General features: G+C 60.0%; 51 protein-coding genes (2 of these 51 cut by a window edge). 27 read left to right on the top strand and 24 right to left on the bottom strand.

From position 1 onward, the window contains the following. The 3 genes from ACTRWK_RS05660 to xylF form a co-directional block, all read right to left on the bottom strand. Positions 1-331 carry the 5' portion of an ATP-binding cassette domain-containing protein gene (locus ACTRWK_RS05660; RefSeq protein WP_005850705.1) on the bottom strand. It extends 413 nt beyond the left edge of the window, so 331 of the gene's 744 nt are visible here — the first part of the coding sequence; it begins with the start codon at positions 329-331; the stop codon falls past the left edge of the window. Further along, positions 328-1647: a sugar ABC transporter permease gene (locus ACTRWK_RS05655; RefSeq protein ID WP_005850703.1), complete on the bottom strand. Its 1320-nt coding sequence runs from the start codon at positions 1645-1647 to the stop codon at positions 328-330. The genes ACTRWK_RS05660 and ACTRWK_RS05655 overlap by 4 nt, the downstream gene beginning before the upstream one ends. Positions 1648-1764: 117 nt before the next feature. Next, positions 1765-2787, bottom strand: coding sequence for a D-xylose ABC transporter substrate-binding protein (xylF, locus tag ACTRWK_RS05650; protein ID WP_306285306.1), 1023 nt, complete (start codon positions 2785-2787; stop codon positions 1765-1767). Positions 2788-3049: 262 nt separating this feature from the next. On the opposite strand from xylF, the gene ACTRWK_RS05645 reads away from it, so the two are divergent. Together ACTRWK_RS05645 and ACTRWK_RS05640 are read left to right on the top strand one after the other, a co-directional pair. Further along, the gene (locus tag ACTRWK_RS05645; RefSeq protein WP_289082206.1) at positions 3050-4276 is read left to right on the top strand and encodes an ROK family protein; all 1227 of its coding nucleotides are present in this window, start codon (positions 3050-3052) and stop codon (positions 4274-4276) included. Next, positions 4273-5787 (top strand): CRTAC1 family protein, encoded by a 1515-nt coding sequence (locus ACTRWK_RS05640; RefSeq protein ID WP_289082203.1) that lies wholly within the window; start codon positions 4273-4275, stop codon positions 5785-5787. The genes ACTRWK_RS05645 and ACTRWK_RS05640 overlap by 4 nt, the downstream gene beginning before the upstream one ends. On the opposite strand, the gene ACTRWK_RS05635 is transcribed toward ACTRWK_RS05640, so the two are convergent. Then, positions 5788-7137 carry a cytochrome-c peroxidase gene (locus ACTRWK_RS05635; protein ID WP_462843828.1) on the bottom strand — a complete coding sequence of 450 codons (1350 nt, stop codon included), beginning with the start codon at positions 7135-7137 and terminating at the stop codon, positions 5788-5790. A 187-nt stretch (positions 7138-7324) separates the two neighbouring features. Between ACTRWK_RS05635 and ACTRWK_RS05630 the strand changes: the two genes are divergently transcribed. Continuing rightward, positions 7325-7666 (top strand): DUF2853 family protein, encoded by a 342-nt coding sequence (locus tag ACTRWK_RS05630; RefSeq protein ID WP_005850691.1) that lies wholly within the window; start codon positions 7325-7327, stop codon positions 7664-7666. Positions 7667-7752: 86 nt separating this feature from the next. Here the strand turns inward: ACTRWK_RS05630 and ACTRWK_RS05625 are convergent, their stop codons facing one another. Genes ACTRWK_RS05625 through tsaD form a run of 4 tightly spaced genes read right to left on the bottom strand, consistent with a single transcriptional unit; the run spans position 7753 to position 10481 of the window. Beyond that, positions 7753-8172: an EVE domain-containing protein gene (locus ACTRWK_RS05625; protein WP_037942475.1), complete on the bottom strand. Its 420-nt coding sequence runs from the start codon at positions 8170-8172 to the stop codon at positions 7753-7755. Beyond that, entirely contained in the window at positions 8172-8444 is a 273-nt protein-coding gene (locus ACTRWK_RS05620) for a YciI family protein (protein ID WP_005850688.1), read from the bottom strand. Before ACTRWK_RS05620 ends, ACTRWK_RS05625 begins: the two co-directional genes overlap by 1 nt. A 1-nt stretch (position 8445) precedes the next feature. Further along, positions 8446-9399 (bottom strand): NAD(P)H-dependent glycerol-3-phosphate dehydrogenase, encoded by a 954-nt coding sequence (locus ACTRWK_RS05615; RefSeq protein ID WP_289082202.1) that lies wholly within the window; start codon positions 9397-9399, stop codon positions 8446-8448. Next, positions 9396-10481, bottom strand: a complete 1086-nt coding sequence (gene tsaD / locus ACTRWK_RS05610; protein WP_005850684.1) for a tRNA (adenosine(37)-N6)-threonylcarbamoyltransferase complex transferase subunit TsaD — start codon at positions 10479-10481, stop codon at positions 9396-9398. Before tsaD ends, ACTRWK_RS05615 begins: the two co-directional genes overlap by 4 nt. A gap of 80 nt (positions 10482-10561) precedes the next feature. On the opposite strand from tsaD, the gene ACTRWK_RS05605 reads away from it, so the two are divergent. Then, complete coding sequence (locus ACTRWK_RS05605; protein WP_289082201.1) at positions 10562-11263, top strand: uroporphyrinogen-III synthase; 702 nt, start codon at positions 10562-10564, stop codon at positions 11261-11263. Here the strand turns inward: ACTRWK_RS05605 and ACTRWK_RS05600 are convergent. Further along, positions 11255-11986, bottom strand: a complete 732-nt coding sequence (locus ACTRWK_RS05600; protein ID WP_289082200.1) for a hypothetical protein — start codon at positions 11984-11986, stop codon at positions 11255-11257. The two genes, ACTRWK_RS05605 and ACTRWK_RS05600, sit on opposite strands and share 9 nt — an antisense overlap. Here ACTRWK_RS05600 and ACTRWK_RS05595 point away from each other — a divergent pair. The 4 genes from ACTRWK_RS05595 (at position 11967) to ACTRWK_RS05580 (ending at position 15828) form a co-directional block, all read left to right on the top strand. Then, entirely contained in the window at positions 11967-12866 is a 900-nt protein-coding gene (locus ACTRWK_RS05595; RefSeq protein WP_289082199.1) for a COG4223 family protein, read from the top strand. The two genes, ACTRWK_RS05600 and ACTRWK_RS05595, sit on opposite strands and share 20 nt — an antisense overlap. Before the next feature lie 12 nt (positions 12867-12878). Continuing rightward, positions 12879-14390, top strand: coding sequence for a heme biosynthesis protein HemY (locus ACTRWK_RS05590; RefSeq protein ID WP_340237237.1), 1512 nt, complete (start codon positions 12879-12881; stop codon positions 14388-14390). Positions 14391-14549: 159 nt separating this feature from the next. Continuing rightward, entirely contained in the window at positions 14550-15254 is a 705-nt protein-coding gene (locus tag ACTRWK_RS05585; protein ID WP_462843817.1) for a fumarylacetoacetate hydrolase family protein, read from the top strand. A 91-nt stretch (positions 15255-15345) separates the two neighbouring features. Beyond that, positions 15346-15828, top strand: coding sequence for a c-type cytochrome (locus ACTRWK_RS05580; RefSeq protein WP_289082197.1), 483 nt, complete (start codon positions 15346-15348; stop codon positions 15826-15828). A 62-nt stretch (positions 15829-15890) separates the two neighbouring features. Here ACTRWK_RS05580 and ACTRWK_RS05575 read toward each other — a convergent pair whose 3' ends face one another. The 4 genes from ACTRWK_RS05575 to ACTRWK_RS05560 all read right to left on the bottom strand — a co-directional run bounded on the left by ACTRWK_RS05575 (position 15891) and on the right by ACTRWK_RS05560 (position 20296). After that, entirely contained in the window at positions 15891-16886 is a 996-nt protein-coding gene (locus ACTRWK_RS05575; RefSeq protein ID WP_289084195.1) for a P1 family peptidase, read from the bottom strand. 67 nt (positions 16887-16953) lie between these two features. Continuing rightward, the gene (locus tag ACTRWK_RS05570; protein WP_289081389.1) at positions 16954-18540 is read right to left on the bottom strand and encodes an ABC transporter ATP-binding protein; all 1587 of its coding nucleotides are present in this window, start codon (positions 18538-18540) and stop codon (positions 16954-16956) included. Beyond that, positions 18537-19352, bottom strand: coding sequence for an ABC transporter permease (locus ACTRWK_RS05565; RefSeq protein WP_037942493.1), 816 nt, complete (start codon positions 19350-19352; stop codon positions 18537-18539). Before ACTRWK_RS05565 ends, ACTRWK_RS05570 begins: the two co-directional genes overlap by 4 nt. Then, positions 19349-20296: an ABC transporter permease gene (locus ACTRWK_RS05560; protein ID WP_289081388.1), complete on the bottom strand. Its 948-nt coding sequence runs from the start codon at positions 20294-20296 to the stop codon at positions 19349-19351. The genes ACTRWK_RS05565 and ACTRWK_RS05560 overlap by 4 nt, the downstream gene beginning before the upstream one ends. Positions 20297-20468: 172 nt before the next feature. Here ACTRWK_RS05560 and ACTRWK_RS05555 point away from each other — a divergent pair, with 172 nt between their 5' ends. Then, a complete protein-coding gene (locus ACTRWK_RS05555) occupies positions 20469-20912 on the top strand; it encodes a hypothetical protein (protein WP_037942494.1) in 444 nt (147 codons plus the stop codon). Positions 20913-21010: 98 nt separating this feature from the next. Here the strand turns inward: ACTRWK_RS05555 and ACTRWK_RS05550 are convergent, their stop codons facing one another. Further along, positions 21011-24280 (bottom strand): Hint domain-containing protein, encoded by a 3270-nt coding sequence (locus ACTRWK_RS05550; RefSeq protein WP_289081387.1) that lies wholly within the window; start codon positions 24278-24280, stop codon positions 21011-21013. Between the two features lie 570 nt (positions 24281-24850). Between ACTRWK_RS05550 and ACTRWK_RS05545 the strand changes: the two genes are divergently transcribed. Genes ACTRWK_RS05545 through ACTRWK_RS05530 form a run of 4 tightly spaced genes read left to right on the top strand, consistent with a single transcriptional unit; the run spans position 24851 to position 29719 of the window. After that, complete coding sequence (locus tag ACTRWK_RS05545) at positions 24851-26167, top strand: HlyD family type I secretion periplasmic adaptor subunit (RefSeq protein ID WP_289081386.1); 1317 nt, start codon at positions 24851-24853, stop codon at positions 26165-26167. A gap of 48 nt (positions 26168-26215) precedes the next feature. Then, a complete protein-coding gene (locus ACTRWK_RS05540; protein WP_462843816.1) occupies positions 26216-27133 on the top strand; it encodes a glycosyltransferase family 2 protein in 918 nt (305 codons plus the stop codon). Positions 27134-27160: 27 nt separating this feature from the next. After that, positions 27161-28570 carry an oligosaccharide flippase family protein gene (locus ACTRWK_RS05535; RefSeq protein ID WP_289081384.1) on the top strand — a complete coding sequence of 470 codons (1410 nt, stop codon included), beginning with the start codon at positions 27161-27163 and terminating at the stop codon, positions 28568-28570. 57 nt (positions 28571-28627) lie between these two features. Continuing rightward, positions 28628-29719, top strand: coding sequence for an acyltransferase family protein (locus ACTRWK_RS05530; protein WP_289081383.1), 1092 nt, complete (start codon positions 28628-28630; stop codon positions 29717-29719). On the opposite strand, the gene ACTRWK_RS05525 is transcribed toward ACTRWK_RS05530, so the two are convergent. After that, positions 29691-31775 carry a hypothetical protein gene (locus tag ACTRWK_RS05525; RefSeq protein ID WP_462843815.1) on the bottom strand — a complete coding sequence of 695 codons (2085 nt, stop codon included), beginning with the start codon at positions 31773-31775 and terminating at the stop codon, positions 29691-29693. The two genes, ACTRWK_RS05530 and ACTRWK_RS05525, sit on opposite strands and share 29 nt — an antisense overlap. Positions 31776-32038: 263 nt before the next feature. On the opposite strand from ACTRWK_RS05525, the gene ACTRWK_RS05520 reads away from it, so the two are divergent. Together ACTRWK_RS05520 and ACTRWK_RS05515 are read left to right on the top strand one after the other, a co-directional pair. Next, a complete protein-coding gene (locus ACTRWK_RS05520; protein WP_289081381.1) occupies positions 32039-33247 on the top strand; it encodes an O-antigen ligase family protein in 1209 nt (402 codons plus the stop codon). A 122-nt stretch (positions 33248-33369) separates the two neighbouring features. Next, entirely contained in the window at positions 33370-35121 is a 1752-nt protein-coding gene (locus tag ACTRWK_RS05515) for a type I secretion system permease/ATPase (RefSeq protein WP_289081380.1), read from the top strand. Between the two features lie 84 nt (positions 35122-35205). On the opposite strand, the gene ACTRWK_RS05510 is transcribed toward ACTRWK_RS05515, so the two are convergent. Continuing rightward, on the bottom strand, positions 35206-36684 hold the full coding sequence (locus tag ACTRWK_RS05510; protein ID WP_289081379.1) for an ABC transporter substrate-binding protein: 1479 nt from the start codon (positions 36682-36684) through the stop codon (positions 35206-35208). 142 nt (positions 36685-36826) lie between these two features. On the opposite strand from ACTRWK_RS05510, the gene ACTRWK_RS05505 reads away from it, so the two are divergent. Next, positions 36827-38098 carry an Hsp70 family protein gene (locus ACTRWK_RS05505; RefSeq protein ID WP_289081378.1) on the top strand — a complete coding sequence of 424 codons (1272 nt, stop codon included), beginning with the start codon at positions 36827-36829 and terminating at the stop codon, positions 38096-38098. A gap of 5 nt (positions 38099-38103) precedes the next feature. Here ACTRWK_RS05505 and ACTRWK_RS05500 read toward each other — a convergent pair whose 3' ends face one another. Together ACTRWK_RS05500 and ACTRWK_RS05495 are read right to left on the bottom strand one after the other, a co-directional pair. After that, positions 38104-39384, bottom strand: coding sequence for an acetylornithine deacetylase/succinyl-diaminopimelate desuccinylase family protein (locus tag ACTRWK_RS05500; protein ID WP_180828468.1), 1281 nt, complete (start codon positions 39382-39384; stop codon positions 38104-38106). 100 nt (positions 39385-39484) lie between these two features. Next, complete coding sequence (locus ACTRWK_RS05495) at positions 39485-40735, bottom strand: aminotransferase class V-fold PLP-dependent enzyme (RefSeq protein ID WP_289081377.1); 1251 nt, start codon at positions 40733-40735, stop codon at positions 39485-39487. Positions 40736-40855: 120 nt separating this feature from the next. Between ACTRWK_RS05495 and ACTRWK_RS05490 the strand changes: the two genes are divergently transcribed. Together ACTRWK_RS05490 and ACTRWK_RS05485 are read left to right on the top strand one after the other, a co-directional pair. Further along, the gene (locus ACTRWK_RS05490; protein WP_009825653.1) at positions 40856-41707 is read left to right on the top strand and encodes a formate/nitrite transporter family protein; all 852 of its coding nucleotides are present in this window, start codon (positions 40856-40858) and stop codon (positions 41705-41707) included. A 53-nt stretch (positions 41708-41760) separates the two neighbouring features. Continuing rightward, positions 41761-42687, top strand: a complete 927-nt coding sequence (locus tag ACTRWK_RS05485; protein ID WP_005850639.1) for a YihY/virulence factor BrkB family protein — start codon at positions 41761-41763, stop codon at positions 42685-42687. 3 nt (positions 42688-42690) lie between these two features. Here the strand turns inward: ACTRWK_RS05485 and ACTRWK_RS05480 are convergent, their stop codons facing one another. Beyond that, a complete protein-coding gene (locus ACTRWK_RS05480; RefSeq protein ID WP_005850638.1) occupies positions 42691-43419 on the bottom strand; it encodes a Crp/Fnr family transcriptional regulator in 729 nt (242 codons plus the stop codon). An 83-nt stretch (positions 43420-43502) separates the two neighbouring features. On the opposite strand from ACTRWK_RS05480, the gene ACTRWK_RS05475 reads away from it, so the two are divergent. Continuing rightward, positions 43503-43859, top strand: a complete 357-nt coding sequence (locus ACTRWK_RS05475; RefSeq protein WP_005850637.1) for a hypothetical protein — start codon at positions 43503-43505, stop codon at positions 43857-43859. Here the strand turns inward: ACTRWK_RS05475 and ACTRWK_RS05470 are convergent. From ACTRWK_RS05470 to ACTRWK_RS05460, 3 genes are all read right to left on the bottom strand, one after another. Beyond that, positions 43822-44187, bottom strand: a complete 366-nt coding sequence (locus ACTRWK_RS05470; protein WP_289081376.1) for a hypothetical protein — start codon at positions 44185-44187, stop codon at positions 43822-43824. The two genes, ACTRWK_RS05475 and ACTRWK_RS05470, sit on opposite strands and share 38 nt — an antisense overlap. An 11-nt stretch (positions 44188-44198) precedes the next feature. Beyond that, entirely contained in the window at positions 44199-44501 is a 303-nt protein-coding gene (locus ACTRWK_RS05465; RefSeq protein WP_235183729.1) for an ElaB/YgaM/YqjD family protein, read from the bottom strand. Positions 44502-44647: 146 nt separating this feature from the next. Continuing rightward, positions 44648-45457: a response regulator gene (locus ACTRWK_RS05460; RefSeq protein WP_184583645.1), complete on the bottom strand. Its 810-nt coding sequence runs from the start codon at positions 45455-45457 to the stop codon at positions 44648-44650. A gap of 108 nt (positions 45458-45565) precedes the next feature. On the opposite strand from ACTRWK_RS05460, the gene ACTRWK_RS05455 reads away from it, so the two are divergent. From ACTRWK_RS05455 to ACTRWK_RS05440, 4 genes are all read left to right on the top strand, one after another. After that, complete coding sequence (locus tag ACTRWK_RS05455) at positions 45566-45721, top strand: NepR family anti-sigma factor (protein WP_005850632.1); 156 nt, start codon at positions 45566-45568, stop codon at positions 45719-45721. Beyond that, a complete protein-coding gene (locus ACTRWK_RS05450; RefSeq protein WP_005850631.1) occupies positions 45718-46275 on the top strand; it encodes an RNA polymerase sigma factor in 558 nt (185 codons plus the stop codon). Before ACTRWK_RS05455 ends, ACTRWK_RS05450 begins: the two co-directional genes overlap by 4 nt. A 53-nt stretch (positions 46276-46328) precedes the next feature. Next, positions 46329-47999, top strand: a complete 1671-nt coding sequence (locus ACTRWK_RS05445; protein ID WP_235183730.1) for a sensor histidine kinase — start codon at positions 46329-46331, stop codon at positions 47997-47999. Between the two features lie 295 nt (positions 48000-48294). Beyond that, a complete protein-coding gene (locus ACTRWK_RS05440; protein WP_005850628.1) occupies positions 48295-48444 on the top strand; it encodes a hypothetical protein in 150 nt (49 codons plus the stop codon). An 87-nt stretch (positions 48445-48531) separates the two neighbouring features. Here ACTRWK_RS05440 and ACTRWK_RS05435 read toward each other — a convergent pair whose 3' ends face one another. Beyond that, positions 48532-49083: a cupin domain-containing protein gene (locus tag ACTRWK_RS05435; RefSeq protein WP_009825647.1), complete on the bottom strand. Its 552-nt coding sequence runs from the start codon at positions 49081-49083 to the stop codon at positions 48532-48534. Between the two features lie 178 nt (positions 49084-49261). Between ACTRWK_RS05435 and gabT the strand changes: the two genes are divergently transcribed. Continuing rightward, positions 49262-50656: a 4-aminobutyrate--2-oxoglutarate transaminase gene (gene gabT, locus ACTRWK_RS05430; RefSeq protein WP_200875465.1), complete on the top strand. Its 1395-nt coding sequence runs from the start codon at positions 49262-49264 to the stop codon at positions 50654-50656. A gap of 70 nt (positions 50657-50726) precedes the next feature. On the opposite strand, the gene ACTRWK_RS05425 is transcribed toward gabT, so the two are convergent. Beyond that, complete coding sequence (locus tag ACTRWK_RS05425) at positions 50727-52343, bottom strand: FMN-binding glutamate synthase family protein (RefSeq protein WP_037942513.1); 1617 nt, start codon at positions 52341-52343, stop codon at positions 50727-50729. Between the two features lie 445 nt (positions 52344-52788). Here ACTRWK_RS05425 and ACTRWK_RS05420 point away from each other — a divergent pair, with 445 nt between their 5' ends. The 3 genes from ACTRWK_RS05420 to ACTRWK_RS05410 all read left to right on the top strand — a co-directional run. Continuing rightward, positions 52789-53748: a TAXI family TRAP transporter solute-binding subunit gene (locus tag ACTRWK_RS05420; protein WP_005850616.1), complete on the top strand. Its 960-nt coding sequence runs from the start codon at positions 52789-52791 to the stop codon at positions 53746-53748. 123 nt (positions 53749-53871) lie between these two features. Beyond that, entirely contained in the window at positions 53872-56640 is a 2769-nt protein-coding gene (locus tag ACTRWK_RS05415) for a TRAP transporter permease (RefSeq protein WP_005850614.1), read from the top strand. Positions 56641-56807: 167 nt separating this feature from the next. After that, a protein-coding gene (locus tag ACTRWK_RS05410) for a carbon-nitrogen hydrolase family protein (RefSeq protein WP_009825643.1) crosses the window boundary here: on the top strand, positions 56808-56901 show its 5' portion. 1013 nt of this gene lie beyond the right edge of the window; only the first 94 of its 1107 coding nucleotides appear in the window; it begins with the start codon at positions 56808-56810; its stop codon lies off the right edge, out of view.

Below are 56901 nucleotides of genomic sequence, written 5' to 3'. Positions count from 1 at the left end.
CGAATTTATTGGTCAGTTCGCGCCCCAGAAACAGGTTGCTGGGCGCATCAAGGTTATCGGCCAGCGCCAGCGTCTGGTAGATGGTCTCGATGTTGTGGCGGCGGGCGTCACGGGGCGAATGGATGCTGGCTTTCTTGCCCTCGATCCAGATTTCGCCCTCGTCCATCTGATAGGCACCGGCAAGGATCTTGATCAGCGTGGATTTCCCCGCGCCATTGTGCCCCAACAGGCCGACGACCTCGCCCGGGTACAGGTCCAGCGACACGTTATCGACGGCACGCACCCCCCCGAAGGACAGCGAGATATTCTTGAGCTCTACAAGCGGTGTCATGATTTCCCTCCCATACGGCGGCGATAGACGATGTCGATCCAGACGGCGAAGACAAGAACCGCACCGACGACGATGTTTTGCAGCGGTGCGTCAACGCCCACCATAGCCATGCCCGACTGCAGCGATTGCATGATCAAGGCCCCCAGAATGGCCCCGTGGATCGTCCCTATACCGCCTGCCAGAGCCGTGCCGCCAATGACAGCCGCAGCGATGACACGCAGTTCGTCCAACGTGCCGATGTCGTTCGAGTGGTTGGTCAAACGGGCAGAGGCAACAACCGCGGACAGCGCCACCAAGGCCCCCATCAGGGCAAAGACCTTGACCGTCAGCAGACGGGTGTTGATGCCCGACAGCTCTGCCGCGTCGGGGTTACCGCCCGTGGCAAAGATATAGCGCCCCAGCCGCGTGCGTTTGGCCATCACGGTCATGCCAATCGCCAGCGCGATCAGCAGCAACACCGAATAGGGGATACCATATGACGCGGTATAGCCTTCGGGCATCACATCGCCACGGGCCTTGAACTCGCGCATCAGACGCGCGGTCGGAACCTCGTAGGCGTTCAGGATCGCGACAAAGCCCAGAATGCCCACGGCGATGATCAGACCGACCAGCACCTCGGCCCAAACCGGTTTCACGTGAAACCCGTGGTTGACCTTGTTGCGGCGTGACGACCACAGCGCCCAAAGCGCCAGAACCACGGCGATCAGCCCGACGACCCAAGACCATGTCTCGCCCAGGGTCCCATTGATTCCGCCGAACTTGCGGAAGGTTTCATCCAGCGGCCCAATGGTTTGACCGTCGGTCATATACCACGCCACGTTGCGCCAGATCAGCAGCCCGCCCAAGGTCACGATGAAGGCGGGGATCGTGAGGAACCCGATCAGCCAGCCCTGAAACGCGCCGATGATGGTGCCAAACAGCAGGCCGACGACGATGGCGATCCAGGGGATCATCGGATGCCCCAGCCCCATGCCCAGCATACGCGGCAGGATATCGGTCTGGGTCATCGCCATCGCGGCAGAGCAGGTGGCCAGCATCGCGCCGACCGACAGGTCGATGTGACGGGTCACGATCACGAAGACCATACCGGTCGCCATAATGGCAACGCTGACCGTCTGGATCGTGAGGTTGAAAATATTGCGCGGCGTCAGAAAGCGCCCGTCGGTCAGCACGTTGAACACGAGGCAGACCAGAATGAACGCACCGATCATCCCTAACAGACGGGTATCGATTTCGAGCTGGCTAAGAAAAGAGCGCTTGGGCGCTGTCGGCGACGGATGTACATCTGCCCCGGTTTCGGTGGTCGTATCTGTCATGTGATTGGCTTCCGGATTGGGTCGCAATGTCAATCAGCGGGGCCGCAAAGCGCGGCAGCCGGGCTGAAGCAAACGGGTGGCACACCCCGCATCAGGGGCGGGGTGTGCGTTTTGGTCTTAGTTACAGGCCGCGACATCTGTCACGCCTTGGCACAGGGCTTCTTTCGAAATCCAGCCGGCGTCCAGAACCGCGTTCAGGTTGTCGATGGTGACAGGCACGGGGGCCAGAAACTTGGCCGACAGGGCCGTGCCCGCAGGGGATGTCCATTCCTGCGCGCCGTCCACGTCTGCCATCTCGGTGCCGCCGGCAAGGGCAACAGCGATTTCGGCTGCGTTCTTGCCCAGATCACGGGCGTCTTTCCAGACGCTGACGGTCTGCGTGCCCTTGGCAACACGGTTCAGCGCCGCGTGGTCGCCGTCCTGGCCGGACACGGGCGTGCCTTCCATGCCTTGCGCGGTCAGCGCGGCAACGGCACCGCCTGCTGTCCCGTCGTTAGAGGCAACAACCGCGTCAACGTTGTTGTCTTGCGCGGTCAGGATCTGCTCCATGTTGCGCTGTGCGTTGGCGGGCAGCCAGCCGTCGGTATAGGCTTCGGCAACGATGGTGATATCGCCTGCATCAATCGCGGATTGCAGCACTTCTTGCTGGCCGCCGCGCAGGAAGTCGGCGTTCGGATCGGTGGGCGAGCCCTTGATCATCACATAGTTGCCCTTTGGCATCGCTTCGAACACGGCACGCGCTTGCATACGGCCCACCTCGACATTGTCGAAGGTCAGGTAAAAGGCGCGGGGGTCTTCGATCAGGCGGTCATAGCCCACAACCGGAATACCTTCGTCCGCGGCTGCGGTGATTGCGGGGCCGATGGCCTGGCTGTCTTGGGCAAGGATGATCAGCGCATCAACGCCTTGGGCGATCAGGCTTTCCACATCCGACAACTGCTTGGCCGACGACGATTGCGCATCGGCGCTGACATATTTCGCACCGGCAGCGTCCAGCGCGGCCTTGATCGCGGCCTCGTCTGTTTTCCAGCGCTCTTCTTGGAAGTTCGACCAGCTCACGCCGACGGTGATATCCTCGGCTGCTGCGGTCTGAGTGAAGCCAGCAGTGGCGACGGCCGCTGCCATAAAGAGTTTACGCATTTCTTTCCTCCCAGATGAAATGATCCGATGTCCTTGGTGGCATCGGTGACGTCGTAGTATGAGGTTGCGCACTTTAATTCAGTTGTCAAAATAAATTTTACATTATGACACAAAGAATTTGACACAGATCGGCAAAACACGGCTTATTTCCCGTGGGAGACAGAGGGATTAACCTATTGCAGGGGAATTTCAAAATACATCGGGAGGATAAAGTTTGGCGAGCGAACTAATTCGCGACCTTGGGTCGGAGGGGTCAAAACTTGTGTCTTCAGGCTGTGGCCCGCTGCTGGCCTTGCCGCAGGATGATACACGCCCGCTGCGCCAACAGGTGTTTGAACAGGTCCGCGCGAACGGGCAGATGCCGCGCATGGATGTGGCGCGCAAGCTCAACATCAGCCCCGGGTCGGTGACCACCATTACCTCTGATCTGATCGCGCGCGGTCTGCTGCAAGAGGTAGAGGACAGCCAGCGCGGCCCCAGCCGTGGCCGCCCGCCCATTGCCCTGCGGGTCGCCCCGCAAAGCCGTTTCGTCGTGGGCATGAAGCTGTCGGACGAACGTCATACCGCGGTCTTGCTGGACCTTGCCGGCACGATCATCGCCGAGGCCCATGTCGCCAGTGCGTCGCTGCGGCAGTCTACCGAAGATATGTTGACCGAAGTCAGTTCCCTCATGGACAGGCTGTTGCAGAAATCGGGGCGTGTGATGTCCGACATCAGCGCCGTGGGAATCGGCCTGCCCGGGCTGGTGGATGCGAGCCTCGGGATCGTGAAATGGTCGCCGGTGATGCTGGACACGGATATGCCGCTGCGCGATCTGCTGGCGAAAACGCTGGGGCTGCCTGTGTCATTGGACAATGACACCAACCTGTTGACGCTGGCCGAACTGTGGTTCGGGGCCGGTCGGGGGATTTCCAACTTTGCCGTGGTGACCATTGAACGCGGCGTCGGCATGGGGCTGGTGCTGAACAACCGGCTGTTCCGCGGCGCCCTTGGCCCGGGGATGGAGCTGGGCCACACCAAGGTGCAGTTGGACGGTGCCCTGTGCCGTTGCGGGCAGCGCGGCTGTCTTGAGGCCTATGTCGCCGATTACGCCATTATCCGCGAGGCAGGCACCGCGTTTGAACGCGACCCGCGCGCCGAAAGCTCTGCCGTGTCGATGATCGAAACCCTGTATGACGAAGCGAACGCAGGCAACGAGGCTGCGCTGGCGATCTTTAACCGCGCCGGACGGTTCCTGAGCGTCGGGCTTGCCAATATCGTGCAGTTGTTTGACCCCGAACGGATCATTCTCAGCGGCGAACGGATGCGCTATGACTATCTGAACGTTGACGATGTGCTAAACGAGATGAACTCTATGATCCTACCCGCAGGCCGCGCGCCGACCCCTGTCGACATCCACGCTTGGGGCGGGTCCGTCTGGGCGAAAGGGGCCGCTGCACTGGCCCTGTCCGATGTGACCGACGCCCTGCTGGGGGAGAATGCTGCGTGATCCATCGTTTGCTGGCGGCAGCCTGTGTCTTTGCCTCTGTTGCCCATGCCGATCCGTTGTTTCAGGACATCAGCGCGGGCCTGCCCGACCACCATTATACCGGCGGGTGGGAACATTTTGTCGGCGGCGGTGTGTCGGCGTTTGACTGTTCGGGCGACGGGCTGCCCGATCTGGTGGCCGCAGCCGGCACCGCGCCGCTATTGTTGCTCAAAAACGTCTCTGACACGGGGGAAATCGCCTTTGAACGGGCTGTGATCGACCCCGAGATTACGGGGGCCACGGGGGCCTATCCTGTCGATATGAATGGTGACGGGCTGCTTGATCTATATGTCATGCGCGTCGGGCCGGACCGCGTACTTCAGGGCGGCGCGGACTGCCAGTTCACCGATGTGACAGAGGCATGGGGCATCCCGCAAACCGATCAATGGACCACCGCCTTCACCGCCTGGTGGCAGGATGGCGCATACTTTCCCACGCTTGCGATCGGCCATTATGTTGACCGCGCCAATCCCGACGGGCCGTTTGGTGCCTGTGATACCAACACGCTGCTCAGGCCCAAGGGCGGCACCTCGCCCCAATATACCGCGCAAGAGCTGTCGCCGGGGTATTGCGCGCTCTCGATGCTTGCCGCAGAGGATGCGCGCGGGCTCAAATCGCTGCGAATCTCCAATGATAGACACTATTATGTCTCCGGCGGGGCGGAGCAGATGTGGGATATCGCTGAACAGCGGTTCCTGACCGAAGCGGATGGCTGGGCCAAAGTCTCGCTTTGGGGGATGGGGATCGCCAGCCGTGACCTGACGGGCGACCAACGGGACGAGCTGATGCTCACCTCTATGGGGGACCAGCTGATGCAGGTGGCGCAAGCCGACGGCAGCTATCGCGGCGCGCCCTATGACATCGGCACCTATGCGCAGCGCCCCTATGTGCCCGGGGATGGCCGCCCGTCTACCGGATGGCACGCCAGTTTCGCCGATGTGAACAACGATGGCCGCGCCGATCTGTTTATCGCCAAGGGCAATGTCGACCAGATGCCCGGCATGGCGATGCGCGATCCGAATAATCTGTTGATCCAAGGGGCCGATGGCCGCTTTACCGAGGTTGGTGACACCGCAGGTGTGGCCGATATCGCGCGGTCACGGGGGGCGGCACTGGCGGATTTTGACGGCGACGGGCTGCTGGATCTTGCCGTGGTGAACCGGCGTGCGCCGATGCGTATGTACCGCAATGTGACGCCCGAGGCAGGCCGCTTTGTGCGCATCGCGGTGCGGGGCGCGGGCGGCAATCGCTTTGCCGTGGGGGCGCGGGTGATCGTGACGGTGGGCGACGCTGTGCAAAGCCAGCAGATCACCCTTGGCGGCGGTCATGCGGGGGCGGTGCTGGCACCGCTGCATTTCGGCATCGGCGACGCGGCAGAAGCAACGGTGCAGGTCCGCTGGCCCGATGGCACGCAAAGCGACCCCATGCGCATGACGGCAGGCGATCAGATCACGGTGACGCAGCCCGATTGATCAGGGCGCACCGCCCACGGCCAGACCGCTTGGGACCGTGTCAGGGATACCCAAGCGCCCCGACAGCGCCTGCGGGTCATCCAGACTGCGCAAGAAAGACACTAACGCGGCGATATCACCGGGATTCAGCCCTTTGGGCGCGCGGATCATCGCGGCTTGGGTGATGGCATCGCGGGCGGCGGGGTCGTCCATCTCGCGCCAGTCATCCCCGTCCAGCGGCGGCAGGCGCACCCCGTTTCTGTCAGCCGCGCCGGGAGCAAAGCGTTTGGCCGCGCGGGCCGGGTCCATATGATCGCGCAAGAACTTCTCTATCTGGCTGTGCCCGCCCGCATGCCCCCAAGGGCCGGTCTGCATCACATTGCGCAGGGACGGCGTGCGAAAGGCATAGGCATCGGCCCCATTGCCGGTCACACCCATGCGTCCCGTATCGCGGGTGTGGGTTTCAAACACGGCTGCCTTGCCGGGGCCAAGCTGCGGTGCCCCCATCGCGTGAAAACTATGGTCGGTCTGGAACGCCCCCGCGTGGCAGGTGCTACAGCCCGCCTCGCCATAAAACAGCGCCATGCCCTTTTGCGCATCGGCGTCCAGCGCGGCTGACGGATCGCGCAGATAGGCATCAAAGGCAGAGCTGTCGGACCGCCATTCATGGGCCACAAAGACGGCAATCGCGTTTGAAATATCGGTAAATCCGATGTCGTCGGGCGTGGTGATATGATCATAGACCGATTGGAACCGCCGCGCATAGTCGGGCAAGCCCGCCACCCGTCGCGCCAGAATATCCCACGCCCCGCCCTGCGCCGTGATCAGACCCTGACGCACGGCTTTGGCAACGTCATTCTCCATATTCTGGCCGGCCATCTCGTCGGGGCTGAGCACCGGAAACATGGTTTGCGCCGACAGCAAAGACGCAAAACCGTCAAGCATATCGTCGTCCAGCGGCGTGCGGAAACCGGACGGCATTTCGGCGTCAACCTCGATCCGGCCATCGTGGAACAGCACGGTGAATTCTTTTGCGCCCAGATTGAATAACGCAGGCGAATTGCGCGGGATGCGGTGGGGCGGCATGTTGTCGGGATCCCCGCGCCGTTCCAGCCCCAGCCCGACCCCACCTTCGCCCAGACCCAATGATACGCCATCGCTGGTGGCAAAATCAGGGTGGTGACAGGTGGCGCAGGCGATATTGCGGTTGCCCGACAGGATCGGATCGTAAAACAGCAACTGCCCGAGGATCGCCTCGTCCAGATCGACGGGCGCAAAGCTGGCCGGATCAACGGGATCGGGCAGCGGCCCAGAAACGCCAGGAAACGGCGCAAGACAAAGGGCGAAAGCGGTGGCGAGGGCGGTCTTCATCATCGTAGTTTTGCGGAAAAACCGCTTCGGTACAAGCGTTTGACGCGGGGCGAGCCGCAATCAAGACATGCCGAAAACCGCACAGACCAACGCAGGCGGGAAAAATTTCTTTTGCGCGCGTCAAAACCGCTTTAGGGTCTGAAACAAGGCCGGAAACATCGGTCAAATCAACGGTTGGAGACCACGAATGGGCAAAAGAGATGAATGGATCGCGAAATATGCCGACGATCTGCAAACAAAATGCGGCATGACGCCAGATATGGACCTGCTGACGAAAGTGACCATCGGTTGCGGTCCGTCGATCTATAACGCTGATGCGCAGACCATCGCCGCGTCGCAGGAAAGCGAGCTTGAGCTGGTCAAGAACAACTTCCTCATCAAAAAGCTTGGTCTCTCGGATAGCCCCGAGCTGATGGACGGTATCCACAAAGCCGTAGAGACTTACGGCAAATCCGAGCGGAACAAATACCGCGCGGTGGTCTATTATATGCTGACCAAACACTTCGGCAAAGAATCCGTTTACGCGTAAATCTGACCCTGTCGAACTGAAAACGCCCGCTTGGTTCAGCGGGCGTTTTTATGTCCAAAGCGTATGTCTAAATCGTGTATTAGGCTCTAGGGTTTGGTGTTTCCCAAGGCGCAGATCGCGCTCCATTGCTCTGCTGTGACAGGCTGGACAGACAGACGCGGGCTTTTGACCAGCGGCATATCATCGAAGCGGCCATCGGCCTTGATATCGTCCAGCGTCACCGGTTTTTCAAACGGGCGCACGGCTTTGATATCGACACATTCCCAGCGTGCGTCCTCGGTCGAGCTATCGGGATGCGCGGCGGCGCAGACCTCGACAATGCCGACAATCGCGCGCTCGCCTTGCGAATGGTAAAAGAACCCCAGATCGCCAACCGCCATCTCGCGCATGAAGTTGCGCGCCTGATAGTTGCGCACGCCGTCCCATTCCTCGCCCGCGTCCCCCTTGGCGACCTGGTCCGGCCAGCCCCAGGTCGAGGGTTCGGATTTGAACAGCCAGTAGGCCATTACCCGATCACCCGGTTCCACGGGATCAGTTGCACATCGGCAAACAACCCGGCCTTGGCATAGGGGTCATTGTCGGCCCAATCCTGTGCCGCGGCTTTGTCAGCGACATCCAGAATGACCAAAGACCCGATCATATCGCCGGCATCATCCAGCAGCGGACCGGCCTGGGCAACGACGCCCGTGGATTTCAGATATTCCACATGGGCGGGGCGGTTTTCCTGACGCACGGAAAGCGCGCCAGCTTTGTCTTTGGCAATAAGGGCAACCAGCATGTTATTCTTCCTTTAAAGGGCGGGTCAAAAGCGCTTTCATCGCGCTTGCTACATCTAAGCGGTTCTCGACCAGACCTGCAACGGCGGCGGTGATCGGCAGATCCAGCCCGTTGTCATGGGCCAGCGCATCGACCGCCCGCGCGGTGGCGGCACCTTCGACGGTGGTGGCGCTGTCAAAGGGCTCCCCCCGGCCGAGGGCCAGCCCCAGCCGGTAGTTCCGCGATTGGGTCGAGGTGCAGGTCAGCGTCAGATCGCCAAAACCGGACAGGCCTGCCAAGGTCACCGGATCCGCGTGGTGATGCGCGGCAAGCCGCTGCATTTCGGCGAAGCCACGGGTCATCACGGCGGCGCGGGCGCTTTCGCCTAGACCGGCCCCGATTGCGGCACCGCAAGCGATGGCCACAACGTTTTTCAACGCGCCCCCCAGTTCCGCACCCACGGTATCAGAGGTGCGGTAAAGACGCAGGTTTGCCGTTGTTAGGCTCTGTTGTAGGGTCGCGCAGGTGGTTTTATCGGCGCAAGCAAGGGTCAGCGCCGTGGGAAGCCCCCGCGCAATATCCGCGGCAAAGCTTGGCCCCGTGAGGATCGCTGCGGTCGCATGGGGCAGCACCTCGCGGATCACGGCGACAGGGCCAAGGCCGGTGTTCAGCTCGATCCCCTTGCAACAGGCGACGATGGTCTTGCCGTCCAATGCGGCAGCGTTATCGCGCAGAAATCCGCGCAGTTTTTGCATCGGGACGGCGGCGAGCAAGGTCTGCGCCTTGGCGGCCTCTGCCAGATCCTCGGTCACGAACAGGCCCTCGGACAGCGGGCAACCGGGCAGGCGGGCGGTGTTTTCACGGCTTTGCCCCATGCCCTGCGCATCCCGCGCCCATAGCGTCACCGCGCCCTTACCCGCCAAAGAGATCGCCAACGCAGTGCCAAAGGCACCGGCCCCCAGAACGGCAATGCTCATGCTTTCGCTCCTTTTTTGCCGCTGCCCAACATGGCGGGCTGGCGTGTGTCCAGCGGCCAACGCGGGCGGGCCGACAGGGTCAAATCATCGGGCGCGCGCAGCTGGCTTTGCTCGATCGCGGCAAAGGCGATCATCGCTGCATTATCGGTGCACAGCGACAGCGGCGGCGCGATAAAGGCGCAATCTACTTCGGCGGCAACAGTCTCTAACCCGTGGCCTATTGCCTTGTTCGCGGCCACACCACCCGCAACACAAAGGGTGCGCACATCAGGGGCATGATCCAGATATTTCCGCAAGGCGCGGCGGGTCTTTTCGGCCAGTACATCGGTAACGGCAGCCTGGAAACCGGCAGCCAGATCGGCCTGATCCTGAACGCTCAACCCGCCTTTTTCGTCGATCACCTTGTCCCGCGTGCGCAGCACCGCCGTTTTCAAACCCGAAAAAGACATGTCGCAATCGGGTCGGTCCAGCAGCGGGCGCGGCAGGGCAAAGCGTTTGGGGTCGCCCGCCTTGGCCGCCTGCTCAATCGCGGGGCCCCCCGGTTGCGGCAGTGAGATCAGGCGCGCCACCTTGTCAAAAGCCTCGCCCGGGGCGTCGTCGATGGTGCCGCCCAAGCGTTCAAACCGGTCCGGCCCATGCACCAGCAGGAACTGGCAATGCCCGCCGGACACCAGCAACATCAGGTAGGGATAGGGCACATCATCGGTCAGCCGTGGCGTCAGCGCATGGCCCGCCAGATGGTTCACGCCATAAAGCGGCTTGCCCGTCGCGGCTGACAGCCCCTTCGCGCACATCACCCCCGACAGCACGCCGCCGATCAGCCCCGGTCCCGCGGTCACGGCAAAACCGTCCACATCCGCCAAGGTCAGCGCGGCCTCGGCCAGCGCCTTTTCGACACAAAGGTCCAGCTTTTCTGCGTGGGCGCGGGCGGCGATTTCGGGGACGACACCGCCGAAAGAGGCATGAAGCTCGGTCTGCCCCACAACGACGGAGGACAGCACGAGGGCGCGTTGCCCCGGCAGCTGACGCACCAGTGCGGCGGCGGTATCATCGCAGCTGCTTTCCAATCCAAGAAGTAACATGGCTGTTTCCGTTGCAAGGGTGACAGGGGCCAAGTAACACCTTGGGGCAGGTGGAACAATCCTTGGGGCCCAAGCGTCAGATGACAAAACCAGCGTTGATCCTGACCCGCCCTGCGCCCGCCTGCGCGGCGTTTGCGGCCAGCCTGCCGGATGCGCTGCTGTCGCGGGTGCGGGTAGTGATCAGCCCGTTACTGCAAATTCGACCGACCGCAGCGCCTGTTGATCTAGGCGGCATCGGCGGGGTGATCTTTACCTCGGCCAATGGGGTGGCGCATGGCCCGAAGGGGGGCACCCTGCCGGCCTATTGTGTGGGCGAGGCGACGGCGCAGGCGGCTGCGGCCAAGGGCTGGCATGTCGCGTGTCACGCCCCCGATGCCGCGCATTTGCTCCCGATGATCAAGGCACATCGCCCCGCAACGCCCCTGCTGCATCTGCGCGGCACGCATCAGCGCGGGGATATTGCGGAACGGTTAACGCAGGCCGGTCTGCCGACGCGCGCTGTGGTGCTTTATGACCAGCGGGCCCTGCCCCTGACGCATGACGCCCAAGCCGCGCTGGCAGATGGCCCGTCGATCGTGCCGCTGTTTTCCCCGCGCACCGCCGCGCAATTCGCCGATCAGGCATGTGAAACGCGGCGGGCTACCATCATCGCCCTCAGCCCTGCCGTGGCCGAGGCGCTGGACCGCACAGTGGTTCAGCAGATACTCATCGCCCCTGAACCAACCGCCACGTCACTGCGTTTTACGCTTGAAACTGCGGTGGATTGGAACAGGTTAGCTTGAAGGTCGACCTAGATGCCGTCTAAGGTTGTGCAATACGTCTGATATCAGGTCAGAATCGGAAAGGTTTTTAAGCGTGGCGAAAGCGAAAACACCCAGTTCAGGTGACGACACCCCGAAGACATCTTCGACATCAAGGGCGTCTGCTGCCGCCGCCAAGCCGAAGACCACAGCCAAAAAAACCGGATCGTCCACCGCGACAAAACCGGCTGGGACAACGGCGAAGCCATCAACCGCCAAGCCCAAGCCTGCGGCCAAGACATCCGCTGCAAGCGCGGCGAGCGCTGATAAAACCGCGACGGGTAAAGCCAGCGACGACAAAGCGAGTGCCAAACCCGAAAGCGTGAAAACCACCGACACAGCATCGAGTGCCGCGAAAGCAAGCGACGCCAAAAAAGCAACGACACCCACCGTTAAAACGGGGGGCAGTGATACAGCGGCCAAGGCTGCTTCGCCCGCGACCACCGCGACCGTCTCGACGTCTGCCAAACCCGAGACGAAGCCGAGCGACGCGAAATCCGATACAAAGCCCGACGCGAAAGATGTAAAGCCGGACACGGCTTCTGATAAACCGGCAACGCCCGCCTCAAAGCCAGCGACGTCAACCGCATCGACCACATCTGCGAAACCGGCCACGCCGTCCAAGACGCCGCCCCCCGTCACCCCCGTGGCAGAGCCTGAAAAGCGCGGTAGTGTCTTTTGGCCAATGCTGTTCGGCGGGATCATTGCGGGCGGGATCGGCTTTGCCGTGGCGGAATATGATCTGCTGGAACAGGCGGGCCTGCGCCCTGCGGACAGCTCGCAATCTAGCCTCACCGACACGATCGCCGCGCAAGAAGCACGGATCAAGGCGCTGGAAGAAACAGATCCGGCCCCCGCGCCCACCGATGACGCCGCCCTGCAAGAGGTTCAGGCGCTGGTGGCCGAACTGGCCACCCGTGTGGATGATCTGGGCAGCCGCCCCGCGACAGAGGCACCGGCCCCCGTCGATACGTCAGCCTTTGAAGAGGAACTGGCGGCGCTGCAATCCTCGGTCGAGACGCAGCGCGATGAAATTCAACGTCTGCTCGATAATGCGCTCAGCGTTGAAGAAGCGACGGCGCAAGCCGCACAGGCCGCGACGTTGCAATCTGCCTTGGGCCGGATCGTCTCTGCCGTCACAACGGGCCAGCCCTTCGAGGCAGAGATCGCCGATCTGAAAGCCAATGGTATTCAGGATGTCCCGCCGGCCCTTGCCGATACGGCGGCGACGGGCGTTGTCACCGCGGCCAATCTTCAGGACCGTTTCCCCGATGCGGCACGGGCATCGCTTGCCGCGGCACGTGCGGCCTCGCCTGACGTGGACGGGGGCGGCATCGGCGGCTTCTTCAAGCAGCAGTTGGGGGCGCGGTCGGTTGCACCGCGTGACGGGGATGACCCCGACGCGATCCTGTCCCGCGCCGAAGCCGCAATGCGCGACGGGCGCCTTGCCGATGCGCTGGCAGAGGTGAAAGCCCTGCCGCCCGAAGCCCAAGAGCCCCTGTCCGAATGGCTCTCTGATGCGCAAGCGCGCCACGACGCCCAAGACGCCGTACAGACATTGACACAACGCCTGACGGCGAACTGAGGAACCTGATTTATGCTTTGGTCACTGATTAAGATCGTTGTGTTCGTTGCGGTGATTGCCGCCATCACCTGGGGCGCATCGTTCTTGCTGGAAAGCTCCGGCGGGTTGCAGGTCACCGTGATGGGCACCGAATACAGCTTTGGCCCGCTGCAATCCGTGATCGCCGTGGTCCTGCTGGTTGTCGCGGTCTGGATCATGCTCAAGATCTTTGCGCTGCTGGTTGCGGTCTGGCATTTCCTGAACGGCGACGAAACCGCGCTGTCGCGCTATTTCGACCGCAACCGCGAGCGCAAGGGCTACGAGGCGCTCTCCGAAGGGCTTATGGCGCTGGCCAGCGGCGAAGGGCGTCTGGCGATGGCCAAGGCCGCAAAGGCGGATAAATACCTTGAACGTCCCGACCTGACCAATCTGCTGATCGCGCAGGCTGCGGAAATGGCGGGCGACCGTCGCAAGGCAGAAGAGACCTATCGCAAACTGGTCACCAACGAACGCACCCGTTTTGTCGGTGTGCGCGGGATCATGAAACAGAAGCTGGCCGAAGGCGACACGGAAACCGCGCTGAAGCTGGCCGAGAAAGCCTTTGCCATCAAACCGAAACACGCCGAAACCGGCGATGTGCTGCTGAAACTGCAGGCCGAGAAAGAAGATTGGGCCGGTGCGCGCCAAACGCTGAACACCAAGCTCAAGAACGGCCAGATGCCGCGCGATGTGCATAAACGTCGCGATGCCGTGCTCGCCCTGTCCGAGGCGAAAGACGTCATTGCCGAAGGCAACAGCATCGAAGCCCGCGAGGCCGCGATCGAGGCGAACCGCCTGTCCCCCGATCTGATCCCCGCAGCCGTGATGGCGGCGCATGGTTATATCGATCAGGGCAAACCGAAATATGCGGCCCGCGTGCTGAAAAAAGCGTGGGACGTGCAGCCGCACCCCGATCTGGCCGGTGCCTTCGCCGCGATCCAGCCGGACGAGACCCCGAAAGAGCGCCTCAAGCGGTTTACCACGCTGACCCGCGTGCAGCCCGACCACCCCGAGACCAAGATGCTGCTGGCAGAGCTGAACATCGCCGCCGAAGACTTCCCGCAAGCGCGCCGGTCCTTGGGGGATCTGGTCGAAACCGACCCTACAGCGCGTTCGGTCACCTTGATGGCGGCCATCGAACGGGGCGAGGGGGCCTCTGATACCATCGTCAAAGGCTGGCTGGCACGGGCGCTGACCGTATCGCGCGGCCCTCAGTGGATCTGTGACAACTGCCAACATATCCATGCGAGCTGGAAGCCGATCTGCGAAAACTGCCACAGCTTCGATACGCTGGCGTGGAAAACCCCGCCCCTGTCCGAAGTCGCCATGCCCGGCGGTGTGCAGATGCTGCCGCTGATCGTCGGCGCGCTAGAGGATAACTCGGGCGCGGATGCCAAGCCGCCTGTCGCCACCCGCGCCGATATCGAGGATGCAGAGCTGATCGACGACACCCCCGCAGGCGCCGTCGATCCGGTTGAAAAACCAGCGACCCAACCCGAGAAATAGCGCGGGGCCCAAAGGTGAACGAAAACAAAGGCCGGCACGTATTGTGTCGGCCTTTTGCGTTGCAGCTTATGTCTAACCTGCCTTTTGGTGTCTTATCGGATGACGGGGCCGCCGCAGGGGCGTATGTCTGTGACACGACTATTGCAAAGGATATGCCCCATGCCCGCTGATGATTTTGTATTCCCCCCCGCGCCGCAGGCCAGTCTGGCTGTGCAGGGCACCGACGCCCGTTTTCCCATGCGCCGCATCTTCTGCGTGGGTCGCAACTACGAGGCGCACGCCCGCGAGATGGGCAAAGATCCGACGCGTGAGGCTCCGTTCTTTTTCACCAAACCCGCCGATGCGGCGCTGGATACGCCCTGCACGATCCCCTATCCGCCCCAGACAGAGGATCTGCACCACGAGATCGAGCTGGTGATCGCCATCGGCAAAGGCGGGCGCAACATCGCGGAAGCTGACGTGATGGATCACGTCTGGGGGGCTTCGGTCGGGATCGATCTGACCCGCCGTGACCTGCAGGCAGAGGCGAAGAAAGCCGGTCGGCCATGGGATTGGGGCAAGGCCTTTGACAACTCCGCCCCGATTGCCGCGCTGAAACCTATCGCCGATGTCCCGTCTGTGGAACAGGGGCGCATCTGGCTTGCCGTGAACGGTGAGGTGCGGCAGGACGCCGATCTGGCCGATCTGATCTGGTCAGTGCGTGAACATGTGGCGATCTTGTCGCAATCTATGGCGCTGGCCTCGGGGGATATCATCATGACGGGCACACCAGCCGGTGTCGCGGCCCTTGTGGAAGGGGATGTCGTGACCGGCGGCGTTGACGGGATCGCGACGCTTGAGGTGACAATAGGCCCCCGCGCCTGAGCCCCAGCATCGCCCCGCGACAAAAGCGCCCGTTGAAATCACGGGGGCGCCCCCTAGGTTATAGGATGATTTATACATATGGGAAATCGCAATGAAACATCTCTATAGCGCTCTACTGGCCACCGTGATCGCGGTTCCGGCCCTGGCAGACAGCCATAGCATGGGTGACGCAGACGCCGGCGAAAAGCAGTTCGGCAAATGCAAAGCCTGCCACATGATCGTGGACGACGCTGGCGAAACCTTCCAGCGGGGCGGCAAAGTCGGTCCGAACCTTTACGGGATCATCGGCAAGCAGGCCGGCACCGTCGAAGACTATCGCTATGGCGATGATCTGGTCGCCGCCGGTGAAGCCGGTCTGGTCTGGGACGAAGCCAATATGGCCGAATACCTGCAGAACCCCACCGATTTCCTGCGCACCACACTGGATGACAAGAAAGCCCGTTCGAAAATGTCGTTCAGAATGCGTAAAGGCGGCGAAGATGTTGCGGCCTATCTCGCGACGTTCTCTCCCGAAACCGAGGCCGCAGCAGACGCGCCCATGGCTGACGATGCAGAGGCCGAGAAAACCGAATAAGCGGCTCTAACCCGCCTGATTGGCCCGCGTTTCCAGATGGGAGCGCGGGCTTTTTTATGCCTTTAGCCGTTCAGATCAGACCAGCAGGGCAGCAGATCGCCCGCCGCCGGCGTCGCGTGATAGGCCGCCCGCGCAATAGCCCGCGCCAGACACAGTGACGCGGCATGGCCGATCAGCGGCAGAATGCTTTCGGCAACCTCATGCGCGCCGGTGCTCAGGCCAAAGACCAGATCACCGTCATAGGGGGTGTGCGCAGGCACAGTGGCCCGCCCGATCCCGTCATGGGCCGCAACGGACATCCGCTGGCATTGCGCCTTTGTCAGGGTCGCATTCGTCGCGACAATCGCGATCGTCGTATTTTCGCGCGGGGACATCGACGCCATCTTGCGGCTTTCCATCGTCATCCCCAGCCCCGTCGCCGGGTCCGGGCCCATGCCGCCGAACTCTGCATCCACCTCGAAGGGGGCGGCGTAGAAGTGACGGTCACCCGGCGTGGTGACGGCCCCCACCGGATTGGCCGCGACCAATGCGCCGACCATTGTTCCATCCGGCAGTTGCAGTGACGCGGACCCCAGCCCGCCTTTCACCATCGCGCTCAGCGCGCCGGTGCCCGCGCCGATGGTGCCAAGCGTGAAATCTTCAGCCGCGGCGTCATAGGCGGCACGGCCCAAGGCGCGGTAGGGGTTCTCTGCCCAGGTCTTGTCACCGCCGTTCAGCAGGTCAAACAGGATCGCCCCCGGCACCAGCGGGATTGTGGCATCGCCCAGCCGAAACCCGCGCCCCGCCGCGCGCAGCCCGTCCACCACGCCCGAGCAGGCATCCAGCCCATAGGCCGACCCGCCCGACAGCACCAGCGCATCCACCGCGACGACCGATTTGTCGGGGGCGAGCAAATCCGTCTCGCGCGTGCCGGGAGCACCGCCCATCACATGGACAGAGGCGGTAAAGGGGTCATCCGCCAGCAGCACCGTCGTGCCGGATTTCAGCGCATCGTCCTGCGCGTTTCCCACCCGAAGGCCGGGCACATCGGTGATCAGGTTTCTGGGTCCGGGTTTCATAGGGCAGGGCCTTTTGTTGGTGCGGGACGCTCCGCGGGGAGTTTATTTGGCAAAATGAAGCAGGGCATCACAGATCCGGCAAACGGGGCGCGGCGGCGAGGAGTTTTTGCGTGTAAGGGTGTTGCGGGCGATCAAAGACGTCGGCGGTGGCACCTTGTTCAACGATCTGCCCCGATTTCATGACCAGCACCCGGTCCGTGACTGTGCGCACCACCGACAGATCGTGGGAGATAAAGAGATATGTCAGGTCATAGGCGCTGCAAAGCGCGGCCAGAAGATCAAGGATCTGCGCCCGAACCGAGACGTCGAGCGCGCTCACCGCCTCGTCAAAGAGGATGAGGTCGGGGCGGATGATCAGGGCGCGGGCGATGGCAATGCGCTGGCGCTGCCCGCCCGAAAATTCGTGGATGTATTTGGTCGCATCGTCCGGCGACAGCCCCACGGCGGTCAGCGCATCGGCGATGGCATCGCTGCGGGCGCGGCCCTTGGGCGGGTCGGGCAGCAGGTGGAACGGTTCGGTGATCAGCCGGTCCACGCGGTGGCGCGGGTTGAAGCTGCCGAAGGGGTCCTGGAACACCACCTGCATTTTGCGCCGCACGGCAAGATCGGGTTTGCTGCCGCTATAGACTGCGGTGCCGTCCAGCGTGATGCTGCCCGATTGCACCGGTTCCAGCCCCAAAAGCGCCCGTGTCAGGGTCGATTTCCCGCAGCCGCTTTCACCGACGAGGCCCAGGCGTTCGCCCCGTTGCAGGGTGAAGGACACGTTATCGACAGCGCGGAAACGCCCCGGTTTGCCGAAGAGCGTCTTGCGTGGCAGGGCGTAATCGCGGCTCACGTTTTCCACCTTCAGCAGAGGTTGCGGAGGCGGGGCGGCAGGCAGGGCGACCGCATGGGTCGAGGCGGCAAACAGCATCCGCGTATAGGGGTGGCGCATGGTGTGCAGCAGGGCCTGTGTGTGCCCCTGTTCGACGATCTCTCCCTTGCGCATGACGATGATGCGGTCAGCCATATCGGCGACCACCGCCAGATCATGGGTGATCATCAGCAGCCCCATCCCGTCATCCCGCGCCAGCGATTTCAGCAGATCAAGGATCTGCGCCTGGGTCGTGACATCCAGCGCGGTGGTCGGTTCATCGGCGATCAGCAAGCGCGGCCGCAGCGCGATCGCCATCGCGATCACCACCCGTTGGCGTTGACCGCCTGACAGCTCGTGCGGGTAGCGGGACAGGGGAAAGCGGTCATTTGGCAGGCCGACCCGCTCAAGCGTCTCGGCGGCTTGGCGGGCTGCGGCGTGACGTGACACGGTTTTGTCGTGGATACGGATGGTTTCCGCCACTTGATGGCCGATGGTTTGCACCGGGTTCAGTGCCGTCATCGGTTCCTGAAACACCATGCCGATGTCATTGCCGCGGATCGCGCAAAGCTCGGATTCAGGCAGGGCCAGCAGGTCTTGATCCCCCAGCATGATATGACCGCGCGCCTGCGTCCCCTTGGGCAGCAGCTGCATCGCCGCTAGCGCGGTCATGGATTTGCCCGACCCGCTTTCGCCGGTGACGGCCACGATCTCTCCGGCGTCGACAGAGAGGGTCACGCCCTGCAGGATATTGAACCGGTGGATCGCCACCGACAGGTTGGTGATGCTAAGCAAGCTCATATCCGGCGCACCCGCAACCGTGGGTCCAGCGCATCGCGCAGCCCGTCGCCCATCAGGTTCAGCCCCAGCACCGTCAGAATGATCGCGAACCCCGGCACCAGCGCCATATGCGGTGCGATGCTGACCATGGTCTGCGCATCTGCCAGCATCCGCCCCCAGGACGGCGTCGGCGGCTGCGCGCCCAGCCCGACATAGGACAGCCCTGCCTCGGCCAGAATGCCGAGGCTGAACTGGATCGTCCCCTGCACGATCAACAGATTGGTCACATTGGGCAGAATATGTTCGACCGAGATCCGCGCCGCCGATTTACCCGCGACCCGCGCGGCGAGGATGAACTCGCGCTCCCACAGGCTGAGCGCGGCACCGCGCGTGATGCGCGCAAAGACGGGAATGTTGAAGATGCCGATGGCGATGATCGCGTTCACCGCGCTGGCCCCGAAGATCGCTGTGATCAGGATTGCGATCACCAGTGAGGGGAAGGCAAAGACCAGATCGTTGCCGCGCATGATGATCTCGTCCACCAGCGACCCGCGTTTGGCCGCCGCCCACAGACCAAGCGGCACGCCAAGGCCCATGCCGATACCCACCGCCACCAGCGCCACGGCGATAGAGGTGCGCGCGCCGACCATGATCATGCTCAGGATATCGCGGCCAAAGTGATCGGTGCCCAGCAGATGCGCACCGCCGACCCCTTGCAGCTTGTTCGGGATATCCATCGCCGTATGGGAAAACGGCGTCCAGACAAAGGATACAAGCGCGGACAGCAGAAAGACCGAGGTCAGCAGCGCGCCAAGGATCAGGTTCCGGTTCATGCGCGCGCCCTCAGACGCGGGTCAACCGCCGCATAGGCCAGATCCACAAGGAAGTTCACCACAATGACCGAAAAGACCAGCAGCATGACCACGGATTCCACCACGATCAGATCCCGCGCCGAAATGGATTGAAACACCAGCCGTCCAAGCCCCGGCAGATAGAACACCTGTTCGATGATGATCGACCCCGCCAGCAGGAACGAAAATTGCAGCCCGATGATCGTCAGCACAGGGATCAGCGCATTGCGTAACCCGTGCCGCCACAGCGCTTGTCTTTCGGTCAGCCCTTTGGCGCGGGCGCTGCGCATATAGTCTTCGCCCAAGACATCCAGCAGCGCAGACCGCATGACCCGCGCCAGAATGGCCGCCTGGGGCAGGGCTAGCGCAATGGCGGGCAAGGTCAGGGCGTGCAGCCCCGTCAGCACGCCTTGATCCCAGCCGACAAAACCGCCGGCGGCGAACCAGCGCAGATTGATGGCGAATATCAGCACAAGGATCATCGCGAACCAGAAATTGGGCACCGCGACCCCCAGTTGTGTGGCCCCCATGACCCCCATATCACCGGCTTTGCCACGCCGCGCCGCCGCATAGATACCCGCGGGAAAGGCGATCAACGTGGACAGCCCTAGCGCGTACAGCGCCAGAGGCAGGGACACCCAAAGCCGCGCGGCGATCATCTCGGACACGGGGGTGCGGTAGGTATAGGAGGTGCCGAAATCCCCCTGCAGCAGCCCGCCGACCCAAGCCAGATAGCGCGCCGGTTTCGATGCATCGAGCCCAAGTTCACTGCGCAATGCAGCAAGCGTTTCAGGCTGCGCATTCATCCCCAGCATGAAAGAGGCCGGGTCACCGGGGGCAACTTCGATAACGGTAAAGATCACCAGCGACGCAACAGCCAGGCTGATACAGAGCGAAAGCAAACGTTTGAGCGTGTACTGGATCATGCGGCCGAAGGTAGGCGCGCAAATCAACAGCGTCCAGCGCAGAAAAACCTTTTTAAGGCGAGCGGGTTACCCGTCGCTCTCTTTTTGGTGAAGCGATTAGTTTTGTGACATGGGAACCAATTCGCGCTGCCCGGGGTTGGGTATGCAGAAACGAGAAATTAGGAGCTTAACAATGACCAATACATTTAAAACACTCGCCATCGCCGCCCTTATGGGTACCGTATCCGCACCAGCATTTGCTGCCGCACATGCCAGCCCTTCGATGACATGCGCCGAATTTAACGAGCTGTCGAAAGACGACCAAATGATGGTGGCTTCCGCTGCGATCGCAGAGATTGACGACGGTGCGAACGGTGGTTCCATCGGTGGTAGCGAGCGTGACGAAGACACAACAACTACAGTAACAGCTGCCGAAGCGACCGACGACGAATCCGAAACAGACTCGATCGTTGACGAAAACTCGGCCAACGCACCAACCGGTGGTAACACTGCTGAATCCAACATGACAGCAGAGCCAATGGACGAAGCCGCGATGGAACAGTTCATGGTTGTATGTAACCAGAACCTTGACGCCACCGTAGGTGAGGCCGCTGCTGGTCTGCCAGGCGACAAATAAGACTTAACCCTTCAGGGTTTTGCGGGCGGGTGCAGAAATGCGCCCGCCTTTTTTGTGCGATACAGCCTACGATACAGTGACTAAACCGCGCTTTAGGGTCAGGCGCGGGCCTCTGCCGTTGTCACTGTGTTACGGGTCCGAATGGCCTTGCTCGCCTGTTGCCGGGCCAGATCAGCGCTTGCTTGCAGGATCGGGCGCGAGGGGGCCTTACCCTTGCCGCGCGCAGGCAAGCCGTGCTGGTTCAACACCTGTTTCTTTTTCAGGAACACGCGTGCTGTGGGGCCATAGACCTTGGCGACTTCTTCGCGGTTGACGCGCCCTGTGCCCAAGGCGGGCAGTACCTTGGAGAATGCCGCGCGATGCGGTTTGCTCATCTGCGTCAGCGCCATCGGGCCGGGGTAGAAGCTTTCCGACGGGACGTTCTCGGCAAAGATCACCTGATGGTCGTCGAACATCAGGTGAACGTAGGTGACCGATTTCTTGCCCTTGGCGATGCGCACGCCTTTGGCCGCGTCGGCAAGATGTTTGGCGCGGGCAAAGCTGTCGCCGCTCTGGCCGACCAAAACACCATGTTGCTGCGAGACCAAAAGATCCCGTTCGGCACCGAAAGTGCCACGTTTGATCAGCACGGGATGCAGATGTGATCCCTTTTGCATTTGTCCGGCATCGTAAGACCGCGTGTTGATCCAGCGTATTTTCTGCGGGCCGTTGTCCATTGTGGTGACAAGATCGCCGACACGCAGGTCTTCGACCAAGACATCCCCGCGCGGCGTGCGGATGGCGGTGCCTTTGCCAAAGCAGACAACGCCGGTGTTGTCATAGGTAAAGTGCTGCGCCTGCACGCCGATGAACTTGAGCGACCCATCCTCGAACTTGGAATTATAGGTGTAATCCGTGGTCTCGAAGTTGGACTGATCCAGAATGCCATTGTCTTCATAGTCAGCGCGCAGATCGAAAATCTTGTCGTAATAGCCGCTTAGATCAATGAAGTCATTATTGGTGGTGTCGTCGTCATCCAGCGGGCCGGTATTGCCCGCGTTGAAATCGGTGATCGTGTCGTGACCGCCGGAGTAGACGAATACGTCATCGCCGTCGCCGCCTGTCAGCTGGTCGTCGCCCTGACCGCCGTCCAGCGTATCATTGCCGTCGCCCCCGATCAGGGTATCGCGGCCAGCGTCGCCATGCAGATTGTCATTGCCACCGCCGCCGTCGATTGAATCATCGCCGTCGCCGCCGGACAAGCTGTTGTCCTGTGTCCCGCGCGCGGTGATGGTGTTGTCTTTGCTGTCGCCCTTGACCGACGCGGCAGAGTTCTCAAGCGCGACGTTTTCAAAGTTCAGCAGATCGCCACGGTCGTTTCCTGCGTGGTCCAGCCGGCTGGCGGCAAGATCGACGGTGTGGTCCGCCCCCAGCCCGCTGCCCGCAACATAGGTATCGATGCCATCGCCCGCATCGATGACGGAGTTCGCGTCGTCCGCTGTGGTGCCCGCCTCGCGGATGATCCGGTCGTCGCCCGTCCCGGCGTCGATGTCATAGGCACCATCACCAACCTTGATCGTGTCATCGCCTGCTCCGGTATCAACCGCGACACCGCCAATGCTGGCATCCACATAATCCGATGAATTGGTCAGAACCAGCTTTTCAATCTCGGTGAAGGAAACGCTGTTGGGCCCTTCGGTCGCGGTGCCCGACTCTGCGCCGGTATAGGTGACAGAGACACCGTTGCTCAGCGCGTCGAAGGTGACGACATCATAGTCCTTGCCGCCTTCGCCACCGGCGATTTTATCGGTGCCGAAATCATCTTCCATGACAAACAGATCGGCGTCATCCCCGCCCGACATGGCATCATTGCCGGTGCCGCCCGCGATGGTATCGTGGCCCGTGCCACCCTCGATCCGGTCGTCACCGCTGCCGCCGGACAGGCTGTCATTGTCCGCCCCACCGGAAAGGCTATCATTCCCGCCGTCGCCATAGATCGTATCGTTGCCAGCCCCACCGTCCAGCGTATCATTGCCCGCATCTGTCGCGCTGATGGTCGACATCTTGAGGTCGCCAACACGGATCGCGTGGCCGGTATCATCGGGGTCGTGGTTGTTATACTCGATCTCGATCCGCGAAACGGGGCCCGCGATGTCGACCTGCAGGAAACCCGTCTTGGCATTGGTCGTGCCGCGCCCCGCATCCGTGCTGATGGCACGGCCGGTTTCGTCGTTCACGTCCAGCGTATCGCTATTGCCCGCCGTCAGATTGACAGGGATAAGATTGCCGTCGGCGTCATAGGCCCGCACGATGACTTCATCCACGAAGCCATAGGCCTGATCGATGTCGAAAATACCGAAGGTGACATTGCTCACCTCGTCCGACACGCCGCTGTCCAGCGACGAGAAGTCGATGCTCATCTTCGCGGTATTCGGGTCCGACCCCGCCGCACCGCCAAGGATACGGATCGACGAACTGTCGCTTAGTTCGTTGTAGTCATACAGCGGGTCGTTCCGCTCCATCGTGGCAGAGCGGAAGTTCTCCCCCTGATCCACGGACATCGTGACCTGGATATTGCCGGACGAGGTGACCCCGGTGATGCCCCCCGTGACGCTAACGCCGTCCTCGATATTCTGGTTGGCCCAGGAAAACGTGGTTTCTTCGGTGGTGTCGGCGTCGCCGTGGAGGCGGTCGTCGCCGTCATTGCCTGCGATATAGTCATTTCCCGCGCCGCCCAAAATCGTGTCATCGCCCGACCCGGCCGAGATTTTGTCGTTGCCCGCGCCCAGCTTTACCGCGTTGCCGCTGTTGTCCACCTCGTCCGCTTGCGCGTCCGTCGATCCCACACGCATGGAATCATCACCCGACGTCCCATCAACGGTGCCATCCGGCGCAACATAGTCGGCATCGACGCGGCTGGCGTACATCATCGACTCGTTTGATGAGACAGTGTTGAACGTGATGGAGTCGATGGGCCCCGCCTCAAGCGCGGATTGGTAATCGGAGGAGCTGGCAGCCGGCGCAAGAAACAGGTCGCCGTTGGTGGATTGGAAGACAATCGCCGTCACGGTCGCCTGGGAACCGTCGGCGTAGGTCAGCGTCGCGGCATAGGACGCGATGGCATCAAAGTTCTGGCTGTTGCCATCGTCGATGCGGAAGGTGTCAGACCCGTTTTCCCCACTGTTATCAGTAGAGTATGTGCCGCGTGCAGTATTTCCATACCCCCGCGCCCCCGGAGAGAAGGATTTGATGTTGTTGTAAAGCGGGCTGTTGGCACCCCCAAAGGTTTCCCCCTCCAGCGAGCGTGCGTTTTCGCTGATCTGGTTTCCCTCGGTCGTATCGATACGACCGACATTCCCAAGGTAGAAAACGTTAAATCTGGTTGCCATTGTTACAGCCCTCAACATCTTTGAACCGGTGGCAGGCCTGTGGCCCGCGTCCTGTGTATTGTTGTGGGTACGGGGACAATGTGGCGTCACTTTGACCGGAAACAAAAACAATGTGGCCATGTTTCTATGCTTTTGATCGAAACAATACACAGTCTGGTAAGGATAGACGCCAAGCGCACAGCGCGGAAACGCGGGGGCAGGGCGTATGCGCTGCGATGTGATCAAATGGTCTAAAATGCCGGGTATTTAGAGATGTGACCGAAGTGCACGGTAAAAGCGGCGTGAACTTGCAGCGGCCATAGGGCGGGCTTGCGGAAGGTTGACCGCAGAGGTTTTGACCTAGTCGACTGAAAATAAAGGAGTTTATCTGTCTTTCCCCCCTCGGGGCTGACCTCTGTCTTGGTTTAAACCCATCGGGCAACAGGGCACCCCTGACCCCGTGCGGCGCCGCCATGCAGACTCCGCGCCTCAATTCCGCCGCATGAATGCCGCCGCAGCGCCTCAAGTCTCTGTCGAAGGTGAATGCACCCCCAGCATCCCCGCCGGGTCCATCAACCAAAGGAGCTTTCCGTGTCACATCATGCCCCCCCTGAGCCCAAGACCGGCCTTTGGCACATTACCGGTGCCGCGATGGCCGCGATGTTCTGCTTGTTTGCGCTGCTTGGGGGATGGGCCGCGACAACACAGATTTCGGGGGCGGTGATTGCGACGGGGCAGATCGATGTGGCGGGCAAGCCCAAGGTGATCCAGACGGTGGATGGCGGCGTGTTGGCAGAATTGCCGGTCCAGAACGGGGATATCGTCAAGGCGGGGCAAGTCTTGGCGCGGTTTGATGCCACGATCTTGCAGATTGACCTGCGCATGGTGCGCGCCCGTCTGGCCGAGGCAGCGGGCCTGCGCGCCCGTCTGGAGGCAGAGCGCGACGAAAGCCCCGCCCCCCGTTTCGACGCCATTGATCTGCCACCAAAAATCGGCGCGCTGGATATGACGCAAGCGCAGGCAGGGCAGGCCGCGATATTCGAGGCGCGGGCCCAGATGCGCGCGGGAATGCGCGCCCGCATGGCCAGTGATCTTGCCGATGTCGAAACCCAGGCCACGGGCCTTAACGGTCAAATCTCTGCGCTGGAACAACAACTGGCCATCCTCACGACAGAGCTGCGCAGCCTCACGCGCTTGGTTGAAAAGGGGCTGGCCCCGCAGGTCCGTTTGTCGCAACTACAGTCCACGCGGGCCGGTTTGCGCGGTGACCTTGCCGCGCGGCGGGCGGATCTGGCGCGGTTGATCCACCAACGTTGGACGCTCAAGCTGGAAAGCCTGCAAGCCGATCGCCGGTTTCAGGAACAGGTCGCGCTGCAACTGCGCGAGGTCACTGCCGAAGTTCAGGAACTGACCCTATCGATCCTCACCCGCCAAGCGCAGCTTGACCGTATTGCCATTCGGGCTCCCGTCGATGGGATGGTGCATGAACTGCGCGCCACGACCGTTGGCGCGGTTGTCGGGGCGGGTGCGACCTTGATGGATATCGTGCCGCAGCAGTCAAAGTTCGAATTCGAGGTGCAGGTCGATCCGCGCTCGATCAATCTGGTACGCTATGATCAGCCCGCCACCCTCGTGCTCACCGCCTTTGACCCGCATACGACCCCGCAACTGACCGGCAGCGTTTACAGCATCTCTCCGCAAGTGGTGGTGGACCCGCGCAATGGCGACAGCTTTTACCGGGTCATTCTGGATATCCCCCGTACCGAGCTGGACCGTCTGCCAGCCTCCGTCCGTTTGGTCCCCGGTATGCCGATCGAGGCGTTTTTGAAGACCAAAGACAGGACCGTGTTGAGTTATCTGGCAGAGCCTATCAGCAGCCAGCTGCGCCGGGGGTTCCGCGGCTCCTGAGACCTCGACGTTAGCGAAATCTTTACCATCTTCCCGTCTTAAGAGGGGATGAACACACCGTCCGCCCCGCCCGGCATCACTGTCGTGATCCCCCATCTCAACCAAGACAACGCCCTTGCGCGTTGTCTTGCCGCGCTGGACGCCGGAACGCGGAAGCCGGTCGAGGTGATCGTCGTCGACAATGGCTCCGCCCGGTCACCGCAAGGAGTTGTTAACGATTACCCATGGGTATCCCTGATCCATCAGCCGATCCCCGGCCCCGGCCCCGCACGTAACCTTGGCGCGGCGCGGGCACAGGGCGATGTGCTTGCCTTTCTCGACGCCGATTGCCTGCCCGACGCGCATTGGCTGGCGCATATTGCCGCGCATATGGCGCGCGATCCCCATATGATCCTTGGCGGTGATGTCCGTATCGAACGTAAAGGGCGCAAGCTGGACCCCGCGACCGCATATCAAGCGATTTTTGCTTATCGGATGGACCGCTACATCGCGCAGCAGGGGTTCACGGGGACGGGCAATCTGATCGTGCATCGCAAGGTGTTCGACGCGGTCGGCCCGTTCAAGGGCCTCCACCATGCCGAGGACCGCGACTGGGGCCAGCGCGCCACCTTTGCCGGATATCGCATAGGCTTCGCCGCCGATCTGGTTGTCTATCACCCGCCGCATACGACGACGGGCCTGCGGCTGAAATGGGACAGGCAGCTTGCCCATGACTGGGCGCGCTGTACCGGCCTTGGCGGCCGGATCCAATGGGCGATAAAGGCGCTGCTGCTTGTTCTGTCACCGCTATGCGCTGTGGCAGAGGTCGCGACCAGCCCCCGCATCAAGGGTGCGCGCAACCGTGTGATGGCGTTGATCGGGCTGACGTCTATCCAGCTTTACCGCACGCGACGGATGTTGTCGCTGCTGCGGGGCCATGACCCCGAACGGCTTTTGCACCGGTGGAACCGCATTGACCTGCCCTGACATCAGATGCGCGACAGGGGGTGGCCCGTGATCCGGTCCTTTGGCTTTCTGCTGTCCGGCAACGCCTGCGCCGCCGCGATCTTGCTGCTGCGAACGGTGGTGGTGTCGCGTCTGATCGGCCTCGAAGATTTCGGGATCGGCACAAGCCTCGTGCTCGCGCTTGCTATGATAGAGATGCTGACCGCGCTTGGCTTTCAACAACAGATCGTCAATGCGCCCAAGGGGGATGATGCGGATTTTCATAGCGCGCTGCATGGTGTGGCGCTGATACGTGGCATGATAGGGGCGGCGGCGCTGTTCCTTCTCGCGCCGCTTCTGGCCCGCTCCTTTGGGGTGGAGCAGCTGACATGGGCTTTTCAGCTGATTTCTGTGGTCCCGCTGATACAGGGGGGGATGCATCTGGACGTCTATCGCCAGACCCGCCACCACAAACATCGCGCCGCAATATGGATCGCGCTGCTGCCGCCGCTGGGGTCGTTGGCCGCGCTGCTGCCCCTATCGCGGATGTTCGATGACTTCCGCATCATGCTTTTTGCCGTGTTGGTGCATATGGCGCTGGGCACGCTCATGTCTCACGCAGTTGCCAAACGCCCTTATCGGCTGCGGTTTGATCGCACCGTTATGGTTCAAAGCATGCGGTTCGGCTGGCCTCTCATGGCAAGCGGCGCGGTGATGTTTCTGGTGTTCAATGGCGAACGCGCCATCGTCGGGCGTCTTCTGGGGCTAGAGGCACTGGCCCTGTTTTCCATGGCCGTCTCGCTAACACTGACCCCGTCGCTGGTCCTGATGCGCAGCACGATGAGCCTGTTTCTGCCCCGCCTGTCAGCCAGCGCCGCGCGCCCGGAATTTCGGGCCCAAGCGATCATCACGATCCAAAGCCATATTGTGCTGGCTGCGGGAATGGTCATGGCAGTCAACCTGCTTGGGGGTTCCTTCGTGCTCCATGTGCTGGGCGACAAATACCGCGCTGTGTTGCCCCTGCTGACGCTCTTGACGGCGGTTCAGGCGTTGCGGGTGGCCAAAGGCGGGTGTGCGATTGTCGCGCTGGGCGAAGGGTATCGCAAGACCGAGCTTTTTACGGATCTGTTGCGCATCGCGTTCCTCCCCCTCGCGGCATGGGGTGTGCTGCAAGGCGCAAGCCTGCCCCATGTGGTGCATATCGCAGGACTGGGCGAAGCCGCGGGGCTGATGATTGCGCTGCTCTGGATGCACCGCGTGCAACGGGTACCGCTCCGGCCATTGGCCCTGCCGCTGATCTGTATGGTCGCGGTATTGGCTTGGGCGGTTTTCACGCAGGACCAGCCGACGGGGGTTCGGGCCGCAGGCTTCGGTCTGTTGCTGGCCGGTCTGGCGATGGTGCTGCCTGACGTCCGCAGACTGATGATTAAGAAAGGAGCATCCGATGGGATGGAGTCCAAGGCGATACAGCACCGTTAAGAAGACTTTGACCGCACAAGAGATATGCCGCGGCCAAAGCAACGGCAGCCGTTCACCATGAAGAGACGCGCCAAGCCGCCCCGCCTGTCCGAGCTTGCCATCGGGCGGGACAACCACTTTAACCTCATTCGCTTTCTGGCGGCGGTGGCGGTGTTGGTCTCTCACGCGTGGCCGCTCGCGCTTGGGCGCGGCACGGTTGAGCCTTTGAAAACAGCGTTTGGCTATTCGCTGGGGGAGCTGGCGGTTTTCGTTTTCTTTGGCCTGTCCGGGTTCTTTATCGCAGGCAGCTACGACCGGCAGGGGTCTGCCTTGTCCTTTGTCACGGCGCGGGCCGCGCGTCTGCTGCCGGGGTTGGCCGTGTCCATCTTGATCGTGGCGCTGATCATGGGGCCGCTGGTCAGCCGGTTAGACGCGGGTACGTACCTGTCGCATCCCGATACGGTGCAGTTTATCGTGCAAAATATACTCTTGTTTAAACCGCAATATACCTTGCCGGGCGTGTTCACGACGAACCCCTACCCCACCGTAGAGGGGTCGATTTGGACGCTCGCGCATGAGGTCGCCTGCTATGCGCTTATCCTGTTCGTCGGCCTTGTCGGGGCCCTGTCCCGCCGGCGGGTGATGGCGGTGCTCTTGGCGCTATACCTGATTGCGTGGGTAGTCGCGCCGTATCTCGGCGACCTCATTCATCCGCGCCTACAGCAAACGCGGCTGCTGTCCTTGCCCTTTGTTTTCGGGGCCTCCTGCTGGATCTGGCGCGATTATATCACCTTGCGGTGGCCCTTCGTCGTTGGGTTGATCGTCCTGACATGGGCCGTGCACGCTACGGTTTTCGCTTTTCCAATGCTTGCACTGGCTGTGACCTACACCAGCCTCTGGGCGGGGTATTGCAAGCTAGACCCCCTGCTGATGTTCAATAGGGTCGGAGACTATTCATACGGAATATATATTTACGCGATGCCGCTGCAGGGGCTGGTGGTTTGGGTGTGGGGGGACATGATGCCAGCGCTGAACATTGCGCTGTCCTTGCCGTTGACGTTGTTTTGCGCGGTATTGTCCTGGCACTGGATTGAACGACCCGCGCTGACCTTCGCGCGGGAGGGGCAGCGCGGGTCTTTGATCACGCGGAGGATAGCACCGCGCCGATAAAGCCGCTATCGCCCAATGTATTTCCCACAAGGTCGCTGCCATAGGGGGCCTGCGCGGGTGATATTTTGGGCAGATCGGACAGTGCGTCGGGGCGGTAGTCACCGCTGCCTGTGTTGCTGCCGGTGTGAGAGCGGTCGTCGACCCAAGGCGCGGCGATATGTGAAACCTCACCGATAGACGGCAGTTCCCCCAGCCACGAGGACGGGCCATAGCCGGGTTCATTACTTGACCCTGCGATTGCGACATTATGCGACCATCCAACCTTGTACCGCGCTGGCCAGTTGCCGGTAAGGGAGGTTTCGCCGGAAAATACATCGCTTTTGATATTGATGCGGTGGAACAGATTGTTCCGAAAAGAGCCCGACTTCGCCACGTTCTCGGTGCCGTCCAGATACAGCAAATTCGCGCGTTCCCCCGCGATGGTATTGTTGTGCACAACGATGTTTTGGGCTGCATTTGTGTCGCTGTCAGCGTTCAATCGCAGCGCCGCATTTGTGGAGCTCGCCCAGCTTTCGACGATGTTCCCTACAAACGCAAAGCCCCGCGCGCCGATCTCGGCGCTTACGGAAACGATTGCATTGGTCGCGCTGCCATTGCTGAATGTGTTCCACCCTAAAAACGTGCCGGTCATGGCAGGCCGGTTGCCAATCGGCGCCCGGAGGGTGAATTCGTCAAGTCCCGAACAGCCGAGCGCCTGATAGGTGATTGTTCCGGCACAGCTTTTGCAGCCGATCGCGGTGACCATGATTGCTTCGGTCGAAAAGGAATTGCCCTGGTGTGGATCTTCGTTGGGCACGACGGAGCAGTTGATTTGTACAAAGCGCCCCACCCGGTAAACCCAAGCGCCGTAGCTGCCGAAACCGTTAGCGTCCCAAAGACAGTTCTTTGTTATCAAAAGATTGCCTGCCGAGTCCGCACCACTGTCCAGAAACACCGTGTTCGCCCCGCCTTTCTGCAAAGTGACATCACAAATCTTGAGGTGCGTTGGTATGCCGTTGAAACGATTGACCCCACCGTCGGTTAAGATCGTGGTATCCCGTTTGGACGGGTCTTCAGCCCTGATACACAAGGGCAGCTGTGCCGAGTGACCAGCAGCCTTGAAAGGCGTTAAGATATGCGCCCCCTCTGCCAGTAAAATCGTGCCACCGCCCGCATCATCCACCCGCCCAAAATGCGCGGCATTAAATTCCTTGATCGCGTTGGCCGCGGCCGCGATTGACGCAAATGGGGCGGCAATGGCATCTGCGCGCGCAGACGCAGCCTGACCCGTCGCATCGTCGCCCGTGGTTCCATCGACTTGGGCATAACATGCCCCATACCCACCGCTCGTGTCGTTCAGCATCCGAAGCGTCGTCAGGTTGGGGGACGGATATTCATCGGCGTCGGCACTGATGGAAAAGGCGTCCCCCACCCATGGGTAGATGGTAGCATCTACAGTCAATAAATCCCCCTGGGCCAAGCCTGATAGATCAACCGTCGCTGCATAATGCGGAACATGGAGCCCCGACGCGTCAAATCCAAGACTGCTTTGCGACGACACAAGCTGCGATGCTTCGTTGCCAAGCGTATCGCGGACGATGAACCGCACCGCCGCGACGGGTTGCCCCTGTTGGGCGTATGCGTGGGCAACTGCCAGCCTTAGTATATGCGCATCATCTTCTATCCTCTCACGGTCATGGTTTAACCACATGGCAATAGGCCGGGGCGCTGGCCTTGTGCTGTGATTGATTGCACCGTTGATAGTATCACCCGCGTAAACAAAGTCTGAACACGCGACGGTCTTGTCAGTAAAATTTGAATGATCCGGGTAGGGCTGCCTGACACGGCTGGTGAGCTGCACAACCGAAGCCCTGCTGACAGCCGTCGCCGCCGTATCAAAACCGCGCCGGTTCACGGTCACATTCCGCGCCTCGGAAGTGGTGGAAAACGACGGTATATCTCGGTGCTCGGCCCGCCAACCATCTGCAAGAATTTCCGTGACGGGCGAAATCTTTAGCGGCAGCGACCCCGCCATCGTTTGCCCCAGTTTCATGCCCAATCCGAGTGTCATCTGCATAGTCCATACCTTGCGATCAGAATTCGTAGGCATCGATACATATCAACCTCGCTGAGCCGTTGCATTCGCAGGGAAAGAGGCGGAGGGCGGGTTAATCTTCACGCAATATTAAATGTTCAGCCCAATGGTGGTGGCACCGCCGATTCTTCTTACGAAAGGACAGATATGATTTGGACGTGAACCATATATACGTGACGGACCAGCACCGCTCTCTCAAGCGCATACGGCTATACCATCAACGGCCCGTATCACGGGTTGTGCTCGTGTATTTCGGGCTCCTGCTGGTGCCCGTCGGCTTCAATTTAGGGTCGGTCTATATGACCGGGACCAAGGCGTTATTAGCAGTGCTGATTATTCCGCTAAGTCTCCGCCTGTTTTGCGGCCACTTCGGGCGTGTTTTGTTGACAGACATTATGTTCTTTATGCATTTTTTCTGGGTTTCGCTGGCCTTGGCGGTCAACAACCCGGTGGAAGCGACCCAGAATGCAGGCTCAATCGGGGTCGAGTTTCTAGGCGGGTATTTGATCGGGCGCGCCTTTATCCGAGACAGACACAGCTTTGCCGCAGTGGTTAAGATCCTCACGGGACTGATCGTGTTATGCTTCCCTTTGGCTTTGATAGAGTCGCAAAGCGGGACATCTGTTCCCATTGAATTGTGGAAGATGACCGGGCTTACGACCCCGGTGGATCTGGCGATTGATCGCCGCATGGGACTGGAGCGGGTGCAACTTTCGTTCGAGCATCCAATTCACTGGGGCTTGTTTTGTACAATCGCGACGTCCCTGTACTTTATCGGACTGGCGGGACGGCACAGCTTGGGTTTGCGGTCCGTGGTTATGACGGTGATTTGCGCCAGCTGCTTTCTATCGCTGTCCAGCGGCGCGCTGCTGGCGGCAATCGTGCAGATAGGGCTGATATTCTGGAGTTTCCTATGTCGCAGGATCGGGCGACGATGGCTAATCCTCTCAACCTGTTTTGTTACTTTTTACGTCGTGATTGATTTGCTTTCCAATCGAACCCCGATCCAAGTTTTCATGAGCTATGCGACATTTTCTGCCGAAAGCGCCTATTGGCGGTCTGCTATTTTCCAATGGGGCATGACCAATGTCTGGAGCGCGCCTGTATTTGGACTTGGGCTAAACGATTGGCTCAGGCCGGTTTGGATGCACACCTCGAGTATCGACAATTTTTGGCTATTTATCGCGATGCGTTTCGGATTGCCGGCGTTTACTTTTTTGACAGTCGGCTATGGCTATGCGCTCTGGCGTGTGGGGCGCAAAGATTTCACCATGGATCGGACCCTAGCGGCGCTACGGCTAGGCTGGATACTCTGCTTTACCGGGCTCACCCTCACGCTGTCGACGGTGCACATTTGGGGCAGCATCTATGGTTTCGTATTCTTCATATTTGGCGCAGGACTGTGGATGGTGGATGCGAAGCCGCGATCCCCGCGGAATGAAACTACAATTTGAAATATTGATCCTTTTCGGGTTTGCAAATTTTTCCACTTTGTAAAGGAAATCACCCTACCACAGAAGTCAGGCTGCAAGGGGATGTCGGCCATGACGACTGATTGGTTTGGGGGAAGTGCAACGTGCAGACGCACAACATCTATGCCGCCGCGTTGCGATCACAGCTTGGGGGGATTGTGCTGCTTTTTGTGGTCAGTGGGTTGATCAACATCCTGCTGCTCACAGGATCGATTTACATGATCCAGATATATGACCGCGTTTTGCCTAGCGGGTCAGCGGTCACGCTGATGGGGCTCTTCGGGATTGTACTGCTTCTCTATTGTTTCTTCGGGCTTTTTGATCTGATCCGGCAACGGCTTTTGGCCCGTCTTTCGGTGCGTTTGGACCTGGCACTTGGGGCTGAGTGTTTCGCGGCTTGGGTCAGCAATGATGAAAAGAACAACGTACCGGCAAGCGCACAGGAGCCCCTGCAACAACTGGGGCACCTTAGACGTCTGCTGTCTAGTCCCGCGTTCATAAGTGTCTGTGATATGCCGTTTGTGCCGATCTTTTTGTTGGCCCTATACATCATTCATCCTTGGTTGGGGGCGATGGTTCTGGGCGGCGTGGCGTTGGCTTGTGCCGTGATGGCAACGGGCCGCTATTTGACGCGCAACACGATCAGCATCTCGGCAAATCAGGATCATATCCTCGCTGATATGTCCTATCACAGTCGCCGTCTGGCGGAGCCGCTGCGCGCCATGCGTATGCAAGTTGATCTTGCCACATATTGGCGCGGGCTTCAGCGCAGCAGTCTGGCGTGGCACCAGCGCCTGCATGCCCCGCCGGATGCGCTGGCATCATTCAGCAAATCGTTCCGCCTGATGTTGCAGTCCTCGATCCTGACAGTCGGGGCCATATTGGTCATTCAGGGCCAAATCTCGGCGGGGATGATTATGGCCGCTTCGATCTTGGCGGGGCGCGTTCTGGCCCCTATCGACCAGATGATCAGCGGCTGGCAGGGGATTGCATCCGGTTGGTCCGCGCACCGCCATCTGCACCGCCATTTTTCACAGAATATCCCGGCACGCGAGGGGGTTGCATTGCCTGAACCAAAGGGCCGGATTTCTTTCACCGCTGTTTCCCACGGGATCGAGGGGCGGGCGGAAAACGGGCTGAAGGATGTCTCTTTTGACCTGTCTCCGGGGGATGGGCTGTGCGTGCTCGGCGGGCCAAATGCGGGCAAAAGCATATTGGCAAAACTGGCCGTTGGCGTTGCGGCTCCTACAACCGGTGAGGTTCGGTTTGATGCCGTTAATCTGGCCCGATGGCCTTCCGCGCAGATTGGCCCTGCGATCGGCTATTTGCCCGATACCATTGATCTTCTGCCCGCGACGATTTTCGATAATATTTCCAGATTTCGCCCCGATACCACGGATGCGCAGGTGATCGCCGCTGCGAAGCTGGCCCGTGTACACCACGCCATTATGGCTCTTCCGGATGGGTATATGAGTGTTGTGAGCGGGGGTGGGGGATCCTCGTTAACCCAAGGGCAGATACAGCAGATCGGGCTGGCGCGGGCGTTGGTCTGCAATCCGGCGCTGGTTGTGATGGATGATCCGCTGCGGTCGCTTTTCAGCTGTCCCGATGCTGAACAGATCGTGGCAGAGGTCGCACGCCATATGCGGGATCGGGGTAGCACGGTGGTGATCACGGCGCGCCAGCCCTGTGTAATTTCGGCGTTGAACAAAGTGCTAATATTGTCCGAGGGGCGGATAAGGCAGTTCGGCTTGACCAGTGATATCTTCGGGTGCGCTTTCCCTACGCGGGTGGCGGCGAAGGTTCAGACGCTGCAGATCTTGAGCAATGGCACAACACGGGCAAGCGGGGGGTAACCTTATGGAATAGAAAAATGGTATAAAAAAGGGGCATTGCGCACGACCCAAGCCCCCCTTCTATCGCTTTCTTCAAATGTCGCCCTATTCGGACCAAGAAACACCGGTAAGGTCGACAGCCTGCGTCGGGGCATTGCGCCAAAGGCCGGTCAGACCTGCCTTTGCAACGGACAGTGACGCCAGCTGGAACAGGAAACCGTTGACGTGATCTTGGGCGATCATGGTCTGTGCCTCGCCCAGCAACGCGTTGCGTGCTTCCGGGTCGGTTGTTGTGTTCAGCTTGGTCATCAAAGTCTGAAAATCAGGGTTGTCATATTGGAAATAGTAATCAGGGTTGGCGTAGATGCCGATATCCATCGGTTCGGTATGACTTACGATTGTCATGCCGAAGTTCTTTCCCTTGAACACCGTCTCAAGCCATTGGGCCCATTCGACATTGTTGATCTTGGCGGTGATACCAACCTCGGCCAGCTGCGCGGCGATGATCTCTCCGCCGCGGCGGGCGTAGGAGGGGGGCGGCAGGTCCAGCGTGGTCTCGAACCCGTCGGCAAAGCCGGCTTCGGCCAGCAACGCCTTGGATTTTTCGATGTCATGCAGGCTCAGCGCGGTTTGATCGACATAGGCTGGGTTATGGGGCGCGAAATGCGTACCGATGGGCGTGCCGTATCCGAACATCGCACCGTCAATAATGGCTTGACGATCAATGGCATGGGCGACGGCGGCGCGCACCTTGGGGTCATCAAACGGCGGCTGTTTGTTGTTCATCGCCAGAATAGTTTCGCCCTCGGTAGAACCGACAAGCACTTGAAACCGCGGGTCCGCTTCGAATTGCGGCAGGTTCTCGGGCGCGGGGAAGCCGGCGAACACATCAACATCTTCGGCCATCATCGACGCGAAAGCGGCGGTCGGGTCAGAGATGAATTTGAACGTGGCGATATCCAGCGCGGCCGGGGTCCCCCAGTAGTTCGGGTTCTTCTCGATGCGGATATTGTCGCCCTGGGTCCAGCTGGTGAATTTGAACGCGCCGGTGCCGATGGGCAGTTGCTTGATATTGTCGATGCTTTCGGGTGCCACGATCACCGCGTCGCCCCATGCGAGGTTGAACAACAGGTTGCCGTCCGGCTCTGACAGTTTGATTTCGACGGTCGACGGGTCGACGACTGTCACCTCCGAGATCGCGCCGAACAGCGCCTTTTGAGCGTTTGCGCTGTCTTCGGCATTGATCCGGTCAAGCGAGAATTTGACGTCGGCGGCATCCATCGTCGTTCCGTCGTGAAAGGTCACGCCGCTTTGCAGTTTGAACGTATAGGTCAGGCCATCGTCAGAGATTTCCCACGATTGCGCCAGCCCGGGCACGACCGATCCGTCGCCCATAAAGCGGGTCAGCCCTTCGAAAACGTTGGAATAGAGCACCTGATCAATGGCCCCCGCCGCAGCGCTAGTCGGATCCAGATGCGGTGGCTCAAGCTGCATCGCGACGGTGATGTCGTTTTTCGCGGCGACGCCGGTGGCCATCAGCGCGGCAGCGCAGGTGCCTAGAATACGTTTGCGAAGATGGGCCATGGGTGTCTCCTGTTGGCAATAAGGAAAATGTTAACCAGTTCTGTCAGGTTTGACCAGCGTCGGGATGCTGTCGCAATTATCGGTTGTACCCAGCCTGTGCGCGGTTTATGCGCCGTTTTTTGAGGTTTTGAAGGGGCGCGCCATGGCTGCGATGTCACCCACTTTGGGTATCGATTTCGGAACGTCCAACTCTGCCGTGGGGTATGCAGTAGACGGTGTGCCGCATTTGATTTCCGTCGAGGCGGAGCAGAACACGCTGCCGACCGCGCTATTTTTCGATAATGAGGAAAAGCGGATCATCTATGGTCGCGGTGCCCAAGAGGCGCTGATCGGCGGGGAGGACGGGCGCTATATGCGTGCGCTCAAAAGTCTGCTGGGCACGCCCTTGATGCGCGAAAGTCGGGTTCTGTTGGGCAAACGCATGGATTTCATCGCCATCGTGGCGCGCTTTCTGGCGGAGCTGAAGACGAAGGCAGAGCGCGCCACCGGCCAGCAGTTTGATCGGGCGCTGTCAGGGCGACCTGTGATGTTCCACAGTGCCGATCCGGCGCGGGACGCGCAGGCGTTGGTGGATTTGACCGAATGCTATCTGCAAGCCGGGTTCAAGCAGGTCCGCTTTATGCCCGAACCCGAGGCTGCGGCCCTGGCCAATCGTGCCGTGCTTGAACCCGGCGATCTGGGGCTGATCGTCGATATCGGGGGCGGTACGTCTGACTTTACCCTTTTCCGGCAGGAAGGTGACGCGGGTATTCATATCCTCGCCAGCAAAGGGGTGCGCATTGGCGGGACCGACTTTGACCGCGAGCTGAGCCTTCAGCATGTGATGCCGCATCTGGGGATGGGCAGCCAGATCAAACATGTGTTCGGTGATGAAACCCACGCCGCCCCTCATGCGGTGTTTGCCGATTTGGCGACGTGGCAGAAAATCCCGTTCCTTTACACCCGCGAACAGCGTCGCGCGGTCGAGGATCTGGCGAAATACGCGGTAGAGCCGAAGCTGCTGAACCGACTGCAACATGTGTTGGAGGATGAGCTGGGCCACGATATGGCCTTCGCGGTAGAGGCCGGCAAGATCGCGGCGAATGACCCCGATGCCAGCGCCCCGCCGCAGATCGACCTCAAGATCGTGGAGCGCGGGCTGACGGTCCCACTGCCACCGGCGATGATGGCGGCGAGTTTGGCGCAGATGGCAGCGGAGATCGCGCAGGTTGCGACCGATCTGACGGCGCAGGCAGAGGTAAAACCCGACGCCGTGACCAAGCTGATCTTTGTCGGCGGGTCCAGCCTGATGGGCGTGATCGACCGCGCCATGCGCGATGCATTTCCGCAGGCCGAACTGCACCGCGGGGCCGCGATGACCGCGATCGTCGACGGTCTGGCAATCGCCGCGCCACACGCCTTTGCTGACGGCTGAGGGCCTTAGTCTTTCGGAAGCAACAGCGTCTCCAGCGCGGCGCCCATCACGCAGGCACTGTCGACCATATCGTCGATGCCGATATATTCATCCGGCTTATGCGCCAGCTCTAGCAGGCCGGGGCCATAGGCGATGCAATTCTTGAGCTTGCCGATCCGGTCGATGTGTTTCTGGTCGTATGACCCGGGGGAGGCGACGTATTCAGGGGCCTTGCCCATGATATCCTCGATCGCATGGGCGACGGTTTGCACGACCGGCGCATCGCGGTCGGTCATCGACGGCAGGACCGAATTCAGCTCTGTCAGCTCGTAGTCGAAATCGACCCGCGTTTCGCGCAGACCTTCCAGCAGGGCGCGCACTTCGCCGCGCACCTGATCCAGCGGTTCTTCCAGCAAAAAGCGCCGGTCAATGGTGATGCGGCAGCTGTCTGGCACGCAATGGGCCGGTAGCCCGTCGAAATCCGGGTCGTTTTCCTTTTGCCCACCGTGGATCGAATTGATGTTCATCGTTGAACTGCGCGCCCCTTCGGGGACCACGGGCATGTCTGTGTGACGGGCGGCCATGGCGGGGAACAGCTTGTTTTCGAACTCAGAGAGCACTGCGCCCATGTGGCGCACGGCGCAATCGCCCAGAAACGGCATGGAGCCATGGGCGATCTCGCCCTTGGTTTCGATCTCGGCCCACCAGCCGCCCCGGTGCCCCAGACAGATACGGTCTTTTTGTAGCGGTTCGGGGATGATCACATGTTGCACGCGGTCCGGGTTGAAATGACCGTGCTCGGCCAGATAGGCGACACCGCCGTAGCCGCCGGATTCCTCGTCCGCTGTGCCCGAGATTTCGATTGCGCCGCTGAAATCGGGGTGCTGTTCGATAAAGGTCTCGGCCGCGATGATAGAGGCCGCCAGCCCGCCTTTCATATCGCAGGTGCCGCGCCCGTAAATCTTGCCGTCCGAGATTTCGGCCCCGAATGGATCAAACGTCCAGCCGGCCCCGACCTCGACCACATCGGTGTGGCTGTTGAAGTGGACACATTCGCCCGCCCTGCGCCCTTCGCGGCGGGCGATGATGTTCCAACGGGGGTATTTCTCGCTATCGCCGGGGGTACCAAAGGCGCGGATCAGCTGCGTCTCGAACCCGTGCTTGCGCAGGCGGGTATCAAGGTATTCGCAGATCAGCCGATAGTCCTGACCCGGCGGGTTAAGCGTCGGGATGCGGATCAGATCTTGGGTCAGCGCGATCAGATCGTCACGCTTGGCGATAATGGCGGTAGAGAGAGTGCTTGTCATACCGCCATGTTTGAACGGGCGTTCATATATGGCAAGCGAAGTCTGCAGTTGCCCCGTCGGATTCGAGTTTATTTTGCAAAATGAAGCCGCAACCGGGCATTTATGCGGCGATGTCTTTCATTGCCGTGAGCAGGGCGCGGACTTCGTCCATGGAGTTGTAATGGCAAAGCGACACACGCACCGCGGCATCAAGCCCGAGCGGGGTCAGGATGTTGCCGGAGTAGTGATCCGCCTTGCGCACATGGGTCCGGATGCCTTGGGCGTTGAGTTGGGCCACGATATCCGCCGCGGGCATGGCGTCGAGCGTGAAGGACACAAGCCCCTCGCGGTCGGGGTTGTCGGTGCCGCCCAGGATCGTGACACCCGCCAGATCGGCCAATCCGGCGAGGTTCCCCGTGCCGAACAGCAGCGCGTTGGTCAGCTGTTGCTCGTGGTCGTGGATCGCAGCGGCGGCGGCCTCTATCCGCGCGCGGGGGGCAGTGGCGTCTGACACCTGGCTGCCGAGCCAGTCGAAATAGCGCACCACATCCGAGAATGTCGCATAGGCGCCCGTGTCACGGGTGCCCATTTCCCAATTCCCGGCGGGACCGTTCGCCAGTGTCTCGATCGGCAGCGCGGTAAGACGCTCTGACGCCCAGGCAATGCCATAGCCGTGGCGCGAGAACAGTTTGTACGGAGAGATGACATAGCCGTCGATGTCATAGCTGGCGATGTCGATATGCCCATGGCTGGCGTGCTGGATGCCGTCGACAAAGATATAGGCGTCGGGGGCGATGGCGCGGATCGCGGCGCTGATGCCCGCCACATCATTGGCGATCCCCGTCACGGGGGAGGTGTGCAGGATCGTGGCGACCCGTACCTCGGGGGTCATCAAAGCGGCGTAGGCGTCGGGCGTTACCTGACCTGTCGCGTTATCGTGGGGCACGCTGATATAGGGTTTGCCCGCCACATCGGCCCAGTGTTGCGCCGCGCTGCGCGAGGCGGGGTGTTCCACAGTAGACCCTATAACGGTACCCGGGGCGCTGCCCATGACGGCTGTCCGGATCAGGCGGAACGACAGCTCTGTCCCGCTTTCGCCGACAAAGAACTGCCCGTCAGGCGCGTTGAAAAACAGGGCCATATCGGCGCGGGCCTGTTTGATGATATCGACCAGCGCATGGGACGCGGGGTTGTCGCGCCCCTGATTGTCGGGGATGGCTGCGAATTTGGTCGAGGTCTCGACGACCGTGTTCAATGTCAGCGCGCCGCCAGCGTTTTCGAAAAACACGCGCGGTCCCTGGAACGGGCAGCTGTCAACATGGGCAAAGCGGTCGCGGATTGCCGACATGAGTTTGGTATCTTCTGTGAACATTATGCGGCCCTGCTGCGTTACTTTCTGTGCTTATGCAGTTTCTGCGCTAGTTTGATGCTGGATCACAATCAGATTTTGCGGGCTCGGCCCCATTTGTTCGTAGTTTTCAGGAGCGCAGGAATGGCCCCTCTTATTCAACGCAGGGTTTCGCGTAAGAAACCACAGGACGCACAAGCCGAGGAGAAATCGGTCAGCGAAGCGACGGCGTTGTCGCCCAAGCTGATCTACGAGGTGATCCGCCGTGAGGGCGAGGAGGAGCTGGCGCGCAGCAAACGGTCGTTGATCTGGTCGGGGATCGCGGCGGGGGTGATGATCAGCCTGTCGGTTCTGGGCGAGGCCGTGTTCCGGACCTATCTGCCCGATACCGCGCATCGTTTCCTGATCGAGAACCTGGGCTATTCGCTGGGTTTTCTGGCGGTGATCATGGGGCGGATGCAGCTGTTTACCGAAAACACCATCACCACCGTTTTGCCGATCATGCGGGCCAAGACGTGGCATTCGCTGATGTGTATGTTCCGCCTGTGGGGGATCGTGCTGGCGGCGAATGTGGTGGGGGCCTTTGCCGCGGCGATGCTGTTTCTCTGGACGCCCGCGATTTCGCCCGAGGTGCTGCCCGCCATTCTGGACCTGTCGCATCACGCAACCAGCATGGGGGCCTATCAGGGGTTCTGGCGGGCCATTCCGGCGGGGGTCATCGTCGCGCTTATCGTCTGGATGATGCCGCAGGCGGATGAGACGTCGTTCTTCCTGATCCTTGTGTTCACCTGGCTTATCGCCGCTGGGGATTTTGCGCATATCGTTGCGGGGTCGGTCGAGATGGCGGTGATGATTCTGGACGGCCAGCTTGGCCTGATGGCGGCGGTGTTCGAGTTCTTCTTACCGGTGCTTGCGGGCAACATTGTTGGCGGAACGATCATCTTTACCCTCGTCGCTTGGGGTCAGGTGCGCGATGAGGTAGAAGAGGAAAAGTAGCGTAAATGTGATGTGGCAGGGGCCGCAGCCGTGGGGAACGAGGATCAAGGGTTTTGACACAGAAATCGGTGGGCACCGTAAAGCTGTACTGGGATGCGCTGAAAGCGGCGCTGGTTGATATCTCTGAAAAGAACGTCTCGCTTATCGCGGCGGGGGTCGCTTTTTATGCGATGTTGTCGCTGTTTCCCGCCCTTGCCGCGTTGGTCACGATCCTGAGCCTGATCTCTGACCCTGTGGTTGTCATCGCCCAGCTGGAAGACATGCGCGGTCTGCTGCCCGATGACGTCTATGATATTCTCAATGATCAGGTGGTGTCGTTGGTCACGACCAGCACCGGCAAACTGGGGTGGGCTGGTGCCGCTTCGGTTCTGGTGGCGATGTGGTCGGCGCGGGCAGGTGTGGGCGCGATGATGATCGGCCTGAATAGCGTGTATAGTGAACGCAATCGCAACGCCGCGCGGCACTATCTGCGGGCGCTGATGCTGACCTTTACCTTGGTGATGGTGGGGCTGATTGCGCTGATCACTGTGGTGATCGCACCGATTGTGCTGTCGTTCATCCCCCTGGGGGTATTCGGCTATTTCGTCGCCGAGATCATCCGCTGGAGCATCGCGATTTTGGTGCTATTGGCCGGTGTTGGTGTGCTATACCGCTTTGGTCCGAACCGTCGTGCGGCGCGCATTGGCTGGCTGACATGGGGGGCCGTTTTCGCGGTGTTTTCATGGGCGGTGGTGTCGATCGGGTTCAGCTATTACGTTGCGAACTTCGGCAATTACAATCAGGTCTACGGGTCTATTGGCGCTGTGATCGCCATGCTGGTCTGGCTGTGGATCAGCAGTTTTCTGGTGCTAATGGGGGCATCGTGGAACGCGCAGGTTGAACTGCGCACACGCCCTGACAGCACCATTGGCCGTGACCGGCCGCTTGGCAAACGCGGGGCCTATGTTGCGGATAATCTGGTCAGTGTGAGCGAGGAATAGCGCCTACATCAAGGGGCGCTTGGCCGGTTTGCTGCGCTCTGTCTCGGCGACGTCGGCGAGCTTGTCGAGGTCGTTGACCTGCAGCACCTGATCCGACCAGGACGCGAGTTGCTGGTCACGCAGCTTCGCGAGGGTTTTGTTGGTATGGACAAGCGATAGACCCAAAGCATCCGCCAGATCGCGTTGCGTGAAGGGCAGGGTCATTGTGTTATTTGTCACCAACCCCAGCCCCATCCCGCGTTCAAAGAACTTGAGCATCGCCCATGACACCGCTTGCAGCGCGGTGCGTTGCCCGACAGTGGCAAGCGTTTCGCCAAGGAAATGCTCCTCTATCGCGGCGAGCCATGTGATATCGAACGCGCGGCTGGGATTGCTGCGGAAGAAGGTCCAGAAATCCGAGCGGTTGAACACACACATGCGCATATGCGTCCGCGCCTCTACGCTGTGGCCCATTTCGCCAAGCATACCGGCCTGAAGCCCCATGAAATCGCCGGGGAAGACAAAGTTAATGACCTGCCGTTCACCATTATCCAGCGACTTATGCCGGATGCCCATGCCGGACAGCACCGTATAGAGTTGGGGGGAGTTGGACCCCTGCATGAGGATTGTCGTGCCGGGGTCGACGCTAAGCTCACCGACCTTGAATTTCTGCATGAACTCAAGCTCTTCCCTTGTCATGGTGACAAAGGCGTCCTTTTTGTGAAGCGGACAATAGCGGCAATCGATACCCATGAAAAAATTCCTAACTCGTATGTCATAGTTTAACGCGGCGCTTTGGAAATATTGCTACCTTCGCGGGATTAGAAAGGCGCGATGTGATTCCTTTTTTCGTATTCGATACTGACCCGATCGTTCGGGCGGATGTGATCGACATGCTGGAACAGGCATTCGGTGACGCCGCATTTTCTGTGTCCGAAACCCTTTCCGCTTTTATCTCTGAACTGCGCAGCTGTTCGTCTCAGGCCGTGGCGCTTGTGTCCGGCACGTCGAATGACCTGTCGGAACTCTTTGCCGCAGACCTGCCCACGAAAGATGTCGCCTATGTTCTATACGGCGAAGGTCAAAGCATTCCCGACACCTACATCTATTCCGTCGTAGACCGGCCTTTCACCAATGACACCATGGTGCAAGGCATTAGCGACGCGCTTGCTTCCCTGCGTTCAGACCGTTGACGAAAGCCGTGATGATCGCGGCGATTCCGCCGACGCCGCCGGTGGCTTGCGACTGTTGCATCGCCTGTGCGCGTAAGGCGGCTTCGCGTTTCTGACGCCGGATTGCACGGGCCCGGATCGACAGGGCCGCAATCAATACAAGACCCATACCGAAAAACAGGCTGCCCATAATCAGACAGGCTACCAGCGGTGTGGTGATGGTAAGCAAGAACAGCCACGCGGCGACGGCAAGAAACGCCCCGCCCACAATCAGGCAGAGCATTGCGCCAAAGCCGATGGCGGCAGTTTGCGCCGTTCGGGTTGCCTTCTGGGCAACCCTATCCGTCACATATTCGAACATTAGCGGCGTGTCGCGAACAGACCGGCGATAAAGCCGACACCGGCAGCGATACCCAATGCGGCGGCTGGTTGTGTGCGCACAAAATCTTCGGCTGTTTGCTGCGCTTCCAATGCCTTGTCACGGCCGGAGTTCGCCAAATCCTGCGCTGTGGATTTCGCCTGGTTGGCGGCTTCGGCGCTTTTGGCTTTGGTCAGATCGGCCATCGTGCTTGTCAGCGACGCGATGTCGTCTTTCAAAACGGCCAGCTGGACCGAGATATCATCGACAGACAGGTTGCTTGTGTTGGTTACGTCCTTGGCCATGGTGGTCTCCATTATTCATGTGTTCACCAACCAAACGCGCCCTGTAGATATAAGTTCCTTAAAGGCGTGGCTTGCGTCACACAGTATCGATAAAAAAAGGCCACGGTGGAACCACCGCGGCCTCGTTTGTTTGCGTGTATGCCGGTTTAGCTGTGCAGCGTCTCTGTCGACGAGAAGAACATCGCTTGCGAAACAGCCGATACGACCTGATCCACCGTGTAGGGCTTGGAGATTAGGAACGCGGGTTCGGGCTTGTCGCCGGTCAGCAGGCGCTCGGGGAATGCGGTGATGAAGATCACCGGACGGTTACCCAAATCGCGCAGCAGATCGTTCACGGCATCGATCCCAGAGGAGTTATCGGCCAGCTGGATATCCGCAAGGATCAAGTCCGGCACATCCGCTTTGCCCAGTTTTACAGCTTCGTCACGCGTGCGCGCAACACCGGTCACACGGTGGCCCATTTCGGCGACGATGGATTCGATGTCCATCGCGATGATCGCCTCGTCCTCGATGATCATGACCGAACCGGTAACACTATCTGCCATTTCGCGGCGGGCAATTTGCACCAGCTCGCTGGCTTCGCTTTCTTCAACACCGATGATCTGGCCGACTTCCTTAAAGGAGAACCCTTCGATCGTGTGCAGCAGCAACGCTTCGCGGCTGTGGTTGGTCAGTTTGGCGAGGTGCTTTTGCGCCTTGGCGCGGGGGCCGCTTTCACCTTCCTCGACAGGCGCACCGGCGCTGGCCCAGATGCCGTACAAAACGCGGAACACACCTGTGCGGGTGTCTACACCATCCAGAACCGACCGGTCCGTCAAAATCGCTTCGAGCGAGGCAGCTGCAAAAGCGTCGCCGCTGTTCTGGCTGCCGGTCAGTGCGCGCGCGTAGCGACGCAGGTAAGGAAGGCATTCACCCAACGCATCGCTGACACTTGGTGTTTCGGTGACATCCGTCATTTATTGTCGTCCTTTTAAAATATTTCTGGAACCAAACCCCCTAACGCTGTGTTTGGTTCCGTGTCATATGTATAAATACAGTATTTAAAGAAGGCAGGAAACTTGTTCATGCAATCAGGCCAAAACGACGAGCGTGAGCGCTTTATCGACGAAAATCTTCGCCGCGTTTATGACGAGACGATGGAAGAAGGGATTCCCGATAAATTTAAAGACCTGCTTAATCAGTTGAAAGAACAGGATAAAAACGCTGGTAAAAAAGGATGAGCAATTCTGATCCCCGCGACCAACTGGTGGAGCATTTGCCCGCCATGCGCGCCTTTGCCATCAGCCTGACCCGGAACGGTGCCGTCGCGGATGACATGGTTCAGGATACTCTGGTCAAAGCCTGGACCAACATCGAAAAATTTGAAGTCGGCACAAATATGCGCGCCTGGCTCTTCACAATTTTGCGGAACACCTATTATTCTTCCCGTCGTAAAGCCAACCGCGAGGTCGCTGATGTGGATGGTGTGTTCACCGAAAGCCTTGCCGAAAAGCCGGCGCATGACGGGCATATGCAAATGACCGATTTCCGCAAAGCTCTGGGTTTGCTGAAAGACGAACAGCGCGAAGCATTGCTGCTGGTCGGTGCATCAGGCTTTTCCTACGAGGAAGCCGCCGAGATGTGTGGCGTTGCCGTCGGTACGATCAAAAGTCGGACGAACCGTGCCCGTGCGCGACTGGCTGAGCTGATGGGCCTGCGCGATGACGAAAGCCTCGAAATGACGGATGATGCGACGATGTCGGTTATCTCGGCATCTAAAGTGTCTTCTTTCTGATCGTGACGTCGGGGTTTCTGTCCACAAATATCTTTCGGGGCCTCGCGTTTCGCGTGCTGCTTTTCCTATCGCTTGCGTTGCTGCCCATCGGTTTGATCGCCGTTGTGCAAACGCGAGAGATTGCGGAGCAGAACCTCGAGAATGCCGAACTGTCGCTGCTTGCCATTACAGAGCAAGCGTCGGCGAAGGAAAGCGGCACCATTCAGGAAGCGTTCGGCGCAGCGGCGGCTTTGGCGTCCGTGGTCAAACTGATCAAGTCTGACAATGTGTCATGCAGCGCCTTCATGCGGGAATATCAGCGATCCTCCGACCTTTATACAGTCGCAAGCTTCATCCAAAACGACGGGCGGATGGACTGCGTGTCGACAGGCGTTTCGGGAAACGTGTCGGACCGGCCTGTATTTCAAAAGATGATCGAACACAAAAGTCGCATGGCGAATGTCACCAGCACGCCGGCACAAAGCAAGGAACCGGTGCTGATCGTCACCAACCCGCTTAAGGTGGAAGAAGAGCTGATCGGCTTTATCAACCTGTCCATTCCCGAAAAGGTTTTTAACGACGCACCGGTGCCCGAGACAGGGTCGCAGCCGATCGCGATGCTGACCTTTAACGCGCAGGGCGACATCCTGACGACCAAAAATGGTGTTGAAGCGGCCGAGCAAGAGCTGCCCTCCTTTGCCGCGTTGAAATGGTATGTGGGCCAGTCTGGTCGCGTCTTCCATGACACCAACCAGCAAGGGCAGGACCGCGTCTATGCCGTTTTGCCCATCGTCCCCGGTGTTGCCTACGCCATGAGCGTCTGGCCCGAGGATTCCCCGCTGCTTCAGGCGGGGGCGATGACAACGCTTAGTTTCGTGCTGCCGGTGGCGATGTGGCTGGCAAGCCTTGTCGTGGCCTTCTGGGCGCTGAACCGTCTGGCCATTAAACACATCCGCAAACTTGGTCGGCAGATGCGCCATTTCGCGTTGAACAGAACCTTGCCGCGCACGCCCTTGGGGGGTGTCGTCCCGACCGAGATCGTGAATATGGAGCATGCTTTTGTCGGTATGGCGGAATCTATCCTGCGGGATGAAGCGTCGCTAGAAGACAACCTGCGCCAAAAGAATATTCTGCTGAAAGAAGTGCATCATCGGGTGAAGAATAACCTTCAGCTGATCTCTTCTATCATGAATATGCAGATCCGTCAGGCGACCACATCGGATGCGAAACGCGTGCTGCAGCGTTTGCAGGACCGGATCCTCAGCCTCGCGACGGTGCACAAAAGCCTTTACCAGAACGACAACCTGACCCGCGTCGACGGTGGCGCGCTCATGCATGAGATCGTGAACCAGCTCCTTAGCGTAGGTCTGCCGTCCGGCTCTGGCGTGACGGTGTCGCAAAACTACGAGGCGGTTCAGCTTGACCCCGACGACGCCGCACCGCTGACGTTGCTGGTGTCCGAGGCGATTACCAATGCGCTGAAATATGTCGCCGCCGACGGCAAGGCAAAGGGACATATCGAGGTGAGCCTGTCTCATACCCAGCCGGAAATGGCATTGCTGTTTGTTAAGAACACCACCGGCAATATTGATCCCGAAGCAGGGACCGGCCTTGGCTCCCGGTTGATCAACGCGTTCTCGCGTCAGTTGAACGGGCAGGTAGAGATCATCGATGAAGAGGGCACCTATACGCTGAGCGTTGAATTCCACGTGCCGCTGCAGGCGAAAGAAGTCTACGATTACTGAGGGTTCGGCGCAGAAAACTCGGTAAAATTAAATTTATTTTCGGTATGTCGGCGGTGAATCCTTCGCGTCCCAGCCAGCGGGGCCTGTTGGGGTGCAACCTGCGGGATTCATGGGACTTTCGGTGGTTTCGCGATGGATGTGGTCCCGATCGCGTATGTCAGGCGACATTCGCCGTCTCAGCAAAGCGCCGCGCAAACTCTGCAATGCAGCAATTGCGCCCTCCAGCCTGTGGAACCATGTGACCCGTGGGCTGTTAGTCTCCTGAACGAGCCACACAAGCGAACAGGAGGCATCAATGACGACAGATTTGTTTATCGCTTCATTTTTGATTCTCGCTTTGGCTGCAATCGCTATCGTTTCGCTGACCACGCAACGGGGCAGCGAAGAGAAAAAGCGCCAAAGATCGTCATTGCATAGCCATTCCCGGCGCGACGACGAACGATAATCAAAGGTTTAGTGCGGGCCATCCGCACGTCAAGAAAACGAAAATCAAAGGTTTAGTGCGGGCCATCCGCACGTCAAGAAAACGAAATCAAAAACTCGGCGGCGTACATGCACTTACAACAATGCATTGTACGTCGCCGATGTTTCTGAACCGGTGCGGCAAGCGGCTGTCGAAAAGATAGCCATCCCCCGGTGCAAGCACGGCGACGGCATCATCGACCGTCACCTCGATCTCTCCGGAAATAACCACACCAGCTTCTTCGCCCTCATGCACCAGCAGTTCGGGGCCTGTGTCCGCGCCGGGCGGGTAGGTTTCGTGCAGCACCTGCAAGGAGTGTTGCTCAGCGTTGCCAAGCTGGCGCAACGACACCTGACCGTCATAGGTGGGGGAGACTTTGGTAAACTCACTCTCGCGATAGAAGACCTTGGGCGATTGCGTATCTTCCAGCGTTGAAAAGAATTCAGCCATGCTGATCGGGATCGCGTCCAGCAGGCTTTTCAAAGACGCGACCGAGGGGCTCGTCTTGTTCTTCTCGATCAGGGAGATGGTGCCGTTGGTCAGCCCTGCCTTTGTCGCCAGTTCGCGCTGAGACAGGCCGCGTTCTTCTCGAATCGATCTTAGTCTTTGACCTATGTCCACGTCCGGTCCCCGGATTATTTCTGTCAGCTACCTAACCCGTATCTTGGTGCGATCACAGGCAAATTTTGGCGCATGCGATTCAACTGACGCGCGCTGAGGTAAATCTATATTGACAATTAAATTAAACGCAATAAGAGGATTTTAAACGCGGGTCGCGTTTCAACAAGAGGATTTGTATATGCCTAGTACTGTCAAAAAGCAGCCGCACAAGGCCGCTGCAAAGAAACCGGCAAAAAGCAGCGTCGTGCCCGACATGCTTGATGCAAACGTATCTGTCGAAACCAACGCTCAGTTGATCGCCCGCCGTGAACAGGCTGTTCCACGCGGCGTTGCCTCTGCGGCGCCGATCTATGCGAAATACGCGGAGAACGCGGAACTTTGGGACGTGGATGGCAACCGCTACATCGACTTTGTCGGCGGCATCGGCGTGCTGAACACCGGCCACCGTCACCCCAAGGTGATCGCGGCAGCCAAGGCGCAAGAAGACCAATATACGCACACCAGCTTTCAGGTTGTGCCCTACGCCCCCTATATCGAACTGGCGGAAAAGCTGAACGCGCTGGCCCCCGGTGATGCGCCCAAGAAAACGCTGCTGGTCACAACCGGTGCCGAGGCGGTGGAAAACGCGGTCAAGATCGCGCGGGCTGCAACCGGCCGCCCCGGTGTGATCGCCTTTACCGGCGGCTACCACGGGCGCACGCTGCTGACGCTGGGGATGACGGGTAAAATCTCTCCTTACAAAAAAGACGTTGGTCCCTTCCCGTCCGATATCTTCCGCGCGCCTTTCCCGTCACCTCGCGACGGGATCACGGTCGAGGATGCGATCACCGGCCTGAAGAACCTCTTCCTGACCGATGCCCAGCCCGAACGTGTGGCCGCCATCATCATCGAGCCCGTCTTGGGCGAGGGTGGTTATACCCCCGTGCCGTTCGAGATGATGCACCAGCTCCGCGAGATCTGTGACCAGCACGGTATCATGCTGATCGCCGACGAAGTGCAGGCGGGCTTTGGTCGGACCGGCAAATGGTTTGCCATCGAACACTCCGGCGTTACCCCCGATCTGATCACCGTGGCAAAGTCGATGGCGGGTGGCTATCCACTGGCGGGTGTCATTGGCCGCGCTGATGTGATGGACGCGATGATCCCCGGCGGGTTGGGTGGCACGTACGGCGGCAACCCCGTCGCCTGTGCCGCAGCGCTTGCCGCGATCGAGGCGATCGAGGAAGAAGGCCTGCTGCAGCGGTCGCTGGACATGGGGGAACACCTCAAGGCGCGCTTTGCCGAGATCGGCGCACGCTCTGCACCTTTCCGTATGTGGGATATCCGCGGTCTGGGTGCGATGGTCGCGGTCGAGTTTGTAACCGACTTTGACACCGCGACACCGGACGGTGATTTCACTAAACGTGTTATTGCACACGCGCTCAAGCGCGGTCTGCTGCTGCTGAGCTGTGGCATGCAGGGCAACGCCGTGCGTGTGATGGTGCCGCTGACCGCGTCGGATGCGATCATCGAAGAGGGGCTCGGGATTTTCGAAGCCTCCGTCGCTGCCGCGGTCGCCGAAGAAACAAAGTAAGCTCTGTAATCAAAATGAAAGGCGCGCCGGGAAACCTGCGCGCCTTTTGTGCTTCCGGTCTTGGGCGCGTTTAATCAAACGGTACAAAGCTGTCGGCCTGCGCCCGCGCCCAACGGGTTTTATTGCCGTTATAGTCGGGCGATTGATCATCCAGCAGATAGCCTTCGGGCAGGTAGCCATAGACCTGATCACCCTGCACCATGCTGTTATCGCTTTGCCGCATCATCATATGGCGGGGCAGGAAATCGCTGGGGTGCTCTAGGCCGGCGGCGCCTGTCATCTCGCCCAAGGCCATCAGCGTATTGCGGTGAAACCGCGCGACACGCTGGCTTTTGTCATCCACATCCAAGGCGCGCTGGCGCGTGGGGTCTTGGGTCGCGACGCCGACGGGGCAGTGATTGGTGTGGCACGCTTGCGCCTGGATACAGCCCACCGCAAACATGAACCCGCGGGCGGAGTTGCACCAATCCGCGCCCAAAGCCAGCGCACGGGCGATATCAAAGGCTGATACGACTTTGCCCGCCGCGCCCAGTTTCACCTGATCGCGAATACCGGCACCGCGCAGGGTGTTGTGCACAAAGGTCAGCCCCTCGACCATCGGCATGCCGACGTGGTTGGCGAATTCAAGCGGGGCAGCGCCCGTGCCGCCTTCGGTGCCGTCGACGACGATAAAGTCAGGCACGATCCCCGTATCCAGCATCGCCTTGACCATACACATGAATTCACGCTGGTGGCCGATGCACAGCTTGAACCCCACAGGCTTGCCGCCCGACAGATCGCGCAGCTTGCCCAGAAACTCCATCATCTGAACAGGAGAGGTGAACGCCGAATGGGCGGCGGGCGAGATGCAATCGTGCCCCATCGGGATGCCCCGTGCCGCCGCGATCTCGGCACTGATCTTCGACGCGGGCAGCATGCCACCATGACCGGGTTTGGCACCCTGGCTCAGCTTCAGCTCGATCATCTTGATCTGGTCGCTTGCGGCCTGCTCCTTGAATTTGTCGGGGTCGAACTGCCCGTCTTCTGTGCGGCAGCCAAAATAGCCCGACCCGATTTCATAGATCAGATCGCCGCCCCCCTCGCGGTGATAGCGACTGATCCCGCCTTCGCCGGTGTCATGGGCGAACTGGCCCATCTTGGCGCCCTTGTTCAGGGCGCTGATCGCATTGGCCGACAGCGACCCAAAGCTCATTGCCGAGATATTGTAGATCGACGCGTCATAGGGCTGCTTGCAGTCCTTGTTGCCAATGGTCACGCGAAAATCCGTGTCGGTGATATGGACCGGCTGGACCGAATGGGTGACCCATGAATACCCCGCATCATAGACCCGCATTCGCGTGCCAAAAGGCCGCGCGTCTTCCACGCCTTTGGCGCGTTGATAGACCAGCGACCGGTCATCACGGCTGAAGGGTTCTTCGTCCTGATCGGATTCAATCAGATACTGCCTGATTTCCGGGCGGATACCTTCAAAGAAAAACCGCATGTGCCCCAGCACCGGATAGTTGCGCAGGATCGAATGTTTGGTCTGGATCAGGTCGTACACCCCCATACCCGCGAGGATGCCGAAGATCACCGACGGGAAAGCCATCCACCACGACCACAGCGCTGTGAGCATCGCGAAGGCGCCGAAAAGGACGCCGACAGTCGCAAAAAGGCCAAAGCGGCCGAGGGATTTGAGTGCTTTCATGTGGGGCTCCTGCTGGCGCGTCTGGCTCGAAAATCGCTGCTTTTTCGGTTATATAGCACAAATAACCCGAAAGTACCGCGCGGCGAAGGCAGATGTCCGGCACATATTCCGGCCCGCAGTTTTGATTTTGTGCCGCTGCGCGCTAGTATTTTTAGGCACGGGATTGGGGGAAGTGAAATAAATATGGAAAATCAGTTTATTACATCGTTTTTCGCGTTGCGATTTACCATCCGCGTCCCCTAAATGACGGGTGCCATGTGTACCGCATAGTGAAAATAATTCATGATTTCACGCCGCGATTCGCACAGGGTCAGAGCATTATTTCGGGGAAAAATCGCAATAAATCAGCTTGTTTTGCTTCGGAATATCTGCGCTCATTTCAACCATGACGGAGAGCATGCGCATCAATGACGTGTGTTCAGACAATTAAGTTGGGAGACTTCAAATGACTATTTTCAAGTCCATCGCCATCGCCTCTGCACTGGTCGCGGGTACCGCCGCCACCGCGCAGGAGAAATTCATCACCATCGGGACCGGCGGCCAGACCGGCGTCTACTTTGTTGTGGGTCAGTCGATCTGCCGCTTGGTAAACCGTGACAGCGCCAAAACCGGCCTGAAATGTACCGCTCCGTCCACCGGTGGTTCCATCGCCAACATCAACGCCATCAAGGCGGGTGACATGGACATGGGTGTTGCCCAGTCCGACTGGCAGTTCCACGCGTACAACGGGTCTTCGCAGTTCGAAGGCGACAAGTTCGACAAAGAGCGCGCGGTCTTTTCTGTACACGCCGAACCCTTCAACGTCATCGCGCGTGCCGATTCCGGCATCGAAAGCTTTGACGACCTGAAAGGCAAACGCGTCAACGTCGGCAACCCCGGTTCCGGTCAGCGCGCCACGATGGAAGTCGTTCTGGATGCCAAAGGCTGGACCATGGATGACTTCGCGCTCGCATCCGAGCTGAAGCCAGCCGAGCAGGCCGCCGCTTTGGGCGATAACAAGGTCGACGCGATCATCTACACCGTGGGCCACCCCAACGGGTCGATCCAGGAAGCCGTGTCTACCGTCGACGCCAAGCTGGTGCCGGTTGAAGGCGAAGCGATCGACAAGCTGGTCGCCGATAACCCCTTCTACGCATACTCCACCATCCCCGGTGGCATGTACAAAGGCACCGACGCGGATGTGAAAACATTCGGCGTGAAAGCGACCTTTGTGACCTCCGCTGATGTGGACGAAGAAGTTGTGTATGAAGTTGTAAAAGCTGTGTTCGACAACTTTGACCGCTTCAAAAAGCTGCACCCCGCGTTTGAGAACCTCAAAGAAGAAGAGATGATCAAAGACGGTCTGTCCGCCCCTCTGCATGATGGTGCGGCGAAGTACTACAAAGAGCGTGGCTGGATTGAATAAGCCCGCCGATTGACTATTCGCGAACGCGAGGACAGCCTCGCGTTCGCATCCTGCGGCAACGACCGCAGTCGACCGACAATAAACGTGCACCTGTCCTGATACGGGGCCACCAAGGGGACGAAGATGTCACAGAACGATCAACACCAAGCCGCCGCTGTAGAAGCCGAAGCCGCCGGAAAAGGCGGGCTGAGCCAAAGCGAACTGGACGAACTTGTCGCGTCTTCGGACACGGGCGGCAGGTCAGCGACCGGAAGCGTTGGCGTCTTTCTGGCGTTGACCGCGCTGGCGTGGTCGCTGTTCCAGCTGTGGATTGCCTCCCCACTTCCCTTTGTTTTCGGCTGGGGTGTTTTTAACGACACCGAAGCCCGGTCAATCCATCTGGCCTTTGCTATCTTCCTTGGCATCGCCGCTTTCCCCGCCGCGCGCACCAAGGTGCAGCTGGGGCTGGGAATTATCGTGCCCGTCGTGCTGGCCTATCTGTTCATGGTCGCGGCCAAAGACGGCACGCCGACCTGGTGGATCCCGCTGGTCGCCATCGTCATTGTCGCATGTGTCGTGCTTGGATCGCCCAAAGACCGTATCCCCCTGTGGGAATGGGCCTTGGCGCTGGTTGGCGCGGCGGCTGCATTGTATCTGTTTGTGTATTATCGCGAAATCTCGGGCCGCGTCGGTGCGCCGAACATGCAAGATACGGTTGTTTTCGTGATCGGCATCATGATCCTGCTAGAGGCAACGCGCCGCGCCCTTGGGCCTGCGCTGATGATCGTTGCGTCGGTCTTCCTTGTCTATAACGTCTTGGGCCCGATGATGCCGGATATCATCGCGCATAAGGGTAACTCGCTTTCCGAGATTGTGAACCACCAGTGGATCACCACCGAAGGTGTGTTCGGCATCGCGCTTGGTGTGTCGACCTCTTTCGTATTCCTTTTCGTCCTGTTCGGCGCGCTGCTGGATAAGGCCGGTGCCGGTAACTATTTCATCCAGGTCGCCTTCAGCATGATGGGCCACATGAAAGGCGGGCCTGCGAAGGCTGCTGTTGTGTCCTCTGCCATGACGGGGCTGATCTCTGGCTCCTCGATCGCCAACGTCGTGACCACGGGGACATTTACCATTCCGCTGATGAAAAAGGTGGGGTTCAGCTCTGAAAAGGCCGGCGCGGTCGAGGTTGCGTCTTCGGTCAATGGTCAGATCATGCCGCCCGTCATGGGGGCCGCGGCCTTCCTGATGGTTGAATATGTGGGCATCCCCTATTTCGATGTGGTGAAACACGCGTTTCTGCCCGCGGTGATCTCTTACATCGCGCTGGTGTATATTGTGCACCTCGAAGCGCTGAAGGCCGGTATGGTCGGGTTGGAACGCCCCTATACGCCCAAGCCGATTGTGCAGCGCTTGCTGGTGTCCGCCTTTATCATCGCCTGTATCTGCGCGCTGAGCTTTGCTGTCTACTATGGCATGGGCTGGCTGCGTCCTGCTTTCCCCAACAGCGCGGGCTATATCATCTTTGCCTTGCTGACCGCGGTCTATGCCGGTCTGCTGTATATCGGGTCGAAGGAAGAGCCGCTGGTTCTGGACGATCCGAACGAGCCGGTGACACGTTTGCCCTTGCCCGGTCCAACGGTGCGGTCGGGCCTGCACTTTATCCTGCCGATTGTCGTTCTGGTCTGGGCCTTGATGGTGGATCGTCTGTCCCCTGGCCTGTCAGCGTTCTGGGCCACGACCTACATGATCTTTATCCTCGTGACACAGCGTCCGCTGATGGCGATTTTCCGCGGCGAAAGCCAGTTTGCCAATGATGTGGTCGCGGGGGTGCGTGACCTGATCGACGGCTTGGTCGTCGGGGCGCGCAATATGATCGGTATCGGGATCGCCACCGCGACCGCGGGTATCATCGTGGGCGTTGTCAGCCAGACCGGCGTTGGGTCGGCGCTTGCCGATGTGGTCGAGGTTCTGTCGGGCGGCAATATCCTTGCGATCCTGTTCCTGACCGCGATCCTGTCGCTGATCCTTGGGATGGGGTTGCCGACAACGGCGAACTATATCGTTGTGTCGGCCCTGCTGGCACCTGTCATTGTGACACTGGGGCAGCAGAACGGTCTGATCGTGCCGCTGATCGCCGTGCACCTGTTCGTATTCTACTTTGGCATCATGGCTGATGTGACGCCTCCGGTCGGGCTGGCGAGCTTTGCCGCCGCGGCTGTGTCCGGTGGGGATCCGATCAAGACCGGTGTCGTCGCGTTCTTCTACAGCTTGCGGACGGCGGCGCTGCCGTTCCTGTTCATCTTCAACACCGAACTTCTGCTGATTGATGTGACGATGGTGCAGGGTATATTCGTTTTCATTGTCGCGACCTTTGCGATGCTGTTGTTTGCAGCAGCGACCCAGGGCTGGTTCCTTGCGCGAAACCGCTTCTACGAGACGATTGCCCTCTTGCTGATCGCCTTTACCCTGTTCCGGCCCGGTTTCTGGATGGATATGGTCTTTCCGCCCTATACCGAAGAAGCACCGGCCGAGATTGTGCAGGCCGCGGCCGACACACCGCTTGGGGAGGATCTGCGCCTGCGCGTCGCGGGTATCAATGATCTGGGTGATCCGATCGAATTTGTCGCCCTTCTGCCCATCAAAGAAGGCACCACGGGCGAAGAACGGCTGGAGGCTGCCGGCGTGATCACCCGTGTCGAGGGCGACCAGATGTTCATCGACGACGTTTTGTACAACTCTGCCGCGCAATCGGCGGGTCTGGATTGGGACCAAGAGGTGCTGCGCGTGCTCAAACCCGTCGCAACCCCAAGTAAATACTGGATGTTTATCCCTGCGCTGTTGTTGCTGGCCCTCGTGGTCGTCATGCAACGGGGCCGCAATGCACGTGCGGCCCGCAAAGCAGCGGTGGTGTAACAGATTAGTTTGTGCATGTTACGCATAGAAGCCATGCAAATGACGGTGGGTTCGCCATCACGTCACGTGTTTAATATTCCCAACAATGGGAGTATGGACTTGTCACCTTGGGCGTATGGGCGGAGTATTTCCGGCCCCTTCCGCCCGTTTGGACGGAGTGACAAGTTATGACACCTTTTGCGATTGCAGGCGTGCAGATGTACGTCAACGCGCTGGAGTCCAACGTCGATGGCATGATCCAACGGCTGGACATCCTGATGG

This window comes from Sulfitobacter sp. G5_S2_6_S6 (assembly GCF_054968505.1).
The sequence above is the reverse complement of the archived record's forward strand: the minus strand, read 5'-3'. Positions and strand labels throughout refer to the sequence as shown.

Coding starts and splice junctions, on each gene's coding strand:
- ACTRWK_RS05655 (WP_005850703.1), bottom strand. CDS start 1,647: ATGACAGATACGACCACCGAAACCGGGGCAGATGTACATCCGTCGCCG.
- xylF (WP_306285306.1), bottom strand. CDS start 2,787: ATGCGTAAACTCTTTATGGCAGCGGCCGTCGCCACTGCTGGCTTCACT.
- ACTRWK_RS05635 (WP_462843828.1), bottom strand. CDS start 7,137: ATGAAGACCGCCCTCGCCACCGCTTTCGCCCTTTGTCTTGCGCCGTTT.
- ACTRWK_RS05630 (WP_005850691.1), top strand. CDS start 7,325: ATGGGCAAAAGAGATGAATGGATCGCGAAATATGCCGACGATCTGCAA.
- ACTRWK_RS05625 (WP_037942475.1), bottom strand. CDS start 8,172: ATGGCCTACTGGCTGTTCAAATCCGAACCCTCGACCTGGGGCTGGCCG.
- ACTRWK_RS05620 (WP_005850688.1), bottom strand. CDS start 8,444: ATGCTGGTTGCCCTTATTGCCAAAGACAAAGCTGGCGCGCTTTCCGTG.
- ACTRWK_RS05615 (WP_289082202.1), bottom strand. CDS start 9,399: ATGAGCATTGCCGTTCTGGGGGCCGGTGCCTTTGGCACTGCGTTGGCG.
- tsaD (WP_005850684.1), bottom strand. CDS start 10,481: ATGTTACTTCTTGGATTGGAAAGCAGCTGCGATGATACCGCCGCCGCA.
- ACTRWK_RS05605 (WP_289082201.1), top strand. CDS start 10,562: ATGACAAAACCAGCGTTGATCCTGACCCGCCCTGCGCCCGCCTGCGCG.
- ACTRWK_RS05595 (WP_289082199.1), top strand. CDS start 11,967: ATGCTGTTCGGCGGGATCATTGCGGGCGGGATCGGCTTTGCCGTGGCG.
- ACTRWK_RS05600 (WP_289082200.1), bottom strand. CDS start 11,986: ATGATCCCGCCGAACAGCATTGGCCAAAAGACACTACCGCGCTTTTCA.
- ACTRWK_RS05590 (WP_340237237.1), top strand. CDS start 12,879: ATGCTTTGGTCACTGATTAAGATCGTTGTGTTCGTTGCGGTGATTGCC.
- ACTRWK_RS05585 (WP_462843817.1), top strand. CDS start 14,550: ATGCCCGCTGATGATTTTGTATTCCCCCCCGCGCCGCAGGCCAGTCTG.
- ACTRWK_RS05580 (WP_289082197.1), top strand. CDS start 15,346: ATGAAACATCTCTATAGCGCTCTACTGGCCACCGTGATCGCGGTTCCG.
- ACTRWK_RS05575 (WP_289084195.1), bottom strand. CDS start 16,886: ATGAAACCCGGACCCAGAAACCTGATCACCGATGTGCCCGGCCTTCGG.
- ACTRWK_RS05570 (WP_289081389.1), bottom strand. CDS start 18,540: ATGAGCTTGCTTAGCATCACCAACCTGTCGGTGGCGATCCACCGGTTC.
- ACTRWK_RS05565 (WP_037942493.1), bottom strand. CDS start 19,352: ATGAACCGGAACCTGATCCTTGGCGCGCTGCTGACCTCGGTCTTTCTG.
- ACTRWK_RS05560 (WP_289081388.1), bottom strand. CDS start 20,296: ATGATCCAGTACACGCTCAAACGTTTGCTTTCGCTCTGTATCAGCCTG.
- ACTRWK_RS05555 (WP_037942494.1), top strand. CDS start 20,469: ATGACCAATACATTTAAAACACTCGCCATCGCCGCCCTTATGGGTACC.
- ACTRWK_RS05550 (WP_289081387.1), bottom strand. CDS start 24,280: ATGGCAACCAGATTTAACGTTTTCTACCTTGGGAATGTCGGTCGTATC.
- ACTRWK_RS05540 (WP_462843816.1), top strand. CDS start 26,216: ATGAACACACCGTCCGCCCCGCCCGGCATCACTGTCGTGATCCCCCAT.
- ACTRWK_RS05530 (WP_289081383.1), top strand. CDS start 28,628: ATGAAGAGACGCGCCAAGCCGCCCCGCCTGTCCGAGCTTGCCATCGGG.
- ACTRWK_RS05525 (WP_462843815.1), bottom strand. CDS start 31,775: ATGCAGATGACACTCGGATTGGGCATGAAACTGGGGCAAACGATGGCG.
- ACTRWK_RS05510 (WP_289081379.1), bottom strand. CDS start 36,684: ATGGCCCATCTTCGCAAACGTATTCTAGGCACCTGCGCTGCCGCGCTG.
- ACTRWK_RS05505 (WP_289081378.1), top strand. CDS start 36,827: ATGGCTGCGATGTCACCCACTTTGGGTATCGATTTCGGAACGTCCAAC.
- ACTRWK_RS05500 (WP_180828468.1), bottom strand. CDS start 39,384: ATGACAAGCACTCTCTCTACCGCCATTATCGCCAAGCGTGACGATCTG.
- ACTRWK_RS05495 (WP_289081377.1), bottom strand. CDS start 40,735: ATGTTCACAGAAGATACCAAACTCATGTCGGCAATCCGCGACCGCTTT.
- ACTRWK_RS05490 (WP_009825653.1), top strand. CDS start 40,856: ATGGCCCCTCTTATTCAACGCAGGGTTTCGCGTAAGAAACCACAGGAC.
- ACTRWK_RS05480 (WP_005850638.1), bottom strand. CDS start 43,419: ATGGGTATCGATTGCCGCTATTGTCCGCTTCACAAAAAGGACGCCTTT.
- ACTRWK_RS05465 (WP_235183729.1), bottom strand. CDS start 44,501: ATGGCCAAGGACGTAACCAACACAAGCAACCTGTCTGTCGATGATATC.
- ACTRWK_RS05460 (WP_184583645.1), bottom strand. CDS start 45,457: ATGACGGATGTCACCGAAACACCAAGTGTCAGCGATGCGTTGGGTGAA.
- ACTRWK_RS05455 (WP_005850632.1), top strand. CDS start 45,566: ATGCAATCAGGCCAAAACGACGAGCGTGAGCGCTTTATCGACGAAAAT.
- ACTRWK_RS05450 (WP_005850631.1), top strand. CDS start 45,718: ATGAGCAATTCTGATCCCCGCGACCAACTGGTGGAGCATTTGCCCGCC.
- ACTRWK_RS05440 (WP_005850628.1), top strand. CDS start 48,295: ATGACGACAGATTTGTTTATCGCTTCATTTTTGATTCTCGCTTTGGCT.
- gabT (WP_200875465.1), top strand. CDS start 49,262: ATGCCTAGTACTGTCAAAAAGCAGCCGCACAAGGCCGCTGCAAAGAAA.
- ACTRWK_RS05425 (WP_037942513.1), bottom strand. CDS start 52,343: ATGAAAGCACTCAAATCCCTCGGCCGCTTTGGCCTTTTTGCGACTGTC.
- ACTRWK_RS05420 (WP_005850616.1), top strand. CDS start 52,789: ATGACTATTTTCAAGTCCATCGCCATCGCCTCTGCACTGGTCGCGGGT.
- ACTRWK_RS05415 (WP_005850614.1), top strand. CDS start 53,872: ATGTCACAGAACGATCAACACCAAGCCGCCGCTGTAGAAGCCGAAGCC.